This is a genomic window from Acidovorax sp. SUPP3334 (assembly GCF_030159055.1).
Taxonomy (GTDB): Bacteria; Pseudomonadota; Gammaproteobacteria; order Burkholderiales; family Burkholderiaceae_C; genus Paracidovorax.
On sequence record NZ_BQXQ01000006.1, the window covers coordinates 114,998 to 170,528 of the forward strand.

Here is a 55,531-nt window from a genome sequence, read left to right on the forward strand (position 1 = left end):
CATGACCTGGCCGTACTGGCCGATCAAGCTGCGCACCAGCTCCAGCCACGAAGAGGGCTGCGAGCGCGAGTTCGCCATCTCCACCAAGGAACTGCTCGGTGAGAAGGGCAAGGTCACCGGCCTCAAGACCGTCCGCGTGGAATGGAAGGAAGGCAAGATGGTCGAGGTGGCCGGCTCCGAGCAAATTCTGAAGGCCGACCTCGTGCTGCTGGCCATGGGCTTCGTGAGCCCCGTTGCCCAGGTGCTGGATGCCTTCGGCGTGGACAAGGACGCCCGCGGCAACGCGAAGGCCACCACCGACTTCGACGGCGGCTACGCCACCAACGTGCCCAAGGTGTTCGCCGCGGGCGACATGCGCCGGGGCCAGTCCCTGGTGGTGTGGGCCATTCGCGAAGGCCGCCAGGCCGCGCGCTCGGTGGACGAGTTCCTGATGGGGTACTCCGACCTGCCGCGCTGAGCTTCTCCAAAAGCGGCACGTCCGCAGAAAAAACAAACGGCGCTCTTCGGAGCGCCGTTTTTCGGGGTGCCGCTGGCCCGCGGGAGCCAAAAAAAAGCCCCCGCCGAATGGCAGGGGCTTTCGCGGGAAGGCCAGCGTTTGCGGCGCAGCGCCGTTCACCTTTTTCCTTCCTCTTTTTTCTCCTGCCTCCCTCTCCTACCGAAATCAGGGTGTGATTTCGATGATCTGGGCGATGTGGGGCTGGCCTTGGCCTGGCAGCGGTTGGTAGATGTGGAGCTTCACCACGCGCACAGTGTTGGGCACCACGTACTGGGCCTGGGACAGGAACGAGTAGTTGGTGCCGGCGACCACTTGGGTTGCGAAGGCGAACGGGGTGTACTTGGTCCCCGCCAGGGTCACGGCTTCCGCGAAGACCTTCTTGGCCTCTGCGGTAAGTTCGAAATTGAAGCCGGTCCAGCCGCCTGCAAGATTGTTCGACATGTCGCTCATCCTCTCTAGGTTTTGGTCGCTGCGTGAGTGAAGCCAAAAACGTGCGAGCCTCCGTTTTTGGCTGTCCATTCGTCATCGGAGAGCGATTTTTTTGAATGCTTGGTGATTCTTCGAATGCGTCGTTCCCAGCCTGCGGATTGTGGCGACGGGCCTTGCTTTTGCCCTTAACAGGGGCTGAGAAGTCCTGAAACGTTCTGAATTTTCCGGGGCCCCGCGATCGGTGCGCAGTGCGGCCTTCTGCCCTGAAAGCAAAACGACGCCTTGCGGCGCCGTTCCTGAATGCTATGAAAATGTGAGCTATATGCCGGCGCATTCATTGCACTGGAGGCTGTTTTGGCTCTGAATCTTCAGAACTTGTACTGCATCCCCACCGTCACCTGACGCGGGCTGCCCGGCATGACCCAGACGCGGTTGTAGGCGCTGTGGTAGTAGGTCTTGTCGAACAGGTTGTCCACGTCCAGCGACACGCGCAGGCGCTTGTCCAGGTTCCAGTAGGTGGTGAGCTTGGCGACCGTGTAGGCGGGCAGGCGCGGCTCGCCCGTGTCGCCGTGGCGTTCGCCCACATGGGTGAACCCGCCGCCCACGCCCAGCAGGCCGCCGCCGGCCAGCGCCATCTCGTGCGTGACGAAGGCGCTGGCGCTCTGGCGCGCGAACTGGGTGATGAGCGGGTCTGCGTCCAGATAGGTGTAGCTCAGCGCCACGCGCCAGCCGGGGGCGACCCAGCCGGCCAGTTCCGCCTCCAGCCCCCGGTTGCGCACCTTGCCCGGCCGTGGCACGAGGTACACCCCGTCGTCGTCCCACGTCGCCGTGTTGCGCTTGCTGATGTCGAACAGGGCCACGCTGCCGCCAAGACGCGCATCGGCGCTTTGCCACTTCATGCCCAGCTCGCGCGCGTTGCCGATCTCCGGCTTGATCTGCTCGCCCGCGGCCGTGGTCTGGGCCTGCGCGCGAAAGGACCGGCCGGCGCTGGCATACACCGACACTTCGGGCGTGGCCAGCCAGGTCAGCCCCAGGCGCGGCGAGGTGGCGCTCGGGTCTTGCGTGGTGACGCGGCCCGCGCTGCGCTCGTCGATCTCGCCGCGGTAGCGGTCGTGGCGCACGCCGGCCAGCAGCTTCCATTGGGGCGACAGGCTGATCTGGTCCTGCGCGTAGAACGCGGTGGTGCGGTCGTTGACCGTGCGGTCGATGGCCCGCGCGGTGAGCGCGGGGCGGGGCGCCGCGCCGTACACCGGGTTGGCCACGCTGATGCCATAGCCGAAGCGCCCGCCGCCCGCCTGCGTGAGCATGGTCTGGTCCATGTCGAAGCGCGAGACCTCGGCACCGATCAACAGGTCGTGCTGGAACGCGCCGGTCGCCATGCGGCCATTGAGGTCGATCTGCACCGTGGTGTCGTCGGACTGGAAGTCGCGGCGGATGAGCCGGCGGCACAGCCAGCCGCTGGCCTCGACCGAGGTCTGGCAGGGCGAGGGGCCGTACTGGTGCGATTCGCTGGCCAGGCCGTCGAGCGTGCCGCGCTTGTATTGCAGGCCGGCGCGCAGGCTCCAGTCGGCCGACAGGGCCTGCTCCAGGAAGAACTGGTGCGTCTGGTTGTCCACCGTGATGTCGCCGTCGCCGGGCTCGCCGTAAAAGCGCGAGGTGGGCACCGCACCCAGCTGGCCGCTCACCGAGACGACGCCCCGGTCCAGCGGCGCGCGCTGGCGCAGCCACTCGCCGTCGTAGCGCAGCACCGTGTCGGGGCCGAGCTTCCAGGTGATGGCCGGGGCGATGAGTTCGCGGCGGCTGTGCACGAAGTCGCGAAAGCTGTCCTTGTCCTCCACCGACACGTTGAGCCGGTAGGCCAGCGTGGCGGGCTCGGTGGCGCTGCCGTTCAGCGGGCCGGTGCTGTCCAGCGCCAGGCGCTTGGCGTCGTGCGTGCCGTAGTAGGCCTCGACCGAATGCGCCGCCTTGAACAGCGGCGGCTTGGTCACCACGTTGACGGTGCCCCCGGGTTCGCTGCTGCCGTAGAGCGCCCCCATGGTGCCTTTGAGGAACTCGAAGCGCTCCACATTGGCCGTGTCGCGCGGCGCGTTGAAACCGCGGTTGGCCGGCATGCCGTTGCGCAGCAGGCTCATGCCCATGTCCTCGTGGCCCACGAAGCCGCGCATGGCCACGTTGTCCCAGATGCCGCCGAAGTTGTTCTGCCGCGACACGCCGGCCACGTAGTCCAGCACATCGTCCAGCCGCTGGGCGCCCAGGTCATCGACCAACTGCCGCGTGACCACGCGCACGGCCTGGGGCACCTCGCGCAGCGGCGTGTCGGTCTTGGTGGCGCCCTCCGACTCCTGGGCGTGGTACTGGCCGGACTGCTGGCGGCCCACCACTTCGGTGGCGGGCAGTTGCGGTTCGGCGGCCGCTGGCGCCTGGGCGAAGGCGGGCAGGGCGGCGCCCTGCACCAGGGCCGCGAGGCTGGCGGCGGCCAGCAGCGACCGGCGCGGTGCAGGGGCGATGGTGGGCGGGAGGATCGGAAATCGCTGGTCAGGGGTCGGGTGGCGGTGCATCGGCGCTTTTCTCGTTGGTGGTATCGAGAAGAAGACACGCAGCACCCGGGAAAGGGGACAGCCTTTCGTGCGATTTTTCTTCTTCTTCAAACCATCAAAACGTGTGCTTCGCCGTGAACGTGACGTGGCGCGGCGCACCGGGCACCACCCATACGCTGTTGTAGGCGCTGGCGTCATAGCGCCGGTCGAAGGCGTTGTCCACCTGCAGCGACAGGCGCAGCGATGGCCCCGCCTGCCAGTGCGCGAGCAGCCGCACGGTGGTGTAGGCGGGCAGCCGGGGCGAGCCGGCATCCCCCGTGCGCTCCCCCACGTGCGTGAGCCCGCCCCCGAAGCCGACCGTGTGCCCGCCTGAGCCGGTGCCGCCCGCGCCTGCGTCCAGCGCCCACTCGCGCACCAGCAGCACGCTGCCGCTTGCGCGCGGAAACTGCGGCAAGGCCCGCTGCAGCCAGGCCGCGCCGGACACGACGTTCCAGCCCGGCACGGGCCGGCCCGTCAGTTCGAACTCCACGCCCCGGCTGCGCACGCGCCCCGCCGCCACGCTGTGGTCGGGGTTCTGCGGATCGGTGACGAGCACGTTGCGCTTGGCGATGTCATAGATCGCGAGCGAGGCCGACAGCCGGCCCTCGGGCGGCTGCCATTTCACGCCGAGTTCGCGCGCCAGGCCCTTCTCGGGCGCGAACGCGCTGCCTCGCACATCGACCCCCACGTTCGGGCGGAACGAAGCGCCGACGCTGCCGTACACCGCCCATCCCGGCACGGGCAGCCACGTGAGGCCGGCGCGCGGCGAGAACGCGCCCTGCGCCTGGCGCCGCGTGCCGCCGGCCAGCCGGTCGTCCACGGCCTGGCGGAAGCGGTCGTGGCGCAGGCCCAGCAGCGCCTGCCACTGCGGCGCGAGCTGGATCTGGTCCTGCACGTACAGGCCCACGCCGCGCTGGCGTTCGTCGGTGGACAGAAAATCCTGCGTGCTCGGCCGCGCGGCCCCGTACACCGGGTGGCGCACATCGATGCCGTCGCTCTCCCAGGCGCTGGCCGGTGCCTGCTGCATGACCTGCGACAGGCTGAAGCGAAACGCCTCGGCCCCCGCCAGCAGCGTGTGCTGCAGCCCACCGGCCACCCACTGGCCCTGCAGATCGATCTGGCCCGACCGGTCGGACGACGCGAAGTCGCGCCAGCGCCGCTGGCGCCACAGCCAGCCGCGCGCCTGCAGGTCGGCCAGGGCCTCGCCGTAGCCGTGGCCGTAGGTGGTGGTGCCCCGCATCGTGCCGCGCCGCGCCATCAGGCCCGCATGCAGGCGCCAGCCCGGCGACAGCGCATGCTCCAGCAGCCACTGGTGCGTCTGGTTGACCATGGTGAGGTCGCCGTCGCCGGGCTCCCCGTAGAACGCGCCGATCGGCACCGTGCCCAACTGCCCGCCGAGCGCGACCACGCCCCTGTCCAGCGGCGCGCGCTGGCGCAGCCATTCGCCGTCGTAGCGCAGCGTGGTGGCCTCGGCCAAGTGCCATGTGAGCGCAGGCGCCAGCATTTCGCGGCGCGTGCGAACGTGCTCGCGAAAGCTGTCCTTGTCCTCTGCCACGGCGGTCAGCCGGTAGGCGATGCGGGCGGGCGCGGGCGGGTCGTCGCCTGCTTTTCCGTCTCCGTTGACGCCAGCGTGGGCGTCAACGTCCAGCGGGCCGCCCAGGGTGAGCGCGGCACGCCGTGCGTTCCAGCGGCCCAGGCTCCATTCGATGGTGCGCAGCGGCTCCCACGGCGCCGGCTGCGTCACCACATTGATGGTGCCGCCGGGCTCGGACACGCCGTACAGCGCGGCCACCGGACCGCGCAGGAATTCAAAGCGCTCCACGTTGGCCGTGTCGCGCGGCGCGTTGTAGCCGCGGTTGCCGGCCATGCCGTTGCGAAGCAGGCTCATGCCCGTGTCTTCGTGCCCGGCGAAACCCCGCACGGCCACGTTGTCCCAGGTGCCGCCGAAGTCGTTCTGGCGCGATACGCCGGGCACGTAATCGAGCGCGTGGTCCAGCCGCGTGGCACCCAGCGCATCGAGCGACTGGCGCGACACGACCGACAGGGCCTGCGGCACGGCCAGGGACGGCGTGTCGGTGCGAATCGCGGCGCCAGCAGCGCTCCATTCGACGCCTTCGTCCGGCGCTGCGCCGCGCCGGGCCGTCACCCGCACCACGGGCAGCACCTCGGCCTCGGGAGCAGGGAGCGCAGGCCACGGGGCCGTCGCCTGGCGCCGCAGCACGAACACCCCTGGCGATTCTTCGGCCGCGGCGAGCCCGCTGCCCGCCAGCAGGCGTGAAAGCGCCTCGCCCGCCGTGAGCCGGCCCGCCACCCCCGGCGCCTGCACGCCACGCAACAAGGTCGCGTCGGCCTGCACCGAGGCGCCGGTCTGGGCCGCCAGCGCGGGCAATCGGTCGGCCAGCGGCCCTGCCGGCAGATCGATGGCGAGCGGCCCGGGGCCTGCTGCCTGTGCGTTGGCAGCGGCCAGCAGGCACAGCGCCAGGGAGCCGGCCAGTGCGCGCGTGCGGGCCACCATCAGCCTTGCGCGTCGGCCGGCAGCACCCGAGCCCAGTAGCGCGTGCGCCAGGCCACACGCACGGGCAGGGTGCGGGGCAGGGCGTCGAGCACGGCGTCGGTGCGGTCGATCTGGAACGCGCCGGCGATGCGCAGCCCGGCCACGGCCGGGTCGCACTGCACGATGCCCGCGCGGTAGCGCGCCAGTTCACCGAGGAATTCGCCCAGCGGCTGGTTGCGCGCCACCAGCAGCCCCTCGGTCCAGCGACCGGTGAACGGGTCGGCCGGCACGCTGGGCGACAGTTCGCCGGCCGTGAAGCGCATCGCCTGGCCCGCCGCCACCGTTCGCGCCAGCCCCTGCGCCGTGCGCACGGCCACGGCGCCCTCGTGTACCGTGAGGCCGCAGCCATCGGCCGAGTCGCGCACCACGAAGCGCGTGCCCAGCGGGCGCAGTTCGCCCTCGCGCGTGGCGAGCACGAAGGGCCGCGGCGCGGCGGCCTGCGCGTGCGCAGCGGTTTCGATCAGCACCTCCCCGCGCAGCAGCCGCACGCTGCGCTGCGCGGGCGAATAGGTCACGTCGATGGCGGTGTCGGTGTTGAGCCAGATGCGCGTGCCATCCGGCAGGGTGATGTCGCGGCGCTCACCCAGCGCGGTGCGGTGGTCGGCCGTCCATGCCGGGCCCCACTGGCGCCAGGCCAGGTGTGCGGCGGGCACCGCCACCACCAGACCGCCCAGGGCCCTCAGCGCGCTGCGGCGGCCCGTGTCGCGCGCGCGGCCCAGCACGGCATTCGCAAGCGGCGGTGTGATCAGCCCCAGTTGCGCCTGCATGCGCTGCGCGCGCTGCCAGGCCCGCTCGTGTTCGGGGTGCGCCGCGCGCCAGCGTTCGCAAGCCGCTTGGTCGTGCGCATCGGCGTGGCCGCTGTGCAGCCGCGCCAGCCATTGGGCGGCGGCGCGCACGGCGTGGCGCTCCAGGGGCAGGGCCACGCCAGTGCCGGCCGGTTCTGCGCTGCCGCTCACCTCACTCCACCGCCAGGATGTACGCCTCGAACGCCTGCGCCATGTAGCGCTTGACGCTGCGCTCGGTCACGCCCAGCGCCACGGCAACGCGGGCGTAGTCCTGGCCGTCGATCTGCGACAGCAAAAAGGCCCGCCGCGCGCGATCGGACAGGCCGGCCAGCGCGGCATCGAGCCGGTGCAGCGCCTGGCGGGCCATGGCGTGCTGCTCGGCCGATGGCAGCTGCGCCTCGGGCAGCGTGGCGAGCGCATCCAGCCAGGCGCGCTCCAGCGACAGGCGGCGAAAGTGGTTGGCGACGAGCCGGCCCGCCACCGTGACCAGATAGGCGCGGGGCTCGCGCGGGGCGGCGGCATCGCTGCCGTCACCGAAGCCGCTGCCCAGGCGGTGCACCAGCAGGCGCACGAAGATGTCCTGCGCCAGATCAGCCGCCTGGTGCGGGCAGCCCAGCTTTGCCCGCAGCCAGCCCAGCAGCCAGCGGTGGTGCTCTCCGTACAGGCGGCCGATCTCGTCGGCCGGCCGGAGGGCGGGCGCAGCGCAAGGGTGAGCGGCGGACACGGAGGCCAAGGGCGGAAGTCCTATGAATGAGAATGTGTCGCATTATCTCATCCGTTGGCGGCTGCAGGCCCGCAGCGTGTCGAGCAGTCCTCCGACGGAGCTAACTCTTGCTGATGTCGCGCGGCAACATGCAGATCAATGCGTACCGCTACGGCGCCCAGCCGGGCGAATGCAATTACTTGGCGCCGGGCGGAGCCCTGGCAGAGCACTGATCGCAGACGACCTGCTCGCCTTGCAGACCGCCATGGGCTACACGCAGCAGGAGGCGACGCAGCAGTTGGGCATCTCCTGGGCGACTTACAAGCGCCACTTGGTGGGGATCCCTGCCAATGGGTTTGGCCTTCGCCGCGCTGGCGACCGGGTTGTCGCCATGGTCCCACCAACCGCCCCAACGATGCAAGAGCGCCAAGGCAGCTACGGCTTGGCTTGAGGCGTTGACGCCTGCTCGTTCACCCAATCCAGGCTCTTGCCTTTGACACACCATGCTGGATCGCGTACCCAGTCGGTGAACCACATCGTGGGGTTGTCCTGCAAGTCCGCACAGATTGTGTAGCCCAAACTCGGCATGTAATACCTCACACTCACTGCAGTCACAGGCACCATCAACAAGGCTACGCCGCTGGCGATCACCGCAATATTGGCTGCACGCTCTGAACTCTTGATTACGCGGTCGCTGCAGGGAATTGCCCGCATGCAAGCCACCACCATGCCGATAAGGCAAGTAACGGCGATAAATGGCGCCAACTGTGCAGCAGGAGAAATCCTGACTGCGGGTGCTATTGACGCGATTGCCTTCAGTGTCGGAACGATCTCATGGGAAATCATCAGGATGCAGCCTGCAGCCACGCCCAAGCAAAGCGGAATACCCCATATCAAGCCCTGTCGGATTTGTTGAATGTTGTGCATTGAAGTCGATTCCAATGACTAATAACGTCTGCAGGAGATTCGGCAAAGCCAATCCTTGACGCCGGTGTCAATCGCACGCCCCATCTCCACTTTCTTTTGCTCAATGACATTGCGCAACTCGTCCTGCCAAGATTGCACCTTGGTGTCGATGTAGTAGAGACCTTGAGCGGTGTTTTCGGGAAGCGTCTTGAGGGCCGCAATCACGTTGCTCTTAATTTTGTAGTCACGGTCCAGCACATTCAGGCCGATGCCCGCGCCTACTGCTACGACAGCCATGAAGACCAGCGGAAGGACGGCAACGGTAGTAACCATTCCTCCAAAAAACGCACCAAGCCCGTAGGCGACCAACGCCCCCAGGCCGCCTTTGACGGCCTCCACGCCGATCCCGCCCACCAAGTCATACATGGTCTTCTCGTCATTGAACATGAAGTCCATCAACTCAATCCCCGTTGACACGACCACGCCCAGCATGAAGCCGCCCTTGGCGATGCCCTGCAGGCTTTTCATGCCCAGGCCCAGTTGCAGCATCTTCGGATGGGTCGCCAGATACCGAGTGCCTTGCAGCGCACTGCTGCGCCGTGCCGAGTAGCCCTTGATGATGATGTACGTGCCTGCTGCCGTGGTCTTGATGTAGCTGCCGATGCCGGCAATGCCGATGGCGTTCAGCGTCTTGGTGATGGCGAGAGCGTCGTTGGCGCCCTGGGCCACCGGCCCGACCCACGGCTCACCCGCATTCGGGCTGAACTCTTTCTGCCAGTACTGCCCGAAGGTGGATTGGGACAGCATCTTGCGCAGGCTGAATTCCAGCGCCGCGCTGTTCCTGGCCTTGTCCTGCAGGATGCTCATGTACTGGCCCTGCGTCAGCACCAGCACGTCCACCTGGTTCTTGTCCATGGACTGGGCCAGGGTCTGTCCGTAGCCGACGTTGAAGAACGTGGCCGCCAATTCAGCGCTCATTCAATCCCCCCTTGAGATTGCGTTTTCGTTGGGTGCGAATGCTAGCTGCAGGCGAAAACGGGAAAGACGTCAGGATGCAACAAGGTGTTTGAACAGCCTTTGGTCGGGCCGGCAGAGGGCCTCGCGGAAAATTTCCGTGAGCATGCTTTAGAAGACTCGGTTAAAGCACTTGGTGCCCAGGCCCAGGTGGCTTGCAGCCTGCCGCCCCTGGTCGTGAATTGCTATGCTTTTAGTAGCTGTATGCCGGCGTATTGATTGTGCTGGAGCCCTTTTTGACTCAAAGTGCCCGAGCACCCTGCACCGCCCTGCACCGCCCTGCACCGCCCTGTGCCGCTTTGGGGCGCTTTGGGGCGCTTTACGCGTCTCGGAGACAATATTGCCCTGGACCCACTCCCATCGCGCGTGGCCGCCTGCCCCTGCAGGCTGCCGCGCGCGTTTGCTTTTCGTCTCCCTGGAAAACTCACTCAAGCCATGAACAAGATTGCAGCCGTTTTATTGATGTCCCTGGGCGCCCTGCTGGCCGGTTGCGGCAAGAACGACAGCGCGCAGCAGGCTGCACCCGCCGCCGTCACCAGGATCGTGGTGGGGCTGGACGACAACTTCCCGCCCATGGGCTTTCGCGACGAGAAGAACACGCTGGTGGGTTTCGACATCGACATGGCGCGTGAAGCCGCCAAGCGCATGGGCGTCGAGGTCGAGTTCAAGCCGATCGACTGGAGCGCCAAGGAGGCCGAGCTGTCCGGCCAGCGCGTCGATGCGCTGTGGAACGGCCTGACCATCACGCCCGAGCGCAAGCAGAACATCGCCTTCACCGCGCCTTACATGGAGAACCACCAGATCGTCGTGGTGTCCGCCAAGTCCGCCATCAAGACCAAGGCCGATCTGGCCGGCAAGGTGGTGGGCGCGCAGGAGGGCAGCAGCGCGGTCGATGCGGTCAAGAAGGAAGATGCCGTGTTCAAGTCGTTCAAGGAATTCAAGACCTTCGGCGACAACGTGACCGCGCTCATGGACCTGTCCACCGGCCGCCTGGAAGCCGTCGTGGTCGATGAAGTCGTGGGCCGCTACTACGTGGCCAAGAAGCCCGCCGAATACGCCGTGCTGGACGAGAACTTCGGCACCGAAGACTACGGCGTGGGCGTGCGCAAGGACGACACCGCGCTGCAGGGCCGCCTGGACAAGGCCCTGGCCGACATGAAGCAAGACGGCACGGCCGGCAAGATCGCCACGCAGTGGTTCGGCAAGAACATCGTCAAATAAAGAACAACCCCCTGAGGCGCTGCGCGCCTTCCCCCTTCACCCTTCTCTCGCATCACTGCGTGATGCGGGAAGGGGGACCGCAGCCGGCGCGGCGGGGCGGCCCTTGCGCGGCTGCCGCTGGTATCTGGCCGCGCCAGTTGCCCAGGCTGCAGGCCTTTCCGGCCGCAGTCGTTTAGCCATGGACTCTCGTCGCTCATAGATGGATTACGTTCTTTCCCTGCTGGGGCCGATGGCGCAGGGCGCCGCGGTCACCCTGAAGCTCTTCGCCATCACGCTCGTGCTGGCCGTGCCGCTGGGCCTCGCGCTGGCGCTGGCCCGGGTGTCGCGCTTCGCGCCGCTGTCGGGGCTGGTCAACGGCTACATCTGGCTCATGCGCGGCACGCCGCTCATGCTGCAGATGCTGTTCATCTATTTCGCGCTGCCGTTCGTGCCGGTGATCGGTGTGCGGCTGCCCGACTTTCCCGCCGCCGTGGTGGCCTTCGCGCTCAACTACGCGGCGTATTTCGCCGAGATCTTCCGCGCCGGCATCCAGTCCATCGACCGGGGCCAGTACGAAGGCGCCAAGGTGCTGGGCATGACGTACGGGCAGACCATGCGCCGCATCGTGCTGCCGCAGATGGTGCGCCGCATCCTGCCGCCCATGAGCAACGAGACGATCACGCTGGTCAAGGACACGTCGCTGATCTACGTGCTCGCGCTCAACGACCTGCTGCGCGCCGCGCGCGGCATCGTGCAGCGCGATTTCACGACCACGCCGTTCATCGTGGCGGCGGCTTTCTATCTGACCATGACCCTGGTGCTCACCTGGGGCTTCCAGCGCCTGGAAAAACGCTATGCCAAACACGACGAATGACACCGCCGGCGCGCCGATGATCGAGGCGCGCGGCCTGCACAAGGCTTTCGGTGCCACGCAGGTGCTGCGCGACGTGTCGCTCACGCTGGGCCGTGGCGAGGTGGTGGCGGTGATCGGGCCTTCCGGCTCGGGCAAGAGCACCTTCCTGCGCTGCCTGAACCATCTGGAAACCATCGACGCCGGCGACATCGCCATCGAGGGCGAGCCGCTGGCCACCACCGACGCCTCGGGCCGCTGCACCTACGTGCCCGAGGCCCGTGTGCGGGGCATCTGCCGCAAGATGGGCATGGTGTTCCAGTCGTTCAATCTGTTCCCGCACCTGACCGTGCTGCAGAACCTCATCGAAGCGCCCATGGTGGTGAGCGGCGTGCCGCGCGAGGCCGCCGTGGCGCGCGCCGAAGCGTTGCTGGCCAAAGTGGGCCTGTCTGAGAAGCGCGACAACTTCCCCGGCCGGCTGTCGGGCGGGCAAAAGCAGCGCGTGGCCATCGCCCGCGCGCTGGCCATGGAGCCCGACATCCTGCTGTTCGACGAGCCCACGTCCGCCCTCGACCCGGAGCTGACGGGCGAAGTGCTGCGCACCATGCGCGAGCTGGCGCGCGAGCGCATGACCATGCTGGTCGTCACCCATGAAATGGGCTTTGCCCGCGAAGTGGCCCACCGCGTGGTGTTCATGGACCGGGGCGAACTGATCGAATCGGCCCCGGCGGCCGAGTTTTTCGCCAATCCGCAACATGCGCGCACCCAGGCATTTCTTCGCAGCATGCTTTGACCGACCGGGTGCCGTCCTGGAAAATCAAAGCCAAATCGGCCACCAGCGCAATCACTGCTAGGGCATGTTGCTATAAAAAACGGAGCAAACGGTTTTTGTATGGCTTTGCAAACATCCATGCATGTATGTTTGCGTTACCATCGCGTGCCCGGGGTTTGCCCTTACCCGCGACAATCGCCCGTCGGCCCTTTTCCCGAATCCCGTAAAACCCTGAATGCCTGAGCACCCACAACTGGTCGAACTGCGCAACGTGACGTTCTCGTACGGCGAGCGTGTCATCCTGCGCGATGTGTCGCTGTCCGTGCCGCGTGGCAAGGTGACGGCGCTCATGGGCGCCTCCGGAGGCGGCAAGACCACGGTGCTGCGCCTCATCGGCGGGCAGCAGCGGGCGCAGCAGGGCGAGGTGCTGGTCGCCGGCCAGGACGTCGGCCGCATGGATTCCAAAGCCCTTTATGCCGCGCGCCGGCGCATGGGCATGCTGTTCCAGTTCGGCGCGCTGTTCACCGACATGAGCGTGTTCGAGAACGTGGCCTTTCCGCTGCGCGAGCACACCGACCTTCCCGAAGAGCTGATCCGCGACATCGTCCTGATGAAGCTGCATGCCGTGGGCCTGCGCGGTGCGCGCGACCTCATGCCCAGCCAGATTTCTGGCGGCATGGCACGGCGCGTGGCACTGGCCCGGGCCATCGCGCTCGATCCCGAACTCATTCTTTATGACGAGCCCTTCGCCGGGCTCGATCCCATCTCGCTGGGCATCGCCGCCCAGCTCATTCGCCAGCTCAACGACGCCATGGGCCTCACCACCCTGATCGTCTCGCACGACGTGGAAGAGACCTTCCGCGTGGCCGACCACGTGATCGTGCTCGGCCCCGGCACCGTTGCCGCGCAGGGCACGCCCGCAGAAGTGCGCGCCAGCAAGGACCCGCTGGTGCACCAGTTCGTGCATGCGCTGCCGACCGGGCCCGTGCCTTTCCATTACCCCGGCCCGGACATCGATAACGATTTCGGCCCCACTCCCGGAGGTGCGCGATGAGCTGGTGGCGTCCTTCCGACGTGGGCTTTGCCGTGCGCAGCCAGCTGGCGGGCGTGGGCCGTGCGTCGCGCCTGTTCGTGCGCCTGATCGGCCTCTTCGGCGCCACGCTGCAGCGGCCCGGGCTGGTGCGCGACCAGATCCATTTCCTGGGCAACTATTCGCTGTCCATCATTGCCGTGTCGGGCCTGTTCGTGGGCTTCGTGCTCGGCCTGCAGGGCTACTACACGCTGCAGCGCTACGGCTCGGCCGAATCGCTGGGCCTTCTGGTGGCGCTGTCGCTGGTGCGCGAGCTGGGCCCGGTCGTCACCGCGCTGCTGTTCGCCGGCCGCGCGGGCACCTCGCTCACGGCCGAGATCGGCCTGATGCGCGCGGGCGAGCAGCTCTCGGCCATGGAAATGATGGCCGTCGATCCGGTGCGCCGCATTCTGGCTCCGCGCTTTTGGGCCGGCGTGTTCACCATGCCGCTGCTGGCCGCCGTGTTCAGCGCGGTGGGCGTGATCGGCGGCTGGATCGTGGGCGTGCTCATGATCGGCGTGGACGGCGGCGCCTTCTGGGGCCAGATGCAGGGCGGCGTGGACGTGTGGAAGGACGTGGGCAACGGGGTGCTCAAGAGCCTCGTGTTCGGCGTCACCGTCACCTTCATCGCGCTGCTGCAAGGGTATCTGGCCAAGCCCACGCCCGAAGGCGTGTCGCGGGCCACCACGCGCACGGTGGTGATGGCGTCGCTCGCCGTGCTGGGGCTGGACTTCGTCCTCACCGCCCTGATGTTCAGTATTTGATGGGGCCGCACGCCGGGCCCGCTAGGAAAACACACACCATGCAGCATTCCAAGAACGATATCTGGGTCGGCCTGTTCGTCCTGCTGGGCGGGGCGGCGCTGGTCTTTCTGGCCTTGCAGTCGGCCAACCTGCTCCGGCTGAACTTCCAGACCGGCTACCAGATCACGGCCCTGTTCGACAACATCGGCGGCTTGAAGCCCCAGGCGGCGGTGCGCAGCGCCGGCGTGGTGGTGGGCCGCGTGCAGTCCATCACTTTCGACGACAAGAGCTTTCAGGCCAAGGTGACGCTGGAGCTGCAAAAGCGCTATGCCTTCCCCAAGGACAGCTCGCTCAAGATTCTCACGAGCGGCCTGCTCGGCGACCAGTACATCGGCATCCAGGCCGGTGCCGACGAGGCCAATCTGGCCGAAGGCGACAAGATATCCTCCACCCAGTCGGCTGTGGTGCTGGAAAACCTCATCGGACAATTTCTATACGGCAAGGCAGAAGGCAGCGGTGGCAGCAGCAGCGCCGCGCCCTCCAGCACAGGTGGCAAAAAATGACGACAACGACCATGAAAAGGGCCCTGGCCCATGGCGGCGCACTCGCACTGGGCGCGCTCTTCCTGACGGGCTGCGCGAGCGGTCCGGGGGCCAACCCGCGTGACCCGCTGGAGCCCTACAACCGCAGCATGACGAATTTCAACGAGAACGTGGATTCGATCATCCTGAAGCCCGTCGCCACGGCCTACCGGGACGTCACGCCCGCGCCGGTACGCACCGGCGTCAGCAACTTCTTTGCCAACCTGAGCGATGCCTGGTCTTTCGTGAACAACCTGCTGCAATTGCGCGTCGAGGGTGCGCTCAACAGCCTGGTGCGCTTCAACGTGAACACCGTGTTCGGCCTGGGCGGCGTCTTCGACGTGGCCAGCGAAATGGGCGTGGACCGTGCCAAGCAGGACTTCGGTCTCACGCTCGGCCACTGGGGCATTCCCACCGGTCCTTACCTCGTGCTGCCGCTGCTCGGTCCTTCCACCGTGCGCGACACGCTCGCGCTGCCGGTCGATGCCAAGGGTGACCTCGTCTCGTACGTGGACCCGGTGTCGGCGCGCAATTCGCTGTATGCCCTGCGCGTGGTGAACATCCGCGCCAACCTGCTGCGCGCCAGCTCGGTGCTGGACACGGCGGCACTCGACAAATACAGCTTCACGCGGGACGTGTTCCTACAGGTACGCAGCCAGGAAGGCGGCGCGCCGGCCAGCAATGGCGACGAAGAATACGACGACGGTGGCGGCAAGCTGCCCGAAGAGCCGGCGCGCTGAGGCGCCCGGCCCTTGCGTGGCGCGGTTGCAGTTGCTTGCATCCGTGCACCGGACCGACGCATCTGTGCGCCGGCCCGACCCGAAAATGAATGAATCGAAGGGGCGCCGCCCTGGCGCACCCGATGAAGGAAACACACCATGATGAATCGACGCACCCTGAGCCAAGCCGCCCTTTGCACCGCCGCCGTGCTGTGGCTGGGCGCACCGCTCGCCGCCCTGGCCGCCGAAGAGGCGCCCGATGCGCTGGTCAAGCGCCTGTCGGCCGATGTGCTGGACACCGTGCGCAACGACAAGAGCATCAAGGCCGGCGACGTGAACAAGATCATGGCGCTGGTCGACAAGACCATCCTGCCGCACGTCAACTTCCGCCGCATGACCGCCGCTGCCGTGGGCCCGGGCTGGCGCCAGGCCACCCCCGACCAGCAAAAGCGCTTGCAGGAAGAATTCAAGACGCTGCTGGTGCGCACCTACTCCGGCGCACTGAGCCAGGTCAACGACCAGACCATCACCGTCAAGCCGCTGCGCATGGCGGCCGACGACAAGGACGTGCTGGTGCGCACCGAGATCCAGGGCCGTGGCGAGCCGGTCCAGCTCGACTACCGCCTGGAAAAGACGCCCGGCGATGGCGCCGGCTGGAAGATCTACAACCTGAACGTGCTGGGCGTGTGGCTGGTCGAAACCTACCGCGGCCAGTTCGCGCAGGAGATCAACGCCAAGGGCGTGGATGGACTGATCGAATCGCTGGTGGCCCGCAACAAGACCAACGCCGCCAACGCTGCCAAGGGCGGCTGACCGCCGGCTCTGACGGACAACCGCCATGCTGGTGCTTCCCTCGGAACTGACCCATGCCCAGGCCAATGCGAGCCTGCGCATGCTGCTGCAGGGCCTGAAGGCCAACCGCGACGAGCTGCTGGTGGTGGATGCCAGCGCGCTGGCCACGTTCGATTCGTCGGCGCTTTCCGTGCTGCTGGGCTGCCGCCGCGCGGCGCTGCTGGAAGGCAAGCGCTTCGAGGTCAAGTCGCTGCCAGAGGGCCTGCAAAAGCTCGCCGGCCTGTACGGCGTGGGCGAGCTGCTGCCGGCTGCCTGAGGCGCCGGACAGACGGCCCGTGCATGGAAGAACCGGCCTGCGCGGATAGGCGGGCCCGGGCCTTGTACGGGCCTGATCCGTTCACACCGTCCGCGTGGCCGCGTCCAATGCGGGCCTTTTGCGCTGAATTCTCATTCCCATCGCTTTCCCATCGCCTTGCGCGGGCACCGGTTGCCGGCACGCCGTAAAATCCCCGGCTCCCATGCCCGCAGTCTCCTTCCAGTCCGTCTCCAAGACCTATTCCACGCCCAAAGGCCCCTTCCAGGCGCTCGACCATGTCAGCCTGGACATCGAGGAGGGCGAGTTCTTCGGCCTTCTCGGCCCGAACGGCGCGGGAAAGACCACCCTCATCAGCATTCTTGCCGGCCTCGCCCGGGCCACCAGTGGCCATGTGCGCGTGCAGGGCAGCGATGTGCAAACCGATTTCGCCGCCGCACGCCGCAAGCTGGGCGTGGTGCCGCAGGAACTGGTGTTCGATCCCTTCTTCAATGTGCGCGAGGCCCTGCGCATCCAGTCCGGCTACTTCGGCGTGAAGAACAACGACGCCTGGATCGACGAGCTGCTGGAAAACCTGGGGCTGGCCGACAAGGCCACATCCAACATGCGACAGCTCTCGGGCGGCATGAAGCGCCGCGTGCTGGTCGCCCAGGCGCTGGTGCACAAACCCCCGATCATCGTGCTGGACGAGCCCACCGCGGGCGTGGACGTCGAGCTGCGCCAGACGCTGTGGCACTTCGTCGCCCGCCTGAACAAGGAAGGCCACACGGTGCTGCTCACCACCCATTACCTGGAAGAGGCCGAGGCGCTGTGCAACCGCATCGCCATGCTCAAGCGCGGTCGCATGGTGGCACTGTCCACCACCTCCGACCTGCTGCAGGGCGCCTCCACGAACGTGATGCGTTTCAAGACCGACGATGCGCTGCCGCCCGCCCTGGCGGCCGTTGCCCGGGTGACCGGCCGCGTGGTGCAGCTGCCCGCCCAGGACGCGCAGGACATCGAACGCCACCTGGCCGTGCTGCGCGCTGCGGGCGTCACCGTGCATGACGTGGAGATCCGCAAGGCCGACCTGGAGGACGTGTTCCTCAACGTGATGGCGCAGGGCAGCTACCCCGATCCGGCGCGCGAGCCCGCGCCACCCGAAGGGCCCGAGGCCACGGCCGAAGGCGGGGTGCGCCTGTGACCGGCTGGCAGACCCTCTTCTACAAAGAAGTGCTGCGCTTTTGGAAGGTGAGCTTCCAGACCGTGGCCGCACCGGTGCTCACGGCCGTGCTGTACCTGCTGATCTTCGGCCATGTGCTGGAAGACCACGTGAAGGTGTACGACCGCATCAGCTACACGGCTTTCCTGATTCCGGGCCTGGTGATGATGAGCATTCTGCAGAACGCCTTCGCCAACAGTTCGTCCAGCCTGGTGCAGAGCAAGATCATGGGCAGCCTGGTGTTCGTGCTGCTCACGCCGCTGTCGCACTGGGCCTGGTTCGTGGCCTACGTGGGCTCGTCCATCGTACGCGGGCTGGTCGTGGGGCTGGGTGTGTTCGTGGTGACGCTCGCGTTCGCGCGGCCGGAGTTCGCGGCGCCGCTGTGGATCCTGGCTTTCGCCCTGCTGGGTGCGGCGCTGTTGTCCACGCTGGGGCTGATCGCCGGGCTGTGGGCCGACAAATTCGACCAGATGGCGGCGTTCCAGAACTTCGTGATCGTGCCCATGACGTTCCTGTCGGGCGTGTTCTATTCCATCCAGTCGCTGCCGCCGGTCTGGCAGACGGTGAGCCATCTGAACCCGTTCTTCTACATGATCGATGGCTTTCGCTACGGCTTCTTCGGCCAGAGCGACACTTCGCCGTGGCTGAGCCTGGGGATCGTGGGCATCGCCTGGCTGCTGGTGAGCGCCCTGGCCATGCACCTGCTGCGCACCGGCTACAAGATCCGGTCATGAGCCCGGTCATGAGCCGCCCACCTCCCTTGAACCGCTTCGTGGCCCGCCGCCGTGGGCCCGCCGAGACGGCCGGGGCGGCACCGGCCGCCTTCGCTGCGGGGCCTGCACAACGCAATGGATCACTGACATGACTGCAGACCAACTCAAAAACCTCATCAGCGCTGGCCTGGCCTGCGACCACATCGACCTGGAAGGCGATGGCCGCCATTGGTACGCCACCATCGTCTCGGCCGAGTTCGAGGGCAAGCGCGCCATCCAGCGCCACCAGCGGGTGTACGCCACGCTGGGCACCCGCATGCAGACCGACGAGGTGCATGCGCTGTCGATGAAGACCTTCACGCCGGCCGAGTGGGCCGCGCAGGGCGCCTGACGCTCGCACGCATCATTGCTCACTTTTTAATAGCTATATGCCGGCGTATTCATTGCGCTGGTGGCACTTTTGACTGAAACATCGGGCTCAATGCCATGGACAAACTCCTGATTCGCGGCGGCCGCGCGCTGCATGGCGAGGTGCTGGTTTCCGGCGCCAAGAACGCCGCCCTGCCCGAACTGTGCGCGGCGCTGCTCACGGCCGATCCCGTCACGCTGCTGAACGTGCCCCAGCTGCAGGACGTGGCGACCATGCTCACGCTGATCCGCAACATGGGCGTGGCGGCCGAGCGGTCTGCCGACGGCACCGTGCGCATCGATGCCAGTGCGCTTTCCACGCCCGAGGCGCCGTACGAGCTGGTCAAGACCATGCGCGCCTCGGTGCTCGCACTCGGTCCGCTGCTGGCGCGCTTCGGCGAAGCGACCGTGTCGCTGCCGGGCGGCTGCGCCATCGGTTCGCGGCCGGTGGACCAGCACATCAAGGGGCTCACGGCCATGGGCGCCGAGATCCTCGTGGAGCATGGCTACATGATCGCCAGGCTGCCGGCGGGGCGCACCCGCCTCACGGGCGCGCGCATCACCACCGACATGGTCACGGTGACCGGCACCGAGAACTTCCTCATGGCCGCCACGCTGGCCGAGGGCGAGACGGTGCTGGAGAACGCCGCGCAGGAGCCCGAGATTTCCGACCTGGCCGAGATGCTGATCGCCATGGGCGCGAAGATCGAAGGCCACGGCACCAGCCGCATCCGAATCCAGGGCGTGGAGCGGCTGCACGGCGCCACGCACCGCGTGGTGGCCGACCGCATCGAGGCCGGCACGTTCCTGTGCGCCGTGGCGGCCACCGGCGGCGAGGCGTTGCTGCGCCACGGCCGGGCCGACCACCTGGACGCCGTGATCGAGAAGCTGCGCGAAGCCGGCGTGCAGGTGCAGGCCGAGGCCGACGGCATCCGCGTGAAGAGCGCCGGGGCCGCGCAGCTGCGGGCCCAGGGCTTTCGCACCACTGAATACCCGGGGTTTCCCACCGACATGCAGGCGCAGTTCATGGCGCTGAACGTGGTGGCGCAAGGCACGGCCACGGTCACCGAAACGATTTTCGAAAACCGCTTCATGCACGTTGACGAACTGGTGCGCCTGGGTGCGCGCATCCAGACCGATGGCAAGGTCGCGGTGATCGAGGGCCTGGGCAGTGCCTCGGCCCGCCTGTCGGGCGCCACGGTGATGGCCACCGACCTGCGCGCCTCCGCCAGCCTGGTCATCGCGGGCCTCGTGGCCGATGGCGAGACCGTGGTGGACCGCATCTACCATCTGGACCGCGGCTACGACTGCATGGAAGCCAAGCTGCGCGGCCTGGGCGCCGACATCGAAAGGGCGGCATGAGCCGCCTGCCGGCCTGCTGGCGCCTTGCGGCCGGGCTCATCTCTTCTTCACACGTATGACCATGATCACTCTCGCCTTGTCCAAGGGCCGCATCTTCGATGAGGCCCTGCCCATGCTGGCGGCCGCCGGCATCGAGGTGCTGGAAGACCCCGAGAAATCGCGCAAGCTGATCCTGCCCACCAACGACCCCGCCGTGCGCGTGGTGCTGGTGCGCGCCTCCGACGTGCCGACCTACGTGCAGTACGGCGGCGCCGACCTGGGCGTGACGGGCAAGGACACGCTCATCGAGCATGGCGCGCATGGGCTGTACCAGCCGCTGGACTTGCAGATCGCCAAGTGCCGCGTGAGCGTGGCCGTTCGCGCCGACTTCGACTATGCGCACGCGGTCAAGCAGGGCTCGCGCCTGAAGGTGGCGACCAAGTACACGTCGATCGCACGCGATTTCTTCGCCACCAAGGGCGTGCACGTGGACATGATCAAGCTCTACGGCAGCATGGAACTGGCGCCTTTGACCGGGCTGGCCGATGCCATCGTCGATCTGGTGTCCACCGGCAACACGCTCAAGGCCAATCACCTGGTGGAGGTGGAGCGGATCATGGACATCAGCTCGCACCTGGTGGTGAACCAGGCAGCGCTCAAACTCAAGCAGGTGCCGCTGCGCCGCATCATCGATGCGTTCGCGTCGGTCATTCCCTCGGGCCAGTGACGTTGTCCGCACCCCCCAGATCGGTCCCCCGACGTGTCCAAGAGACGTCAGAATCCGGGCTGCGTCGAGAAAAAATGGGGCAGCGACCGCCTGGGCCGCAACCCACGGGTGAACGGCGCATCGCGCAAGTTCAAGTTCGGCGACACCAAGCACTGCGTGCAGGACATCAAGGTCGTGTTCACCGACGATTCGTCGTAAGTCGAGCGGGAGGGTTTCAACCTCTGCGAACTCGACAAGATCACGCTCAAGTACAACCGCAAGACGGGCGACGTGTCGGCAGAGACCGAGTAAAGCCCGGCGGTTCTTCCTTCCTTTTCGCCATAGAGATCGAGACAGAAAAAACATGAAAGCCATGCCTGTTCGTTTGCGTACCGATAGCGCCGATTTCGAGACCGCTTTCCGGGACCGCCTGCATTGGTCCGCAGAGACCGATGCCGCCATCGAGCAGCGCGTGGCCGACATCCTGGCAGACGTGCAGGCCCGCGGCGACGACGCCGTGCTGGAATACACCCGGCGCTTCGACGGCCTGGCCGTCGATTCCATGGCCGCGCTGGAGTTGTCGCAGGACGAACTGAAAGCCGCCTTCGACGCCATTCCCGCAGCGCAGCGCGAGGCCCTGGAGGCCGCCGCCGCCCGGGTGCGCCGCTACCACGAAGCCCAGAAGCGGGCGAGCGGCGAAAGCTGGAGCTACCGCGACGAAGACGGCACCTTGCTGGGCCAGAAGGTCACGCCGCTCGACCGCGTGGGCATCTACGTGCCCGGCGGCAAGGCCGCATACCCGTCCAGCGTGCTGATGAACGCCATTCCCGCGCACGTGGCCGGCGTGGGCGAGATCATCATGGTGGTGCCCACGCCGCAAGGGGCGAGAAACCCGCTGGTGCTGGCCGCCGCCCACGTGGCCGGCGTGACCCGCGCCTTCACCCTGGGCGGCGCACAGGCCGTGGCCGCGCTGGCCTATGGCACGGCCACCGTGCCGAAGGTGGACAAGATCACCGGCCCCGGCAACGCCTATGTGGCGAGCGCCAAGAAGCGCGTTTTCGGCACCGTGGGCATCGACATGATCGCGGGCCCGAGCGAAATCCTGGTGCTGGCCGATGGCTCCACGCCGCCCGACTGGGTGGCCATGGACCTGTTCAGCCAGGCCGAACACGACGAACTGGCGCAGTCCATCTTGCTGAGCCCCGACGCCGCCTACATCGACGCGGTGCAAGCGGCCATCGACCAGTTGCTGCCCACCATGCCCCGCGCCGAGATCATCGCCAAGAGCCTCAGCGGCCGTGGCGCGCTGATCCTCACCCGCGACATGGAAGAGGCCTGCGCCATCAGCAACCGCATCGCGCCGGAGCATCTGGAAGTGTCGAGCCGTGACCCGCACCGCTGGGAGCCGCTGCTGCGCCACGCCGGAGCGATCTTTCTCGGGGCCTACACCAGCGAATCGCTGGGCGACTACTGCGCCGGCCCCAACCACGTGCTGCCCACCAGCGGCACGGCCCGCTTCTCATCGCCGCTGGGCGTGTACGACTTTCAAAAGCGCAGCAGCCTGATCGAAGTGAGCGAAGCCGGCGCCCAGACGCTGGGCAAGATCGCCGCCGAACTGGCCTATGGCGAGGGCCTGCAGGCCCACGCGCGGGCGGCGGAGATGCGGATCAAGTCCTGACCCGGGTCATCCTGCGTTCGCTCTTTGTGCGCCTGAGGTATTGCGTTGACTGCGGGGCCTGCGGAGTGACGCGCCCGGTGGTCGAGCCAGCCTGGTCGTTCACCCAATCCAGGCTTTTGCCCTTGACGCACCAAGCTGAGTCGCGGACCCAATCGGTGAACCACATGGTCGGGTTGCCCTGCAGTTCCGAGCAAACCGAGTAGCCTAGGCTTGGCATGTAGAAGCGCTGTACCACGGAGGTAACGGGGACCAGCAGCAAAGCAATCCCGCTCGCGACGACCGCGGCATTGGCTGCCAACTCAAACTTCTTGATGAGGCGGTCACTGCAGGGTATTGCTCGCATCACGCCCACCACGATGCCTAGCAGGCAAAAAAGTGCGATGAACGGGGCTAACTGTGCGCCAGGTGCAATCCGGACCGCTGGAGCCTGCACTGCAATGGCAGCGACCGTGGGAACGAGGATGTAGGCCACCATCAAAGCGGAGCCAATGATCAGCCCTATGTACAGCGGAATGCCCCACACGAGAAGCCTTCGGATTTGCTTGATATCGTTCATCGCAGTCGTGGTTTTTCAGTAGCGCACGCACGTGATGCGGCATAGCCAGTCTCTCACGCCTCGGTCGATGGCACGGCCAGCCTCTACTTTCTTCTGCTCGATGGCGTCACGCAGCTCGTCCTGCCAAGATTGCGCAGCAGTGTTGATGTAGTACATGCCCTGGGCCGTTTGATCAGGGATCATCTTGAGCGCGGCGATCACCTTGCTCTTGACTCCATAGAATTCTTGGGTAAGAGAATTTGATAAATCCTTCTGCGAAATGCTTGTAGCTGCTGTCGCAAACTGAGTTGAAATCGCCTCGGTAACTAAAACTGCGTATTAGTTCATTCCGCACGAGCTTCGTGCTCCACGAAGTTCGTGTAGCATTTCGCCCATGAAGAACGTGACCATCACCATGGACGACGCAGCCGCCGAATGGGTGCGTGTGGAAGCCGCCAAGCGGGGCAGCAGCGTGTCGCGACTGGTGGGTGAATGGCTGGCCGAAAAGATGCGCCAGGAAGATGCCTACGCCCAGGCCATGCGCGAGGCGCTGGGCTTCGAGAGCTGGGGCGCTTCCGATGGTCCTTACGTGCCTCGTGAGATTCTGTTCCGGCGATGAGCACCGTACCCATCTTTGTCGATACCGAAGTGCTGCTGTGCAGCGTGGACGACCGCGATCCGGCCCGGCAGGCGCGGGCCCGCGAGTGGCTTGCGTTTTGCTGGCAGACGCGCAGCGGGCGCGTGAGCTCGCAGGTGCTCAACGAGCTTTACAACCAGGCCATCCAGCGCTTTCGCGGGCCGCACGTGCTGCAGCAGGTGCGCGCGCAGGTGCGGCGCTTTCGCGTGTGGCAGCCGCCGCACCTGGATGCCTACACCGTCGATGGCGCGTGGGACCTGCAGGACCGCTACGGCCTGGGCTATTGGGATGCGCTCATCCTCTCTTCCGCGCACCAGCAAGGCTGCCGCTATCTGCTGACCGAAGCCCTGCCGCACGACCAGCCCATGGACGCCGTGCGCCCCATCAATCCCTTTCTCATCGCCCCGCACGAACTGGACACCGCCGAATGACGAGCACCGCCACGCCCACCGCCGCCGCCGTTGCCAGCGCCCCCTTGCCGGCTTGTGGCGCCCTTGACCGCATCCGCCCCGACGTGCGCGCCATGCATTCCTATGCCGTGCAGCCTTCGTCAGGCATGCTGAAGATGGACGCGATGGAAAACCCCTTTCGTCTGCCGGCGGCCTTGCAGTCGGCCCTGGGCGAGCGCCTGGGTGCGCTGGCGCTCAACCGCTATCCCGGCGACCGCATCGCCGATCTGAAGGCCGCGCTGGCGGCCTATGCCGGCATGCCGGCCGGACACGCGATGGTGCTTGGCAATGGTTCCGACGAGCTCATCACCTTGCTGGCGCTTGCCTGCGCCCAGCCCGGCGCGGGCCAGCGCGCCACCATGCTCGCGCCCATGCCCGGCTTCGTCATGTACCCCTTGAGCGCCCAGCTGCAGGGGCTTGATTTCGTCGGCGTGCCGTTGACGGCGGACTTCGAACTCGACGAGCCCGCGATGCTCGCCGCCATCGCCCGGCACCGCCCGGCCATCACCTACATCGCCTACCCCAACAACCCCACCGCCACGCTGTGGGACGAAGGCGCCGTGCAGCGCATCATCGACGCGGCAGGCGCCGTGGGCGGCCTCGTGGTGATGGACGAGGCCTATCAGCCCTTCGCCAGCCGCACCTGGATCGACCGCATGCGGGCCGAGCCCGCCCGCAACACGCACGTGCTGCTGATGCGCACGCTCAGCAAGTTCGGCCTGGCCGGCGTGCGGCTGGGCTATCTCATCGCCCCGGCTGCGCTGGCGGCCGAGATCGACAAGGTGCGTCCGCCCTACAACGTGAGCGTGCTCAACTGCGAGGCGGCGCTGTTCGCGCTCGAACATGCCGAGGTCTTCGCGGCCCAGGCCGCCGAACTGCGCCAGGAGCGCACCGCGCTGCTGGCCGCGTTGCGCGCCTTGCCCGGCGTGGAGAAAGCCTGGGACAGCGAGGCCAACATGGTGCTGCTGCGCGTGGCCGATGCCGCCCGCACCTTCGAGGGCATGAAAGCCCGCAAGGTGCTCGTCAAGAACGTTTCTACAATGCACCCATTGCTGGCCAACTGCCTGCGCCTGACGGTCGGCAACGCGGCCGACAACGCCCAGATGCTCGCCGCGCTCCAGGCCTCCCTATGACCTCTTCTGCACTCGTTCCTTCCGTCCCGTCCGACAACCCCGATGCCGACCGCATCGCGGAGGTGTCGCGCAACACGGCCGAAACCCGCATCCATGTGCGCGTGAACCTCGACGGCACGGGCGAAGCCCGCCTGTCCACGGGCATCGGCTTTTTCGACCACATGCTCGACCAGATCGCGCGCCACGGCCTGATCGACCTGCGCATCGAATGCGAGGGCGATCTGCACATCGACGGCCACCACACGGTGGAAGACGTGGGCATCACGCTCGGCCAGGCGTTCGCGCGGGCCGTGGGCGACAAGAAGGGCATTCGCCGCTACGGCCACGCCTATGTGCCGCTGGACGAAGCGCTGTCGCGGGTCGTGGTCGATTTCTCGGGCCGCCCGGGCCTGCATCTGCACATTCCTTTCACGGCCGGCAGCATCGGCGGGTTCGACACGCAGCTCACGTACGAATTTTTCCAGGGCTTCGTGAACCACGCGGGCGTTACGCTGCACATCGACAACATCAAGGGCATCAATGCCCACCACCAGTGCGAGACGGTGTTCAAGGCTTTCGCCCGCGCGCTGCGCGCCGCGCTGGAGCGCGACCCCCGCGCGGCCGGTGTCATCCCCTCCACCAAAGGGTCCCTTTAAGGTTTGAGCCAAATTGGCATCCAGCGCTTATCCAATATGCGCAAGCAGCTATGAAAAGTGAAGCAAAAACCGTGGCCGTCGTGGACTACGGCATGGGCAACCTGCGCTCCGTTTCGCAGGCCGTTCAGGCCGCGGCCGAAGGCACCGGGTGGACGGTGGTCGTCACCTCGCAGCCCGAGGAAGTGCGCGCTGCGCAGCGGGTGGTGCTGCCGGGGCAGGGCGCCATGCCCGACTGCATGCGCGAGCTGCGCGAGTCGGGCCTTCAAGCCTCGGTGATGGAGGCTGCCGCGGCCAAGCCGATGTTCGGCGTGTGCGTGGGCATGCAGATGCTGCTCGATCGCAGCGCCGAAGGCGACACGCCGGGCCTGTCGCTGATCCACGGCGACGTGCGCAAGTTCGACCTGGGCGGCCGCCTGCAGCCCGACGGCAGCCGCTACAAGGTGCCCCAGATGGGCTGGAACCGCGTGGCCCAGATGCGCCACGGCGCCGCCGTGCACCCGGTGTGGGCCGGCGTGCCGGACCAGAGCTACTTCTATTTCGTGCACAGCTTCTACGCGCGTCCGCTGGATGCCGCGCATTGCACGGGCGAGGCCGATTACGGCGGCCCCTTTGCAGCAGCCATTGCGCGCGATAATATTTTTGCCACGCAATTCCATCCGGAAAAGAGCGCGGAGCACGGCTTGGCGCTCTATCGCAATTTCCTTCACTGGAATCCCTGATCCATCAACCCCCCTGCCGGTCCTGTGGCCCGGCCTGGCAACTCCTAGCCTTTCCATCATGCTGCTCATCCCCGCCATCGACCTCAAGGACGGACACTGCGTGCGCCTCAAGCAAGGCGATATGGACCAGTCGACCACTTTCGGAGAAGACCCGGCCGCCATGGCGCGCAAATGGGTCGTCGCCGGGGCGCGCCGGCTGCACCTCGTGGACCTGAACGGCGCATTTGCCGGCACGCCCAAGAACTACACGGCCATCAAGTCCATCCTGAAGGAAGTCGGCGACGACATCCCGGTGCAGCTCGGCGGCGGCATCCGTGACCTGGACACGATCGAGAAATACATCGACGGCGGCCTGCGCTACGTGATCATCGGCACCGCCGCCGTGAAGAACCCCGGGTTCCTGAAAGACGCCTGCAGCGCTTTCGGCGGGCACATCATCGTCGGCCTGGATGCCAAGGACGGCAAGGTCGCCACCGACGGCTGGAGCAAGCTCACGGGCCATGAGGTCGTTGACCTGGCCAAGAAGTTCGAGGACTGGGGCGTCGAGTCCATCATCTACACCGACATCGGCCGCGACGGCATGCTCTCGGGTATCAACATCGAAGCCACCGTCAAGCTGGCGCAATCGCTCACCATTCCGGTCATCGCCTCGGGCGGCCTGGCCAACATGGCCGACATCGAGCAGCTGTGCGCGGTGGAGGACGAAGGCATCGAAGGCGTGATCTGCGGCCGCGCGATCTATTCCGGCGATCTGGATTTCACGGCGGCGCAAACGCGTGCCGACGAATTGAACGGCGTCGCGTGATGCGCGGCAAGGCCGCTGTAGGCTTGGCCGGCTGATTCGCCTTTTCAGCGCCAAGAGTTCGCAGCGCCAACGTTTTACGGCTCCCGGTAAAGGGAGCCGTTTTTCGTTCCAGGGCCTTGGCGTGGCGTGGCCGATGTCGATTCAGCAGCCTGGCAGAGCCCGCCCCTGGTTCACCGCCGTCACCGTCTGCAGCAGGCCCGTCCAGTACGACGGCAGGGCATCCCAGGGGTTGCCGACATCGGCCACGGGGTCGTACTCGAGGTTCGTCATGTAGATGGGGCCGGCGTTGTAGCGGTTCGATGCCGCCGACTGCACGGCCCGCTGCATGTCGGCGCAGGTCGCGGTGTTGTGCACCAGCGAGCTTTGGCGGCTGTTGGCCAGCGTGTACAGCCAGGGTGTGGTTCGTGGGTCGTAGCTGGCATAGGTGACGTTGCGGCCTTCGAAGGTGACCAGCACGTCGGCCACCGCGGCGTAGCCCGCGGCCGGCACCATGCCGGGATTGCCGATCACGCGCAGGCTTGCGTCCTTGGCCTTGATGTAGCTGTAGATCTCGCGGTAGAAGTCCAGCCGCGTGGTTTCGGAGGCCATCTCGTCCAGGAAGATGCCGCTGATCGCCCCGCGCCCGAAGAGCGCGATGTAGTTGTCGATGTTGGCCTTGATGCTGGCCAGCGAGCGTGAACCCGTGCCATAGCCGGTGTACACGTAGCCCACCACCTTGCCACCCGCCGAAACGAACGCGTTGACGGCGCTGACGTAGCTCGTCTCCGCGGTGGTGAACACGCCGTTGTCGGGGTTCAGGATGGCCGTCACCGAGACGGCCGGGTTGGCCGCCGCCCCGCTGGCCAGCAGGGCCCAACCCTGGCTGGAGGCCGGGTGGAAGTACGCCGGCACCAGCACCTCCAGCGCTGCCGGGGCGGGGCGCAGGTAGACCACGCGCGTGGCGGTGACCGACTGGCCGGACACGGAGGTGGTCGCGCTGATCTCCTGGCGGCCGGTCGCAGCGCCGGACAGGGTGGCGGTCGCCACGCCTGCGCGGGTGGTGCCCGTGGTCGCGAACGGGCCGGGCGAGGCGGAAAAATTCACCGCCGTGCCGTCGGCCGCGTCCACGCCGTTCACCGTGACGCGGGCCGTGACCGACAGCGCAGCCGTGGCTGTGAAGACGGCCTCGGCTTCGGGCGCGGTCAGGGTGATGGCGACGGTGGTCGGTGTCGTCGGCGCCGTCGGGTCGCTGGCGCCGCCTCCGCCACCGCCACCACAGGCGGCCAGCAGCGCGGCCAGGGACAAGCCGCACCAGCGGGAGATTCGGGCGATGCGGGAGGGGGTGTGAGCGGGAAGGCGTTGCATGGTGGTTTCCTTGGGCGGAGCAGTGCAGTGCGGGAGGGATGGTGGCAGCGCGTTTTGGCGATTGTCGGTTTGCAGGCGTGTCGGTGCCAGCGGCGGGTCAGCAAGTGGGCAGGGTGGCGCCCCGGTTCACGGCATCCACGGTGCCCAGCAACTGTGTCCAGTAGGCCGGCAGCGTGTCCCAGGGATTGTCCTCCTGGGTGTCGGGATCGAAGGTGTCGTCCGTCACATAGATCACGCCGCTGTTCATGCGCGCCGTGGCAGCGGCCCGCACCGATGCCTGCATGGCGGCGCAGTTGGCTGCGTCGTGCACCAGGGCGTTCTGGCGGCTGTTGGCCAGTTGATAGAGCCATCCGCCGGTGGCGCGGGGGTCGTAGTCGGCAAAGCTGGCCTGCCGGTTCTCGAAGGTCACGAGGGTATCGGCCACCGCGGCGTAGGCCGCGTCGGGCACCGTGCCCGGGTTGCCCACCACGCGCAGGGTGGCGCCCTTGCTTTTGATGTAGTCGAAGAGTTGCCGGTAGTAGGCCAGCCGGCCGGGTGCCGAAGACATCTCGTCGATGAAGAAGCCGCTCACGAGCCCCGTGCCGTAGAGGCTGAGGTACTTGTCGATGTTGCCCTTGACCTTGCTGATCGAGCGCGAGCCGTAGCCGGTATAGACATAGCCCAGCAGCTTGCCCCCCGAATGCACGAAGGATCTGGCGGCCGCCGTGAACTCTGGATTGGCGCGGGTGAAGACGCCGTTGTTCGGATTGAGAATGGCGGTGACGCTCACCGACGGATAGGCCTGCGTGCCGGCGGCCAGTGCATCCCAGGGCGAGCCTGCTGAGGGGTAGAAATAGGCGGGCACCAGGATTTCCATCGGCGCGGGCGCCGGCCGCACATACAGCGTTCGGCTGGCGGTGGCCGCGTTGCCGCCGCCCAATGTGCCTGAAGCGACCGACGCGGTCAGCGTCTGCCGGCCTGCCGCGGTGGGGGTGAATGCCGTCACCGCCTCGCCGCCCAGCAGCGAAGCCGCCAGTGGAATGAAACTGCCCGAGGCGGCGGAAAAATCGACGGCCAGGCCATCGGGCAGGGCGCCGGTGCCGGACTGCAGCGCCAGCGATACCGGCACGCTGGCCCCCAGATCGAACACGGCCTGGTCCAGCGGTACGGCAAAGGCGATCTGCAGGCCGGCTTGCGCGGCCTCGGCCTTCTGCCCCGCCACTTCGGCCGGCTCGCCGCTTCCTCCGCCGCCGCAGGCGGCGAGCAGCACCGCCGCCGCCGCCGCCAGTCCGGCGAATACCGGTGCCCCCCGGTGAAACACGGTCCGGTCCGGCAATGCACGATGGATCGTCTTCGGCATGACTCCCCCCTTGTGTAACGGCTTCGATGAACGCTGTTCGGCCCATTGTCCACCGAGAGCCCCGCAGGCTACTGCAGCATGAACGTTTCGTACTCCAGCCGGTTGAGCTGGCGCGACAGCAGGTACATGCCGGTGCACAGCGTGATCAAGGTGGACAGGGCAAACCCGTAGCCGTACAGGGCGGCGCCGGTGTACAGGGTGAAACCGGTGAGCGCGATGTTCAGCAGCACGAACTGCACGCACAGCAACAGCACGATGCGCCGCTGGTCCAAATAGAAGAACACGTTCAGGATGGCCATGAGCCCCACCTGCAGCCCCGCACCGATCACCTGCACGTGCAGCAGCGGCAGGTACAGCCGCGAGATGCCCAGCACGTCCAGCACCGCCGGGCCCGCCACGAACGTGACCAGGATGGCCAGCGTCTGGATCTTGCCGATCTCGCCCAGGCCCTGCTGGATCGAATAGACCATTTCGTCGCGCATGGCCTCGATGTATTCGAGCGAGCCGCCGCTGCGCACCGCGTCGTAGAACTTGTCGTAGTACTCGACGAAGTCGGTCTCGATGCGCACCAGGAAGACGGCCATGCCCGGAATGATGGACAGGTAGGCCAGGAACACCGGCAGGTCGTAGATGAGCGATGCGCGCAGCCCGCCGATGATGTTCTGGGACGTCGGCGGAAAGTACCAGAACATGAACTTGTCGATCCAGATGCCGAAGTTGTACAGGAACCCGATGGCCACCAGCGACGGGTACAGCAACTTGCGCTGCGCGAAATCGAACGCGATCAGCCGGCCCTTGGGGTTGAACTCCTGCACCACCAGAATCCACATGCCGGCCAGCAGCAGGTAGTTGCCCAGCACGAAGCCGGCCAGCAACCCCTCCAGCCCCCATGGGCGCATGAAAAGCGAGCCGATCACGATCACCGCGTAGGCGAGCCCGAACAGCACCACGATCTCCTTGTAGCGCTTCATGCCGGACAGCAGCACGGTCAGCACCCACACGTCGCACATCAGCGTGAAGCCTGCCAGCATGAGCATGCGGTACACGAGCCCCAGATCGGGCAGCAGCGTGAACAGCGCCAGCGTGCCCAGGGCCCCCGCCACCAGCGTGACCACCAGCAGCAGGCCGTGCAGGTTGGGCAGGATGAGGTCCTTGCGCTTTTCGAACAGCCGGTCGGACACGAAGCGCGTGAATGCCAACTGCACCAGCCCGGTGAGGATCAGGCTGCCCGCCACCATGTAGGTGACCGAGGTCTGGAACTGCGTGACCAGAAAACCGGGCACCACGACGCTGGCGCTGAAAATCCCGATGAGCAGAATGCCCACGATGGAGAACACCCACGGGCCCGAGCCGATCACGCCGGCATAGGCATAGGCCTGCACCAGGCTCACCAGGGTGTTCTTGCGCAGCATGCGCCGCAGTTCGAATCCGATGCCAGCCATCAGCGGGGGCCCTCCGTCTTCTGGAACGCGGTTTCGTACACGCGGCGGTAGCGGTCGAACATCATCGTGTCGGTGTAGTAGCGCTCCACCCGCGCAATGGCCGCGCGGCTGGCGCTCTCCCAGGCGGCCGGGTCGTTCAGCAGCGACAGCGATGCGTCGGCCAGGCGCTGCGGGTCGGCGATCGGCACCACCTTGCCCGATGCGCCGAGGGCCTTGTCCTCATCGTCCAGGCCCTCGATCAACTGCCGGCACGAGCCCACGTCGGTGGACACCGTGGGCACGCCCGCGGCGTATCCCTCCAGGATCACCAGCGGCAGCGCCTCGCTGATCGACGACAGGATCACCAGCCCGATGCGCGGCATGAGGTCTTCCACGCGCTGAAAGCCCAGGAAGCGGATGTTCTGCTCCAACCCCAGGCTGCGCACGAGGTTCGTGCATTCCTGGGCATAGGCCGGGTCTTCCTCGGTAGGCCCGGCGATCCAGCCTTCGGCCTGCGGCAACTGGTTGACGACCCGGCGCATCGCGCGGATGAACGTCTTGATGTCCTTGATGGGCACCACGCGGCCGATCAGGCAGAGCACCGGCGGCACCTCGGCCGGCCGCTTGTCGCGCAGCGGGGCGAAGCGCCCCAGGTTGATGCCGTTCGGAATGTTGAAGGTGCGCGACGCCTCGGCGCCGTCGGTCACCTGGCGCAGCCGGTTGGTCTCGTACAGCGCGATGATCGGGTCGGCTGCGGCATAGCAGTAGTAGCCCAGCCACTCGAAGAACTGGATCCACATCTGGCGAAAGTACGACAGCTCGGTCGGGTCGCGCTGGAAGATGTTGCGGTTGTCGCGGATCCACTCGCTCTTGAACAGGTCGATCTTGCGTTCCTTGGTGTAGATGCCGTGCTCCGACAGGATCAGCGGCACGCCGCGCGCCTGCTCGATCAGCCCGCCGAGAAAACCCGCATACCCCGTGGAGGCGCAGTGCACCACGCGCACCGGGATGAGCTGCTTGGCCACGCGCGCCAGCGTCCACAGCGGCTGGTACATGATGCGCACCGTCCAGAAATAGTCCACGAACGAGGGGTCGGTGCAATGGTCTCTGTAGCTCTTGCAGATGATCTCCCAGGCCCGTTCGCTGTAGAGAAAGTCTTCCAGCGGCAGGTGGCCGCCCGGCTGCATCTGCCGCGTGATCTCACGGAACGCGGCCATGGTCTGTGGTGTGCGGTCGCCCGTGCGGAACGATTCGACCAGCGTGTGCACCATGTCCAGCGCCTCGCGGCTGCCCTTGCGCCGGGCGGGCAGCGTGCGCACGCCCAGGTGGTCGTAGAGGTAGTGCTCCTCGAAGTGAACGACGTTCGGCGGCAATTCGTACTTGAACTTGGAATAGTCCTCGCGCCGGCTGCCCAGGAAGACGATGGCGAAGCGGTATTCCGGGTACGCACGGATGATCTGGTTGATCCAGCTCGACACGCCGCCGCTCACGTAAGGGAACGTGCCCTCCAGCAGCAGGGCGACATCGGCCTCGCTGGCTTTCGGCCCGGTCATGGCGCGCTCCAGTAATCCAGGATCGGGCGCAGCCGCGGCAGCGCCCTCCACTGGTTGAGCTGCTGCACGAGTTCGCGCGTCTGTGCGAAGTCTCGCCGCTCGAAGCACAGCTCGGCCTGATAGGGCAGCACGCGGGTGGCTGGCAGGCCCAGATCGCGGGCGAGGGCGTAGGCCGCTTCTGCCTCGTCCACCCGGCCGAGCAGGTGCAGCAGGCGGCCGCGCCGCAGGTTCAATTGCGGATGGTCTGGCTGCTGCGCCAGCACCTGGTCGCAGTATTGCAGAGACTCTTTCACCGCGTGGTCGCGCAGATCGCCCTGCACCAGTTCTTGATAGACCAGTTCCCAGTAAAGGTCGGACAGGCGGAAAGCCGACTCGACCGTGAGCGGGCCGGGCGTGTCGCCTTCTTCCAGCTTGGCCTGGCGCAGCGCATCCAGTTCGCTGTCGATGGTGCGGTTGATGCGCTTTTCCAGCGTGTCCAGCATGCCATAAGCCAGCAGGCGCAGGTCTTCGCTCGGGTCGCTCAGCACCGTGCGCAGCAGGGGCGAAGCGATGCGTCCGGACACGTGCTGCAGCGCCACCATGGCGCGCATGCGGGTCTGCATCGGGGCCTGGCTGTTGCCCAGGAAGGACCGCAGGCCCGCTTGGCGAAAGCTGCCCTGCATGCGCTGGTGGCGATCGAATTCGGGCAAGCGCAGCGATTCGAAGTCGCCCTGGGACGCCGGGCTGCGGTAGATGCGCAGCACCACCACGGCGGCGATCACGCCGATGAAGCCCACGATGGGCACGGCATAGCTGAACACCGCCATCAGGCCCAGAACCGGGGCGCGGGGCCTGGCCTGGTCGCCCGACAGGAAAGGCAGCAGAAACAGCGACAGCATCAGGCAGGCGCCGGCATGCACGAGCAGATAGCTCGACAGGGCCGCATCGGTGCGGCCTTCCAGCAGCGCGGGCCCGGTCCACGCGCCGATCTCCAGCAGCAGCGCGGAGATGCCGAACTTGAGGTTAAGCATGGGCCATCCCGTTCAAGCGCTTGAGCACGGTGAGGGTCTCGCCGTTCAGCGCGATGATGTGGGGGAACACGCCGGACTCGGCCAGCGGCTTGCCGGTCTTTTGGCCCGACCAGGTTTCCAGCCGGTTGATGTAGCCCTCGGCCGTGGCCGTGTCGCCCAGCGGCATCAGCATGGCCAGCACCTGGCGCTCGGCGCCTGTGATGAGCCAGCTTTCGTCCAGTTCGCGCTTCAGGCGCTCGATCTGTCCAGGCAAGCCGGCCTCCATGGCGCGGGGCAGGAATTCGAGCGCCACGATCACGCTCGGCACCTTGGCGCTGTCGCGGATGTGCGCCAGCCGCTGCGCCTCGAAGGCGAAGTTGGCCGGGCAGTCGGGCAACTCTTTCAGGATCGGCGCCGCCACCGTCTGCATGGCCAGGCCGTCGGTGTAGTAGCCCAGCAGCAGGTTGATCGTTTGCAGGTTTTCGGCTTGCAGCGAGAAGAACGGCATGTCCTCGATGACGAGCAGCCCGTAGATCTCGCCCCCGAGGTCGAGCAGGGGCGCCGCGGCCAGATAGCGCGTTTGCTGCTGGTCGGCCAGCATCTGGCTCACGTGGCAGAGCTTGCGCGTCTCCAGGGCCTGCTGCACCAGCGGATCGCGCGGATCGAGTTCCGTACCGCTGCCGATGCGCGCGATGGCCCGGGCCTCGATGCTGTCTTCGGTCGCGGCGTAGAGCGCCGCCGATTCCAGCTGGCAGTACTGGGCTAAGAGCCGCAGCAGGGTCTGCGCGCCCTGTGCCGCATCGTCCTGCGCCCCGCCCAGCGCCTGCAGCGTGGACAGTGCATCGCGCATCGACATGGGCCGGCCGATCAGTTCCTGCTCCAGGCGGTCGTGCGACAGGCGCAGCAGGTAGTACTGGCGCACGAGGTGTTCCAGGCGCTGGTCGAGGTACAGCTGCACGTTCTCGGCGCGGCGGGTGCGGGCCTGCCACAGGCTGGAGAACTCGCCCACCAGCATCACCAGAATGAGGCCGCCCAGGAAGTAGATCTGCGGGAAGGCATCGTAGTGGCCGAAGTTGATCGCCAACCAGCCTGCCAGCAGCACGCACGCGCCGCCCAGACCGGCCAGGGGACCGTAGCGCAGCGCGACGATCGTCGGTGCGAGCCATGCCCAGGGAAATTCCGCCTGGGTCCACAGCGGATCGTCGGGCTCCAGCGCCAGGCCGAGCGCCAGCGCGATGATCGGCAGCAGCAGCGTTTCGCCCAGCATGATCGCGGGGCGCGTGTCGGTGTCGGCCAGCTTGCCCAGCAGGTTGGCGGGAATGTGCCGAACGCTCGGCGTGGCAGCCGGCTCGGGCGCGGCCGCGCCGACGTTGCGCCGCCGTTCAGCCGACGAGGTCGTCTCTGACACCATGGCTTCAGCGGGCTCGGGCCAGGCCGGAATCCAGCAGATCGCGGATCAGCTTCTGCGCCACGCCGGAGAGCGCCTCGCGGCTCCAGCCGCTCTTGCCGCCCGTGCCGCTCCAGATGGTGTCGCCCGAGGCCACGTCGATGATCTGCAGCGTCACGCCCGCAGCCGGCTCGCCATCTACTCCGACCTTGTAGCGCCACTCGTCCACGGCGCCGGTCAGGGCGTACTTGGCCTGCTGCTCCCGTGCCCAGGCCAGTACCTCCTGCTGGCGCTTGGCATCGCCCGCATCGAACAGCGCTTCCTGCTGCGTGCTGGTGGGGTAGCGCTGGATGCGGCCCACGCCGCGTGCATGCAGCAGCGCCTGGGCGATGGCTTCGGCGCGGTTGCCGGCCAGCGGCGTCTCGGTGTGGTTGGCGAAGGGCAGCACCACCCAGGTGGCGTTGCGCTCCAGCGCCGGCGGCTCTCCGCGGTCGATGGTGGAACAGGCGGCCAGCAGCAGCAGGGCGCCGCCGGCGGCGAGGACTTGCAGGCGTTGCAGCAGGGTGCGGTGGTGTTGCATGGTGGATTCCTTTGGAGACGACATCAGAAATGGAGACGGTAGGTGAACAGCAGGCTGCGCGTGAGGCCCTGCAGTTGCAGGCCCGATTTGCCCACGCCCCAGCTCAGGCCCAGGTGGTCCGCGCCGAGCACGCTGCCGGCCATGCCCAGGCGCAGTTCGTAGCCCGGGCCGAGCACGCTGTGCCAGGTGCGGCTTGCCGTGGCGAAGGGCAGCAGGGCACGGGTGTACTCCTGCTCGTAGCGCATGTTGGTGGACACCTGCAGGCCATAGAAGCTGAAGCTCTCGGGCAGGAAGAAGTCCTGCCCCAGCGGGCCGGCGTTTGCGGGCACGTAGCGGCGCACTTCCAGGTCCCGGGGCGCGAGCGTATTGAGGTCGCGCCGCGTGAAGTCGTGGTGCGACCAGAAGGCGCCGAACTCCAGCAGCGGCGTTTCTTGCCGGTAGGTGTGCGTGTAGTTGATCGAGGTGTGCCGGCCGCTGCCCAGCGAGGCGCCGGTCTGCAACGTGTAGCGCTCGTCGGCATAGCCGATGGTGAACTGGTCCTGCCGCGTGGCCTGGTAGCGCAGGCTGGCGCCGGCGCGGTCCTTCATGCCGGCGATTCGCAGCGCTAGGCTTTCCTGGCTGGGCAATTGCATGCCCAGTTCCATGCGCAGGGTCAGCCGGTTGTCGATGCGCTGCTCGTGCTCCACCTGCAGCGGCGTGTAGGCCAGGAAGCTCTCGCGGCGGCCGGCGCGGAACATCGTCTCGCCGTCCGGATGCCGCCAGCGCACCTGCACGTCCAGCGCCCGTTCGTCGGGCGGGTTGCGTACCACCAGCGCGCTGGTGGCGTGGCGGCGGATGCTGATGAAGTTCACGTCCATCGCCAGCCGCGGGCTGATCGCGATGTGGAACACCGCGTCGGACTCGCTCTCGTCCATGCCACCCAGCTGCTGGTACTGCAGCTTGGTGCCCGCGTGGTCACTGAAGGCCAGCAGGCTTTCGGTGAGCTGCAGGTGCAGCGGCTGGTCGTCGTGCTGGTCCTGCTGTGCGTCGAACGCGGCGGTCTGCGCAAGGCGGATGTCATCCACGGCGCGCGCTGCGTTCACGCGGTCGTAGCGGGGCAGGCGTTCGTCGAACTCCTGCAGCAGTTGGCCAGTGGCCGACTTGTCGTCTTCGGCCAGCGCCACCGTGATCTCCGCCCACAGCGGGCGGTTGCTGCGCACGCCGCGGCTGCGTGCGTACTGGTGCCAGAGAAAGCCTCGCTCGGCCGTGTATTCGCCGGCATCCTGCAGCCAGCCGATGGCCGTTTCGGCCGCGGCGTTGGACATGTTGCCCTGGGCATCGCGGTCCAGGCGCAGCAGTTCGCGCAGCACGTCCACCGAGGGGTCGCCCGGCTTTTGCGTGAGGAACAGGCGGGTGCGGGCGATGCGCCGGGTCTGGTCGATGCCTTCTTCGGTCAGCCAGCGCTTGCGGGCCTGCGCAGGCGTGAGAAGCGCGCCGCCATCGCCCTTTCGCACCGACTTCCATTCGCGCGCCAGCAACTCGCGGCGCAGGCGCCATGAGCGGTCGGACTGCTGGTTCTGGTCCAGCGCGTCGGCATAGTTCATGAGCCACAGGAAATCGTCCTGGTGCTCCTTCAGGTGCGGGGTCAGGTAGCGGTCCAGCGCCACCTGCGGCAGCGACAGGGCCTGGTACGCCGCCGCCAGCGCGTCGTGCATATCGCTGTCGCGTGCCCAGCTGCGTTCCTGCGTGGCCAGCAGCGTGCGCAGCGAGACGGCGTCGTTGCTGTCGATGAACAGCCACATCAGCGCCTGGCGCATCTCCGATGAATCGGGGCTCAAGCGCAGGCCGGCTTCGAAGTGCCGGCGCGCCTCGGGCAGGTTGCCGGTGTTCTGGTAGTAGGTGCCGGCCAGCCGCAGGAATTCGGGCAATTGCCACAAGCGGGCGAGAGATCGCTTGGCGGCTTGCGGAGCGGGGTCCAGTTGGGCCAGCAGCGGCCCGAAAGCCTCCCACCGGCTGCGGGAAGAGTACAGCGACAAGGCTTCGACCAGATAGCGTGGCTCGTCAAACCGCTGCCACGCGAGCACCGACACGCGGGCGGCCTCCAGCGGCTGGTCGGTGATGAGCAGCCGCACCAGGGCATCGAAGTCCGACACATCGGTGCCCTTCGTTTCCACCAAGCGCCGGTAGGCCTGCACGGCCAGGTCGTTGCGTTCGCGGCTTTCGGCCAACTGGCCCGTGAGCCGCCAGAAGTCGGTCTCCATGTCCTGCGGTGGCAATTGCTGCTGCTGCGCCGTCTCCAGCCATTTCAGGCCTTCGTCGGGCCGGCCGTGGGTGAGTGCGAGCACTGCCGCGCGCATCGCCCGGGTGGGGGTGACCTGCGCCTTGTCGCTCAGCAGCCTGCGCCAGTTATCGAGCGCGAGGGTGGGCTGCCCGGCGCGCTCGGCCAGATTGGCCAGCAGTTCCACCGCCTGCGGGCTCTTGGCATGGTCTTTCAGATAGTCGATGGCCGGCTGGGGCTCGCCGATGCGCTCATAGGCGTCCACCAACGCGCGGACCAGCGCGAAGTCATCGGGGCGGCTGCGCAACTGGTGGCTCAGCGCCTGCACCAGAGCGCCGTCGTCGAACTGCCCGGGTGCCAGGCGCAGCACGGCCTGCCAGGCGGTTTCTTTTTGGGTCTGCCGCGCGATGAACAGCCAGTTTTCCAGGGCGGGCGTGGGGCGCTGCGTCCATTCGGACACCTGGGCCAGCCGTTCGCGCCAGGCCAGGTCCTGCGGCTGCTGCTGCACGGCGGCATTGGCCAGGGCCCAGGCGTCGTCCAGCTTGCGGTTTTCCAGAAAGACTTCGTAGCCCAGCGTGTAGATCTTGTCGTCGAAAGGCAGGCCGGGGGCGGGCACGTTGCGCGGCGCGGGCCGCGCTGCAGGGGGGCTGTCCGCTGCCAGTGCTGCGGACTGCCCCGCCATGCGCTGCACGCGCCACGGGCCGGCCAGCGCCGGGTGCGGCGCCTGCATCCGCAGCCACGGGGGCACCAGCCAATGGGCACCATCGTCGTAGCTGCGTTGGGGGACGGCGGGATGCGAGGCGCGGCCCAATGGACGCAGCAGGGCGCCCACGGGCAGCATGGCGGCCGTCTCGGCGTCGGCCTGCGCAAGGGCGCTGGCCGGGCCGCTCATCTGGTTGCCGAGCGAAATGCGCAGCAGGCGCCGCACATAGCGGTCGGCCACGGCCGGCTTGCCGGCGGCGCGGGCCAGGTTGGTGATCATCAGCAGCGTTTGCGGATCGTCGGCCAAGGGGCCGATCTCGCGCTCGGCCAGCGCCAGCGCGGCCACCGCCTGGTTGCCCGATTGCAGTGTGCGCACCGCCGCCAGGTAGAAGGCCTTGGCCTGCTGCGGGTCGGGCGTGACCTGGCGCGCCAGCAGGTACAGCTCGGCGCTGCCGAAGTAGTCGCCCGTGCCCAGCGCTTCCTTGGCCGCGCGTTCGTAGAGCCTTGCCGCTTCGCGCGGGTCGCTGGCCTCCTGGGCCAACTGGCGGCTCATGGCGACGCCGGTGGCCCGGTCTTCCATTTCGGCGGCGCGGCGTGCCAGCATCAGTTGCCGGTCGGCGGGCCACGTCTCCTGTGCCAGAACCTTCAACTGGCGCTGGAGCCCTTCGCGCAGCGATTTGCGGCGCTCGGTTTCCTTCTCGGGCGTGCGCTGGTACTCGGCATACGACAGGTCCCACAGGCTCCACAGCGCGTCGCGGTGCAGTTGCGGATCGGCGGAGTCCAGCGCAGGCTGCAGCGTGGCCCGTGCGTCCGCCATCTCGCCCACGGCGATCTGGCGCTGCGCCAGCAGCAGGCGAAGGCGCGGATTGTCGGGATCGCTGCGCAGCAGATTGGTGAGGTAGGCCACCGACAAAGCGGTGTCGGTGGTCTCTGACAGCCGCCGTTCCAGATCCTGCCGGGGATACAGCAGCCACAGCCCCCCGCCGACCATGCTCGCCAGCAGGGCGATCAGCCAGGAAGGCGCCAGAACGGGGCGCTCAGCGGGCTGGGCACTGGAGCTGGATTTGCGCAGCAGCATCGGCGATCCGGAATTGTTGGACGTCCGGGCCGGCTGGAGCGGCCGCCCGCGTGGGAGTGAGCAGTTTCTGGTTGGCGCGCACCTGGCAATTGCCCGCCGCAGCCACGCTGAATGCCAGCGGGGCGTGGGCTTTCAAGGTGAACTCGGTGCGCGCGCCCTGGTCGCCCACCTTCCAGTCGCCGATGCGGCCATTGGCATCGAACAGGTACGGGCCATTGGGGGCCGCGGCGGCAGGTGCCGCCGCGCTGGCGTTGCTTGCGGTGCCGGTGTCTCCGCGCGTCTGCACCCATGCCGTGCCACCCGTCAGATGCACATAGGTGCCTTCCGCGCCGCCCCGGTAGCCAGCAACGCCCTGGCTGGCCTGCACCAGCGGCGTGCCCAGAGCGGGCGGCAGGCGCAGGGTGCGCAGGTCGCCGTCGCCACGCACGCGCCAGCCCGCACCGTCGCGCGCCAGCGCGTAGGTATGGAAGTCGCGCACCTTGAGGATGAATTCCGAGGCGAACACCGGGTGCAGCGGCTGGGCCACCGCCCAGTCATACACCTTGCGCAGCACGTTGAGCCCGGCGCGCTTGGTGGTGGAGTACACGTGGTAGTAGATGTCCACGGGCTTGATGCGGCGCGGCGTTTCCGTCATCTCGAAGCTCTGCAGCACCTGCTCGTAGCCGTAATAGGGGCCTCGCCACAGGTTGGTGTAGATGTTCTCGTTGGTGATGGGGGCGTACACCTGCAGGTAGCCGTTCTTCTGGATGCCATGCGCCCCCACCGCCGTGAGCGAGGGGTTGGTGCGCGTGATGGAGGTGTCGCCCCCGTTCATGTTGAGCAGGCCCGCGCGCTCGGTGATCTCCAGCGCGTCGGCGCCGGGCGCGGTGTCGCCCGACCACAGCAGGATCTTGACCTTCTTGTCCGGCGGCGCCAGCCGGGAGTTGATGTACTCGGTCGATCCCACGATCTCGCGCTTCAGGTCCATGGTGTAGCCGGGTACGTCCAGGCTCATGGCGGCTTCGGAGTTGTCGCCGAACACGCCGTGGCGCACGCTGCGGTCCCACAGGAAGGGGTGCGAGTAGGTGTGGCTGGCGAGCTCGACATGGGGCAGGCGGAACATGCGCCGCGCGATGTCCTCCAGCTCCTTGCTCATCTCGGGGTGCAGGCCGTGCGGCGCGATCTCGGCCTCGATCACGGACATGGTCTGCGGCACGGTGCGGTATTTTTCGAAAATTTCCTTGAGCAGCACCAGGCCTGCATTGGGGCTGCCCGGCAGTTCTGCCAGGGACGGAAAGCCATCGCCGTCCACATGCGAGAACATCAGCCGTCGGCCGTTCTCGGTGGTCACGTCCGGCACGGGAATGGGGGGCAGGCGCAGGGCCTGCGTGAGAAAGGCGAAGGGGTCGACCACCCACCGCGCGTAGTCGGTGCCCGGCACCTCCACCACCACGAAGGGGTCCATCACGAAGCCGCCCCAGGGCATGATCGAGCCGCCGATGAAGGACTGCCCGCGCTGGTCCTTGTACTCGACCAGGGAACGCCCCGCCTGCACCGGCACGCCGTTGCGCATCACACGCTCGAACTGGGCGCGGGCGGCGGGTTCCACCGCCATTTCAAAGCCCATCATCGGGTCCTGGACCACGGATTTCTGCGTGCCGCGGGGAGGGGCCGCATTGCCCTGGATGCCGAGCTTTTCATTGAGCTGGCGGTCCAGTGCGAAGCCGAAATTGCCGAACACGGCCAAGGGCGTGTTCTCCGCCAGCCGGGCCTGAAGCCACTGGTTCATGGCTTTGGTGCGGGTTTCGGGCAGGAAGCCGGAAAACCACGTCACGATGCCCGCATAGCGGTCCTGGTACACGCCGGCGGGCAGTTCGTTGCGCACGTCGGCATAGTCCACCACGTAGCCCATATGGTTGAGCGGCATCTGCAGGAAGCGGTGGGCCGCAGCGTAGTTCAGCGCCGGGCTCTCGCCGCCGTAATACACCACCAGCACCCGCCGAGGCACGACCTCGATGCTGCCGATGCCGACGGTATGCACCTGGCTGTCCGTCACCCAAGGGATGAAGCCCAGGTCCTTGATCTTCTGCGCCGTGGCGCGGGTGAGTTCACGGTCGGCCGGTGGCACGTAGTCGATGGCCAGCACCGGCAGGCCATCGCGCTCGCGGATCGTGCGCAACTGGCCCAGCAGCCATTCGCGGTCTTCCGCCTTGACGGGCTCATAGCGCTGGGCGCCGGCGTTCCAGCCCTGGTAGAGCGACTCGGCCGCGACCATCTGGATCTTGTCCTTGACCCGGGGCACGATCTCGAAACCCCGGTTCAGGATGAGCTTGATGCCAGGAAAACGCTGGTGCAGCAGTTCGATCACGCGGACGATGCCCGCCTGCTGCGCCGCCTCGTCGAACTGATTGGCGAGGCGGTAGGAATCGAGCGTGTCCAGGAAGAATCCGCGGTAGCCGCTTTCCCACAGCGGCCCGACCACCCGTGTCGCGAAGAACTCGGGCCAGTCCGCCGGCGTCTGGTCGATCACCTCTGAATTCCAGGCGCCGTTGCGTGCCAGCTTCCACGCGGCGGGAATGTCCTGGTAGTACGGCCGCGAGGCCTGCACCTCAGCCACCGACACGTACCCATACAGCTCGCTGCCGCTTTTGCGGTAGGCGACCGGGTCCTGCCCATGGCCGGGTTCGACCACCACCATGTCGAACACCTTCAATTCCGAAAGCGGTGCCGACAGGCCGTAATGCAACGCCACGGCGGGCGCCGGCGCCCCCCAGGCAGGCAATGCCAGAAATAGGCTCAAAAACAACAGGCGTAACTTGGATTGCACGGCGTCGAGTGTTGGAAATCGGTCGATGAAAACGGTTCGTTCGCAGGTGATCTCATTCGGATCACTCGGGTCTGCGTTCGCGGAAGCAATGGCTCTTCCTTGAAGACTTCGCTACTTATAGACACATTGGCATGGAAAGGGGAGATGGCTGCACCCTCTTATTAATAAAAACAATCGACACAATAGTTTCATATTCCCACGTTTCACCTTCCAGACCGCCAAAGGTTTAAATTTGATGGCTCTCAGCTTGGTGACGGGTTTCGTAACTCCCTGTTCGGAGCAGGGCCTATCCCGCGCTGCGCACGGGAGGGGTACGCAGCGGCAGGCCATTCGGTTTCAAAAAGGAGAAATTTCGTGATCCTTGTCACAGGCGGCGCCGGATTCATCGGCTCCCACACATGCGTGGCGCTGGCAGCAGCCGGCATTCCCTATCTCATCCTCGATAACTTCTGCAACAGCCGGCGCTCGGTTCTGGAACGCATGGCCCGCATCACGGGTGCGGCTCCCCGCTGCGTGGAAGGCGACATCCGCGACGAAGCGCTGCTGGCCCGGGTGTTCGCGGAGCACCCCATCGAAGCGGTGGTGCATTTCGCGGCACTCAAGGCGGTGGGCGAGTCGGTGCGCAAGCCGCTCGACTACTACGACAACAACGTCTCCGGCACGGTCGTGCTGCTGCGGGCGATGCAGGCGGCGGGTGTCCGGTCGCTGGTGTTTTCGTCCTCGGCCACGGTGTATGGCGAGCCCGCCTCGGTGCCGATCCGCGAGGACTTTCCGCTGTCGGCGACCAATCCCTACGGCTGGACCAAGCTCATGATGGAGCAGGTGCTGGCCGACGTGGACACGGCCGAGCCCGGCCAGTGGCGCATTGCCCGGCTGCGCTATTTCAACCCCGTGGGGGCCCATGAAAGCGGGCTGATCGGCGAGGACCCGCAAGACGTGCCCAACAACTTGTTGCCCTACGTGGCACAGGTCGCTGTCGGCCTGCGCGAGAGCCTGAGCGTGTACGGCGACGACTACCCCACGCCCGATGGCACCGGCGTGCGCGACTACATCCACGTGTGCGACCTGGCCGACGGCCACGTGGCCGCGCTGCGCTACCTGCGCGAGCACCCCGGCCTGCTCACCGTGAACCTGGGCACGGGCCGGCCCGTGTCGGTGCTGGAAATGGTGCGCGGCTTCGAGACGGCGAGCGGACGGCCGGTGCCCTACCGCGTGGTGGCGCGCCGCCCTGGCGACGTCGCCCAGTGCTGGGCCGACCCGGCGCTGGCCGAGCGCCTTCTGGGCTGGAAAGCCCGCCACGGGCTGGACCGCATGTGCGCCGACGCCTGGCGGTGGCAGGACGGCGCGGCGCGCTCGCTCTGATCCCAGGCGGCGGCTGGGTGGCCGCCGAAGTGCTGCCGGGGTACCGAGCGCGGGCTGGCCTGAATCAGGCGGGATTCTGCGCACCGGCCGCGCCGCTGTGCGGAGTTGCGTCGGGCTCGGTATCCAGCGTGGCGGCATGCACGGCGGCTTCTTCCTCGGACAGCAGCGCGCCTTCCCACTTGGCCACCACGGCGGCGGCGATCGAGTTGCCCACGGCATTGGTCGCCGAGCGGCCCATGTCGAGGAACGTGTCCACGCCCAGGATCAGCAGCAGTCCCGCTTCGGGAATGTCGAAGTGGTTGAGGGTGGCGGCGATCACCACCAGCGAGGCGCGCGGCACGCCCGCCATGCCCTTGGAGGTCAGCATCAGGATGAGCAGCATGGTGACCTGCGTCTCCAGCGGCAGGTGAATGCCGTAGGCCTGCGCGATGAACAGCGTGGCGAAGGTGCAGTAAATCATCGAGCCGTCGAGGTTGAACGAATAGCCCATCGGCATCACGAAGCTGGAAATGCGGCGCTTCACGCCGAACCGGTCGAGCGCGTCCAGCAGCTTGGGGTAGGCGGCCTCGGAACTGGCCGTGGCGAACGACAGCAGGAACGCCTCGCGGATGTTGCGCAGCAGCACCACGATGCGCCTGCCCAGGGCCAGGTAGCCGGCCAGGACCAGCACGCTCCACAGAATGATCAGCGCCAGGTAGAAGTCGCCCATGAACACCGCGAACTTGAGCAAGATGCCCAGCCCGTTCACCGCCACCGTGGCCGCCATGGCGGCCAGCACGGCCACCGGGGCGAACTTCATCACGTAGCCGGTGATCTTCAGCATCACGTGCGACAGCTCCTCGATGCCGCGCACCAGGGTGCGGGCCTTCTCGCCCAGCGCGGCCAGGGCCACGCCGAAGAACATCGAGAACACCACGATCTGCAGGATCTCGTTGTTGGCCATGGCCTCCACGAACGAGCGCGGCACCAGGTGATTCACGAAATCCTTGAGGGTGAATTTGGAGGTCGCCAGCTGCGCGGACTGCGAAGCGTCCGGCAGCGCCAGCCCCATGTTGGCGCCTGGCTGCAGCACGTTCGCCAGCACCAGGCCCAGCAGCAGCGACACGAGCGACGCCGTCAGGAACCAGCCCATGGCCTTGGCGAAGACCCGGCCCACCGACGCGGCATCGCCCATGTGGGCGATGCCCACCACCAGCGTTGAGAAGACCAGCGGCGCGATCAGCATCTTGATGAGGCGCAGGAACACGTCCGACCCGATGGAGATGTAGCCCGCGATGCGCGCCGCCTCTTGCGGCTCCAGCACGTTGGCGTGAATCAAATGGCCGATCACGATGCCCAGCACCATGGCGATGATGATGCCGACCGCGGGCGGGAGCTTTCTCTTTTGGGATTGCATGGGTGAATGGGCGCTGCCGGGGCGTCCTCGAAAGGCGGACGGGGCTGCACCAATTTGGGGAAAACCCGCGATTGTGCTGCATCCGGCGCCGGGGTCCGCCGCCGCTTGCCAGGGGCGCCCGCGCCATGCGCTTCTACAATCGCCGCATGCCTGCCAACCTGCCTGCGCCGCCGTCCGTGCGCCCTCTGTCGTTTCACGGCCAGCCTGCCATGCAGCTGGCCTTGCCCACCGGCGAAACCGCCACCGTGGCGCTGCAGGGGGCCCAGGTGCTCTCCTGGACCGGCCGAGGCGGCGCCGAGCGCATGTACTTCAGCCCGCGCGCCCGCCTGGACGGCCACTCGCCGATCCGCGGGGGCATTCCGGTGTGCTTTCCCCAGTTCAACCAGCGCGGCCCGTTGGCCAAGCACGGCTTCGTGCGCAATCTGCCCTGGCGCCTGGAGAGCCGCAGCGAGGGCGAGGGCCAGGGCGACGGCGAGAGCGGCGTGGATGCCGGTGTTGATGCCGGCGTGGCCCGCGCGGTGTTCGCGCTGGACGACACGGCAGAAACCCGGGCCTGGTGGCCACACGGCTTTGCCGCGCGCCTGACGGTGGAGCTGTCTGCCGAACACCTTCTGCTGGACCTGGCAGTGCGCAATACCGGCACCACGGCCTGGGATTTCACCGCCGCGCTGCACGGCTACTACCGCGTGAGCGACATCGCCGCCACCCGGGTGGAAGGGCTCGACGGCCGCCCGCGCTGGGACTCGGTGGCCGATGTGCATTCGGTGCAGCAAGGCCCCGTGGCGTTCGACGGCGAATACGACGCCATCTTCTCGGCCGCAGCCACGCCGCTGCGGCTGCACGCGGGCGACCACACCCTGTCGCTGGCGCAAAGCCCGTCGTGGATCAACACGGTCGTCTGGAATCCCGGCGCCGCGCTCTGCGCCACGCTGCCCGACATGCCGGCCGACGGTTACCGGCACATGGTCTGCGTGGAAGCGGCCTGCATCGACCAGCCCGTGCATCTGGAGCCGGGCGCTGGCTGGTCGGGCTGGCAGCGCCTGCGTGCCGACTGAGCCGCACCTTCAATCGTTTCTTTCTTCGGACTCCCCATGCTTGCCAAACGCATCATTCCCTGCCTGGACGTGACCGGCGGTCGCGTCGTCAAGGGCGTCAACTTCCTCGAACTGCGCGACGCGGGCGACCCCGTCGAGATCGCCGCGCGCTACAACGGCCAGGGCGCCGACGAGCTGACGTTTCTCGACATCACGGCCACCAGCGACGGGCGCGACCTGATCCTGCCCATCATCGAAGCGGTGGCCAGCCAGGTCTTCATTCCGCTGACGGTGGGCGGCGGCGTGCGCACGGTCGAAGACGTGCGCCGCCTGCTCAACGCGGGCGCCGACAAGACGAGCTTCAACTCCGCCGCCATCGCCAACCCGGACGTCATCAGCGCTGCATCGGCCAAATACGGCGCGCAGTGCATCGTCGTCGCCATCGACGCCAAGCGGCGCCAGGGCGAAGACGTGCAGGCGCGCGGCGAAGGCTGGGACGTGTACAGCCACGGCGGGCGCAAGAACACCGGCCTCGATGCCGTCGAATGGGCCACCGAGATGGCGCGGCGCGGCGCGGGCGAAATTTTGCTCACCAGCATGGACCGCGACGGCACCAAATCCGGCTTCGATCTGCCACTGACCCGCGCCGTGAGCGACGCGGTGAGCGTGCCGGTGATCGCCTCGGGCGGCGTCGGCAACCTCGACCACCTGGCCGACGGCGTGCAGCAGGGCGGGGCGGATGCCGTGCTGGCGGCCAGCATCTTCCACTACGGCGAATACACCGTCGGCCAGGCGAAAGCGCGGATGGCCGAGCGCGGTATTCCGGTGCGGCTGTGATGGCCCGCATCAAAGCCAGCGCCCGGGTCCGCACGGGAGTCGCGGCGGTCTGCACCCTTCTTTTCGCCGCCGCCCTGACCGGCTGCGCGCAAGGCCCGCGCGCTGCGGCCAGCACGCCCGCCCCGTCGTATGCCTCGGGCTATTTCGACCGCGCGCCGTGCGTGGACCGCATCGGCCGCTGCTTCGACGCCACCATCGGCGGCCAGCCGGTGGAGGTGATCGCCACGCGGGAAGAGTTCGAACGCCTGCGCACGCAGCTGCGCGCGCTCAATGGCGGCGTGCGCGACGTGTACTGGATCGTGCGCCGTCCGCTGGGCCGCGCCGCGGCGCTCGATGTGAAGACCTTTGCCAACGATTTCGGGCGTGCCTCTGTCGGCGATCCGCGCGAGGAAGCCGACGTGGCGGTGTACGCCCTCGACGGCCAGGACCTGGAAAGCGAAACCGAGCATGTCGCCAGCCCGGACGTGCGCATCGGCGGCCGCCCGGCCGTGGTGCAGCAGGAGACGCTCACGCAGGACACGCTGCCGCCCGGCCGCTACGCCTTCGCCATCAAATACCTGGGCCGCGCCAACTGGGACCGCAAGTGGGTCTTCCTGACGGTGCAGTGACGACCTCCCTGAGGCTTAATGTGAAAATGGCCTCCAGCGCAATAAGCACTAGGGGATATTGCTATAAAAATAATAGCAATATGATGCCATGCTGCAGTGCGGCAAATGACCGAGAATGACTCCATGAACTGGCTCAACGAAGTGAAATGGGATGCGCAGGGCCTCGTGCCCGCCATCGCGCAGGAAGCGGCCACGGGCGACGTGCTCATGTTCGCGTGGATGGACCGAGAGGCCCTGGCGAAGACGGCCGAACTGGGCCGCGCCGTGTATTTCAGCCGGTCGCGCGGCAGGCTCTGGTTCAAGGGCGAAGAATCCGGCCATGTGCAGACCGTGCACGAAATCCGCCTCGATTGCGACAACGATGTCGTGCTGCTCAAGGTGACGCAGCTCGGCCACGAGCCCGGCATCGCCTGCCATACCGGCCGGCACAGCTGCTTTTTCAGCGTGCTCAAGGACGGCGCCTGGCAGGCGGTCGATCCGGTCTTGAAAGACCCCGAGTCCATCTACAAATAACGGTAATGCGCATGACCATTCCTCTTGCCGATCTGCAAGCCCCTGCGGCCCGCCCCTCCGAAGACGCGCTCGCGCGCCTCGCCGCCGTCATCGAAAGCCGCAAGCCCGCCCATGGCGGCGATGCCGACAAGAGCTATGTGGCGCGGCTGCTGCACAAGGGCCCCGACGCCTTCCTGAAGAAGATCGGCGAAGAGGCCACCGAGGTGGTCATGGCCGCCAAGGACGTGGACCACGGGGCCGACCCGTCCAAGCTCGTGTACGAAGTGGCCGATCTGTGGTTCCATTCCATGATCGCCCTGGCGCACTACGGCCTCACCCCGGCCGACGTGGTGGCCGAGCTGGAGCGCCGCGAAGGCACCAGCGGCATCGAGGAAAAATCCCTGCGCAAGGCCCTGGCCCGCGCCAACGACGAAGGAGCGACCCCGTGAGCGACATCATCGACGTGGAACCGAACGAGCGGGCCGAATCGCTCAAGACCGTGGGGTGGATCAGCTACATCCTGCACCTCATCGTCGCCGTGGGCGCGGTCATTCCCGGCGCCCAGCCGGGGGCGGTGCTGCTGCTCATCGCGCTGGTCATCGACCTGGTCAAGAAGAGTGACGCCGACGGCACCTGGCAGGCCAGCCATTTCTCCTACCGCATCCGCACCGTGCTCTGGGCCGGCGTGCTGTACGTGCTGACCGCGCCGCTGTGGCTGCTGTTCATCGCGCCGGGCTGGATCGCCTGGGGGCTGATCTCCATCTGGTTCCTGTACCGCATCGTGCGGGGCATGGTGGCGATGAACAAGGGCCAGGCGCTCGATGTCTGACGGCCCCACCGTCGCGGCGCCGCTGCGGCTGAACCTCGCCCTGCAAGGCGGCGGCTCCCATGGGGCGCTGACCTGGGGCGTGCTCGATGCGCTGCTGGAAGACGGCCGCTTCGTGTTCGATGGCATCAGCGGCACCAGCGCAGGGGCCATGAATGCCGTGGCGCTCGCCCACGGCTTCGCCCAGGCCGCCAAGGCCGATCGGCACGGAAGCGCCGAAGCGGTGCGGCGGGCCGGCTGCGAACTGGCGCGCGACACGCTCAGGCGGCTGTGGGAAGGTGTCGGCACCATGGGCAGCCTGCTGTGGGGCGTGCCGCTGGCCTCCAGCCCCTTCCTCGGGATGATGTCGCAGTGGCTGTCGCCCTACCAGACGAACCCGCTGGACATCAACCCGCTGCGCCGGCTGCTGGAGCGCGAGGTGGATTTCGACGTGCTCAGCGCATCGCGGCACCCTCGCGTTTTCGTGTGCGCCACCAACGTGCGCACCGGGCGTGGCGAAATCTTCTCGGGCAAGGCCCTGAGCGCTGACGCCGTCATGGCCTCCGCCTGCCTGCCCCTCATGTTCAAGGCGGTGCAGATCGGCAGCGAGCACTACTGGGACGGCGGCTACTCCGGCAACCCCGCGCTGCACCCGCTGATCTACAGCACCGAGTGCAGCGACATCCTCCTGGTGCAGATCAACCCCATCGAGCATGCCGAAGTGCCCGACACGGCCTCCGAAATCATGGAGCGCATGAACGAGGTCACCTTCAATGCCAGCCTGCTGGCCGAGATGCGCGCCATCGAGTTCGTGCGCCGCCTGCTGGCCGAGGGCAAGCTGGATGCGCAGCGCTATAAAAGCGTGCGCATGCACCGCATCGATGGCGGCGCCGTGCTGGCGCCGTTCGGCGCGGCCAGCAAGACCCGCGCCGACCTGTCGTTCATCCGCCAGCTCTTCGAGCTGGGCCGCATCGCCGGCCAAGGATGGATCAAGGCGCACCACGCCGACGTGGGCGTGCGTCCCACGGTGAACATCGCCGACAATGCCTGACCCGGCAGCGCCATGGCGGCGCGCCTTTTCTTCCGACCCCACCATGCAGCACGATCCGAACTGTCTTTTCTGCAAGATCATCGCGGGCCAGATACCTTCGAAGAAGGTGTACGAGGACGAAGAGATCTTCGCCTTCCACGACATCCACCCCCATGCGCCCGTGCACTTCCTGATGGTGCCCAAGCTCCATGTGCATTCCATGGCCGGCGTGAGCGACGCCCATGCGGGCGTGCTGGGCCGCATGATGGTGCTGGCACCCCGGCTGGCCATGGAGCAGGGCTGCAATCCGTATCCGGACGGCGGCTTTCGCATCGTGGTGAACACGGGCACCGAGGGCGGGCAGGAAGTGCATCACCTGCACATCCACGTCCTGGGCGGGCCGCGCCCCTGGCTCAAGGGCTGAAGGTGCTGGCGGGCCCGCCGGCCGGGCCGGATGCGCCACACCCTCCGCGCGCCGCAGGGGTATGAACTTCCCCGTCATGCCGCGGGTCTAGAATGGTCTGTATTCGTTAGGAGATATGTCATGGGTTCGTTTTCCATCTGGCACTGGCTGATCGTGCTGCTCATCGTGGTGATGGTGTTCGGCACGAAGAAGCTCAAGAACATGGGCTCCGATCTGGGCGGCGCCGTCAAGGGCTTCAAGGACGGCATGAAGGACGGTTCCGCCACCGACGCGCCACCGGGCACGCCGCCTACGGGGCAGGTCATCAACAACACCGCCGCGGACCCCAAGGGCACCACGATCGACGTCGAAGCCAAGCACAAGGGCTGAGACGGCGGCATGAAAAAGCCCACGGGCCGGTACTGCTTCCATGATTGATATTGGTCTGTCCAAAATGGCGCTCATCGGCGCCGTTGCGCTCATCGTCATCGGCCCCGAAAAGCTGCCGCGCGTGGCGCGCACCGTCGGGACGCTGCTGGGCAAGGCGCAGCGCTATGTCGCCGACGTCAAATCCGAGGTCAACCGTTCCATGGAACTGGATGAGCTGCGCAAGATGAAGGAAACGATGGAAGGCGCCGCCCGCGACGTGCATCAGACCATCCACACCAGCGCCAGCGACTTCGAAAAAGACTGGAACAACGACCTCGCCGGCACCTCCGGCAGCACCGATGCCGGCCTGCCGTACGACGCAGCGGGCGAGTCCACCGTGGTGCCCGCGTACAAGCACCCTGGCAAGAACTGGCGCCTCAAGCGCGGCGCGACCCCGCAGTGGTACAAAGCCCGCAGCGGCGTGCGCACCAAGGCGCTGTCGGGCGCGGCCCGCGTGGCCCGGTTCCGGCCCCAGAAATTCCATTGATGGCTGCGCACCCCGCGCAGCCACCCGCGCGGGTGCAATGCCCGCCCCACCTGCACCATGTCCGAAATCCCCACTAAAGAAGACGAGCTGGCCGGCACCGAGCAGCCTTTCGTGCAGCACCTCATGGAGCTGCGCGACCGTCTGGTCAAGGCGCTGATCGCCATCGGCATCGCCGCGGGCATCCTGTTCCTGTACCCCGGCCCGGGCGCGCTGTACGACCTGCTGGCCGCGCCGCTGGTGGCCCATCTGCCCAAGGGCGCCACGCTGATCGCCACTTCGGTGATCTCCCCGTTCATGGTGCCGCTCAAGATTTTGCTGATGTCGGCCTTCCTGGTCGCGCTGCCGGTGGTGCTGTGGCAGGTTTGGGCCTTCGTGGCCCCGGGCCTTTATTCGCACGAAAAGAAACTGGTGCTGCCGCTGGTGGTGTCCAGCACGCTGCTCTTTCTGGTGGGCGTGGCGTTCTGCTACTTCTTCGTGTTCGGCCAGGTGTTCGCCTTCATCCAGAGCTTTGCGCCCAAGAGCATCACGGCCGCGCCTGACATCGAGGCCTACCTGAGCTTCGTGCTCACCATGTTCCTCGCATTCGGCCTGTCGTTCGAGGTGCCGATCGTGGTGATCGTGCTGGCGCGCATGGGCATCGTGAGCGTTGAAAAGCTCAAGGGCTTTCGCGGCTATTTCATCGTGCTGGCCTTCATCATCGCCGCCGTGGTCACGCCCCCCGACGTGGTGTCCCAGCTGGCCCTGGCCGTGCCGATGTGCCTGCTGTACGAGCTGGGCATCTGGGCTGCGCAACTCTTCATCCGGCACACCAAGGCGCCCGAAGACGAGCAGGCGCAAGAGCCCACCTGATCCGACCGGATCGGACCGAATTCCATTGAATTGAATTGAATCGGGGGCCCGGTACACCGGTGCGGTGTGCCTGGCTCCATGCCCCGCGAGGCCGGCTCTGTCGTCGGGATTTGCGGTGGTGATCGACTCTTCATTGCGGCGCCGATGCCTGCGGTGCGCCCCATGGCCCGTTCTCTGGCCTGATGCACCACACCGGGCGCTCACCTTGCCGGCCAAGCCCTCAAACACGGCGCCTATGCGGCGGGCCCTCTGCGAGCCCTTTGCGGGCCACCCCGCACGGCCCCGTGCATCGCCTGCCCGTTTCAACCGACCGAAACCGTGTCCCGCGGCGGCAAAACACCCCGGACAGAGCGCCTCTCAGCGCTGCTGCTGCTGCTGGGGCGCTTGCTGCGTGCGCTGCGGGCGGGGACGCGTTCCGGGCACCACCTCCAGCTCCACCCGCGAATCGCCGCGCTGCAGCTGGAATGTGGCTGGCGTGCCGGGCTTGAGCGAGGCCACGGCGGTCAGCAGGGCGGAGACGCTGGCGGTCGGCTTGTCCTCGACCTGCACGATCACGTCGCCCGGGCGCATGCCGGCACGGGCGGCGGGGCCGTCCTGCAGCACGCCGGTGATGATCACGCCTTCCGATGCCTTCACGCCGAAGGTCTGGGCCAGTTCGGGCGACAGCTCGTTCGGCTCCACGCCGATCCAGCCGCGCGTGACCTGGCCGTCCTTCACGATGCCGTCCAGCACCAGCTTGGCGGTGGACACGGGAATGGCGAAGCCGATGCCCATGCTGCCGCCCGAGCGCGAGTAGATCGCGGTGTTGATGCCCATCAGGTTGCCGTTCACGTCCACCAGCGCGCCGCCCGAATTGCCCGGGTTGATGGCCGCATCGGTCTGGATGAAGTTCTCGAACGTGTTGATGCCCAGCTGGCTGCGGCCCAGTGCGCTCACGATGCCGCTGGTGACCGTCTGTCCCACGCCGAAGGGGTTGCCGATGGCCAGCACATGGTCGCCCACGGCGAGCTGGTCGGAATTGCCCAGCACGATCACGGGCAGCTTGTCGAGCTGCACTTTCAGGATGGCCAGGTCGGTGTCCGGATCGGTGCCGATGACGGTGGCGCGCGTGCGGCGGCTGTCGGTCAGGGTGACCTCGATCTCGTCCGCGCCTTCCACCACGTGGTTGTTGGTGAGGATGTAGCCGTCCGGGCTGATGATCACGCCGCTGCCCAGGCCGGTCTGCGCCTGCGTGCCCTGGTCGCCGAAGAAGAACTGGAACCACGGGTCGTTGCTGCGCGGGTGGCGCACGGCCTTGCTGGTGTTGATGCTGACCACCGCCGGCGCGGCCTTGCGCGCCGCTGCGGCGAAGCTGCCAGGGGCGGGCGGCGCGGCAGGCGTGGTGGGCGCCTCGATCAGAGCCACGCCTGCGCTGCTGCGCGTCGCACCGCGCCGCAGCCAGTCCGGCTGGAGGGTGGCGACGACGAAGTAGGCGGCGACGAGCACCGTCACGGTCTGGGAAAACAGCAGCCAAAAGCGCTTCATGGTGGGCAGGGAAGAAAACCGGGGAAGGGGGATTGTCGCCAGTTTGGGCCGGACGCTGGGCGAACAAGCCCTTGTGGGCGTCAGCCCGGGGTCAGCCCCCGCATCTGCCGCTCAGGGCAAACCCCTAAAATCGCCCCGTCTGCCACCGCGCCCCCTTGCCCGTTCTCTTTCGCGGCCTGGCCCACCGGCCATGCCGCCCGGCGACATGTCCCATCCGGAAACGCCTGTTGAACGTCGGCCGCGAACCGCCACCGCGGTGCCGCGCAGTCCTGCCATCGATTTCCCCGGAACCTGCCCATGACCTCCTCTCCATCCGCCGCCGGCCCCACGGGCGCCGCGCCCCGCCGCCCGCTCACCCGCCACGATTACCAGACCCTGGGCCTGTCCGCCCTCGGCGGCACGCTCGAGTTCTACGACTTCGTCATCTACGTCTTCTTCGCCGCCGTGCTGGGCGGGCTGTTCTTCCCGGCCGACATGCCCGACTGGCTGCGCCAGCTGCAGACCTTCGGCATCTTCGCCGCCGGCTACCTGGCACGTCCGGTGGGCGGCATCATCATTGCCCACTTCGGCGACAAGCTGGGCCGCAAGCGCATGTTCACGCTGTCCATCTTCCTGATGGCCGTGCCCACGCTGGTCATCGGCCTGCTGCCCACCTACGCCACCATCGGCGTGGCGGCGCCGCTGCTGCTGCTGGCCATGCGCGTGCTGCAGGGCGCTGCCATCGGCGGCGAGATGCCCGGCGCCTGGGTGTTCGTGGCCGAGCACGTGCCCGCCAACCGCTATGGCCTGGGCGTGGGCACGCTCACCGCCGGCATCACGGGCGGCATCCTGCTCGGCTCGCTGGTGGCGATCGGCATCAACCGCAGCTACGCACCCGCCGAGGTGCAGGAATTCGCCTGGCGCATTCCGTTCATCCTGGGCGGCGTGTTCGGCCTGGTGTCGGTGTACCTGCGGCGCTTTCTGCACGAAACGCCCGTTTTCCAGGAACTGGCGGCCCGCCGCGCCGTGGCGCGCGAGCTGCCCGTGAAGACCGTGCTGCGCGACCACCGCGGCGCCATGCTGCTCGTGGCCCTGATGACCTGGGTGCTGTCCACCGCCATCGTGGTCGTGGTGCTCATCACGCCCACCTACCTGCAAAAGGCGTTCCACATTCCCGCCACGCTGGCACTGGAGGCCAACGCGGTGGCCACGCTCACGCTCACCATCGGCTGCGTGCTCGTCGGCTGGGCCACGGACCGCTTCGGCACCCGCCCGGTCATGCTGGTGGGCTGGGGCGGGCTGGTGGCCACCACCTACCTCTTCTATACCAACCTGCCGGGCACGCCTGCATCGCTGGTCTTCAACTACGGCGTGATCG

The 55,531-nt window shown here is 67.2% G+C and carries 56 protein-coding genes (2 of these 56 cut by a window edge); 36 read left to right on the top strand and 20 right to left on the bottom strand.

What is annotated here, in order from left to right; genetic code table 11:
* Positions 1–457: the final stretch of a glutamate synthase subunit beta gene (locus AVHM3334_RS04815; RefSeq protein WP_284410116.1), read on the top strand. Its footprint begins 1,022 nt before the window's first position; only the last 457 of its 1,479 coding nucleotides appear in the window; the start codon falls outside the window, past its left edge; it ends in the stop codon at positions 455–457.
* Positions 458–661: 204 nt separating this feature from the next.
* On the opposite strand, the gene AVHM3334_RS04820 is transcribed toward AVHM3334_RS04815, so the two are convergent.
* The 7 genes from AVHM3334_RS04820 to AVHM3334_RS04850 form a co-directional block, all read right to left on the bottom strand.
* The gene (locus AVHM3334_RS04820) at positions 662–937 is read right to left on the bottom strand and encodes a hypothetical protein (protein ID WP_284410118.1); all 276 of its coding nucleotides are present in this window, start codon (positions 935–937) and stop codon (positions 662–664) included.
* 356 nt (positions 938–1,293) lie between these two features.
* Positions 1,294–3,483, bottom strand: coding sequence for a TonB-dependent siderophore receptor (locus AVHM3334_RS04825; RefSeq protein WP_284410120.1), 2,190 nt, complete (start codon positions 3,481–3,483; stop codon positions 1,294–1,296).
* A 94-nt stretch (positions 3,484–3,577) separates the two neighbouring features.
* Positions 3,578–6,016: a TonB-dependent siderophore receptor gene (locus tag AVHM3334_RS04830; protein WP_284410122.1), complete on the bottom strand. Its 2,439-nt coding sequence runs from the start codon at positions 6,014–6,016 to the stop codon at positions 3,578–3,580.
* Complete coding sequence (locus tag AVHM3334_RS04835; protein WP_284410123.1) at positions 6,016–7,011, bottom strand: FecR domain-containing protein; 996 nt, start codon at positions 7,009–7,011, stop codon at positions 6,016–6,018. Before AVHM3334_RS04835 ends, AVHM3334_RS04830 begins: the two co-directional genes overlap by 1 nt.
* 1 nt (position 7,012) lies before the next feature.
* Entirely contained in the window at positions 7,013–7,573 is a 561-nt protein-coding gene (locus AVHM3334_RS04840; protein ID WP_502869855.1) for a sigma-70 family RNA polymerase sigma factor, read from the bottom strand.
* A gap of 405 nt (positions 7,574–7,978) precedes the next feature.
* Positions 7,979–8,470, bottom strand: a complete 492-nt coding sequence (locus AVHM3334_RS04845; protein WP_284410127.1) for a DUF1240 domain-containing protein — start codon at positions 8,468–8,470, stop codon at positions 7,979–7,981.
* Between the two features lie 18 nt (positions 8,471–8,488).
* Positions 8,489–9,427 (bottom strand): hypothetical protein, encoded by a 939-nt coding sequence (locus AVHM3334_RS04850; protein ID WP_284410130.1) that lies wholly within the window; start codon positions 9,425–9,427, stop codon positions 8,489–8,491.
* A gap of 471 nt (positions 9,428–9,898) precedes the next feature.
* Here AVHM3334_RS04850 and AVHM3334_RS04855 point away from each other — a divergent pair, with 471 nt between their 5' ends.
* From AVHM3334_RS04855 to hisD, 16 genes are all read left to right on the top strand, one after another.
* The gene (locus AVHM3334_RS04855) at positions 9,899–10,684 is read left to right on the top strand and encodes an amino acid ABC transporter substrate-binding protein (RefSeq protein ID WP_284410132.1); all 786 of its coding nucleotides are present in this window, start codon (positions 9,899–9,901) and stop codon (positions 10,682–10,684) included.
* A gap of 199 nt (positions 10,685–10,883) precedes the next feature.
* Positions 10,884–11,537, top strand: coding sequence for an amino acid ABC transporter permease (locus AVHM3334_RS04860; protein WP_092743259.1), 654 nt, complete (start codon positions 10,884–10,886; stop codon positions 11,535–11,537).
* Positions 11,518–12,306, top strand: coding sequence for an amino acid ABC transporter ATP-binding protein (locus AVHM3334_RS04865; RefSeq protein ID WP_284410134.1), 789 nt, complete (start codon positions 11,518–11,520; stop codon positions 12,304–12,306). Before AVHM3334_RS04860 ends, AVHM3334_RS04865 begins: the two co-directional genes overlap by 20 nt.
* Before the next feature lie 214 nt (positions 12,307–12,520).
* Positions 12,521–13,339 carry an ABC transporter ATP-binding protein gene (locus tag AVHM3334_RS04870; RefSeq protein WP_284410137.1) on the top strand — a complete coding sequence of 273 codons (819 nt, stop codon included), beginning with the start codon at positions 12,521–12,523 and terminating at the stop codon, positions 13,337–13,339.
* Positions 13,336–14,118 (top strand): lipid asymmetry maintenance ABC transporter permease subunit MlaE, encoded by a 783-nt coding sequence (mlaE, locus tag AVHM3334_RS04875; RefSeq protein WP_284410140.1) that lies wholly within the window; start codon positions 13,336–13,338, stop codon positions 14,116–14,118. The genes AVHM3334_RS04870 and mlaE overlap by 4 nt, the downstream gene beginning before the upstream one ends.
* Before the next feature lie 38 nt (positions 14,119–14,156).
* Positions 14,157–14,660, top strand: a complete 504-nt coding sequence (mlaD, locus tag AVHM3334_RS04880; RefSeq protein ID WP_284410142.1) for an outer membrane lipid asymmetry maintenance protein MlaD — start codon at positions 14,157–14,159, stop codon at positions 14,658–14,660.
* Positions 14,657–15,418 carry an MlaA family lipoprotein gene (locus AVHM3334_RS04885; RefSeq protein WP_284410144.1) on the top strand — a complete coding sequence of 254 codons (762 nt, stop codon included), beginning with the start codon at positions 14,657–14,659 and terminating at the stop codon, positions 15,416–15,418. The genes mlaD and AVHM3334_RS04885 overlap by 4 nt, the downstream gene beginning before the upstream one ends.
* 138 nt (positions 15,419–15,556) lie before the next feature.
* Positions 15,557–16,210 (top strand): MlaC/ttg2D family ABC transporter substrate-binding protein, encoded by a 654-nt coding sequence (locus AVHM3334_RS04890; protein WP_284410146.1) that lies wholly within the window; start codon positions 15,557–15,559, stop codon positions 16,208–16,210.
* Positions 16,211–16,235: 25 nt separating this feature from the next.
* The gene (locus tag AVHM3334_RS04895; RefSeq protein WP_284410147.1) at positions 16,236–16,505 is read left to right on the top strand and encodes an STAS domain-containing protein; all 270 of its coding nucleotides are present in this window, start codon (positions 16,236–16,238) and stop codon (positions 16,503–16,505) included.
* Between the two features lie 202 nt (positions 16,506–16,707).
* Positions 16,708–17,685 (top strand): ABC transporter ATP-binding protein, encoded by a 978-nt coding sequence (locus AVHM3334_RS04900; RefSeq protein ID WP_284410149.1) that lies wholly within the window; start codon positions 16,708–16,710, stop codon positions 17,683–17,685.
* On the top strand, positions 17,682–18,437 hold the full coding sequence (locus tag AVHM3334_RS04905) for an ABC transporter permease (protein WP_284410151.1): 756 nt from the start codon (positions 17,682–17,684) through the stop codon (positions 18,435–18,437). The genes AVHM3334_RS04900 and AVHM3334_RS04905 overlap by 4 nt, the downstream gene beginning before the upstream one ends.
* A 127-nt stretch (positions 18,438–18,564) precedes the next feature.
* Positions 18,565–18,807 carry a BolA family protein gene (locus tag AVHM3334_RS04910; protein WP_284410153.1) on the top strand — a complete coding sequence of 81 codons (243 nt, stop codon included), beginning with the start codon at positions 18,565–18,567 and terminating at the stop codon, positions 18,805–18,807.
* 95 nt (positions 18,808–18,902) lie between these two features.
* Positions 18,903–20,186: a UDP-N-acetylglucosamine 1-carboxyvinyltransferase gene (gene murA / locus AVHM3334_RS04915; RefSeq protein ID WP_284410155.1), complete on the top strand. Its 1,284-nt coding sequence runs from the start codon at positions 18,903–18,905 to the stop codon at positions 20,184–20,186.
* Between the two features lie 61 nt (positions 20,187–20,247).
* On the top strand, positions 20,248–20,892 hold the full coding sequence (hisG, locus tag AVHM3334_RS04920; protein ID WP_502869856.1) for an ATP phosphoribosyltransferase: 645 nt from the start codon (positions 20,248–20,250) through the stop codon (positions 20,890–20,892).
* A 33-nt stretch (positions 20,893–20,925) separates the two neighbouring features.
* Positions 20,926–21,090, top strand: coding sequence for a hypothetical protein (locus tag AVHM3334_RS04925; RefSeq protein WP_284410159.1), 165 nt, complete (start codon positions 20,926–20,928; stop codon positions 21,088–21,090).
* Positions 21,091–21,235: 145 nt separating this feature from the next.
* On the top strand, positions 21,236–22,549 hold the full coding sequence (hisD, locus tag AVHM3334_RS04930) for a histidinol dehydrogenase (RefSeq protein ID WP_284410161.1): 1,314 nt from the start codon (positions 21,236–21,238) through the stop codon (positions 22,547–22,549).
* Here hisD and AVHM3334_RS04935 read toward each other — a convergent pair.
* Together AVHM3334_RS04935 and AVHM3334_RS04940 are read right to left on the bottom strand one after the other, a co-directional pair.
* Positions 22,539–23,105, bottom strand: a complete 567-nt coding sequence (locus AVHM3334_RS04935) for a hypothetical protein (protein WP_284410163.1) — start codon at positions 23,103–23,105, stop codon at positions 22,539–22,541. The two genes, hisD and AVHM3334_RS04935, sit on opposite strands and share 11 nt — an antisense overlap.
* A gap of 15 nt (positions 23,106–23,120) precedes the next feature.
* On the bottom strand, positions 23,121–23,288 hold the full coding sequence (locus tag AVHM3334_RS04940) for a hypothetical protein (protein ID WP_284410165.1): 168 nt from the start codon (positions 23,286–23,288) through the stop codon (positions 23,121–23,123).
* Positions 23,289–23,478: 190 nt separating this feature from the next.
* Here AVHM3334_RS04940 and AVHM3334_RS04945 point away from each other — a divergent pair, with 190 nt between their 5' ends.
* From AVHM3334_RS04945 to hisA, 6 genes are read left to right on the top strand one after another with little or no spacing between them, the layout of a single operon-like run.
* A complete protein-coding gene (locus AVHM3334_RS04945; RefSeq protein WP_284410167.1) occupies positions 23,479–23,703 on the top strand; it encodes a CopG family transcriptional regulator in 225 nt (74 codons plus the stop codon).
* Entirely contained in the window at positions 23,700–24,152 is a 453-nt protein-coding gene (locus AVHM3334_RS04950) for a PIN domain-containing protein (RefSeq protein ID WP_284410169.1), read from the top strand. Before AVHM3334_RS04945 ends, AVHM3334_RS04950 begins: the two co-directional genes overlap by 4 nt.
* On the top strand, positions 24,149–25,303 hold the full coding sequence (locus AVHM3334_RS04955) for a pyridoxal phosphate-dependent aminotransferase (RefSeq protein ID WP_284410170.1): 1,155 nt from the start codon (positions 24,149–24,151) through the stop codon (positions 25,301–25,303). Before AVHM3334_RS04950 ends, AVHM3334_RS04955 begins: the two co-directional genes overlap by 4 nt.
* On the top strand, positions 25,300–25,938 hold the full coding sequence (gene hisB / locus AVHM3334_RS04960) for an imidazoleglycerol-phosphate dehydratase HisB (protein ID WP_284410172.1): 639 nt from the start codon (positions 25,300–25,302) through the stop codon (positions 25,936–25,938). The genes AVHM3334_RS04955 and hisB overlap by 4 nt, the downstream gene beginning before the upstream one ends.
* A gap of 50 nt (positions 25,939–25,988) precedes the next feature.
* Complete coding sequence (hisH, locus tag AVHM3334_RS04965) at positions 25,989–26,657, top strand: imidazole glycerol phosphate synthase subunit HisH (RefSeq protein ID WP_284410174.1); 669 nt, start codon at positions 25,989–25,991, stop codon at positions 26,655–26,657.
* 58 nt (positions 26,658–26,715) lie between these two features.
* Positions 26,716–27,462 carry a 1-(5-phosphoribosyl)-5-[(5-phosphoribosylamino)methylideneamino]imidazole-4-carboxamide isomerase gene (gene hisA, locus AVHM3334_RS04970; RefSeq protein WP_284410176.1) on the top strand — a complete coding sequence of 249 codons (747 nt, stop codon included), beginning with the start codon at positions 26,716–26,718 and terminating at the stop codon, positions 27,460–27,462.
* 141 nt (positions 27,463–27,603) lie between these two features.
* Here the strand turns inward: hisA and AVHM3334_RS04975 are convergent, their stop codons facing one another.
* The 9 genes from AVHM3334_RS04975 to AVHM3334_RS05015 form a co-directional block, all read right to left on the bottom strand.
* Entirely contained in the window at positions 27,604–28,806 is a 1,203-nt protein-coding gene (locus AVHM3334_RS04975) for a spherulation-specific family 4 protein (protein WP_284410178.1), read from the bottom strand.
* Positions 28,807–28,903: 97 nt separating this feature from the next.
* On the bottom strand, positions 28,904–30,145 hold the full coding sequence (locus AVHM3334_RS04980; RefSeq protein WP_284410179.1) for a spherulation-specific family 4 protein: 1,242 nt from the start codon (positions 30,143–30,145) through the stop codon (positions 28,904–28,906).
* 68 nt (positions 30,146–30,213) lie between these two features.
* Positions 30,214–31,587 carry an exopolysaccharide Pel transporter PelG gene (gene pelG, locus AVHM3334_RS04985; protein ID WP_284410181.1) on the bottom strand — a complete coding sequence of 458 codons (1,374 nt, stop codon included), beginning with the start codon at positions 31,585–31,587 and terminating at the stop codon, positions 30,214–30,216.
* Positions 31,587–33,119: a GT4 family glycosyltransferase PelF gene (gene pelF / locus AVHM3334_RS04990; RefSeq protein WP_284410182.1), complete on the bottom strand. Its 1,533-nt coding sequence runs from the start codon at positions 33,117–33,119 to the stop codon at positions 31,587–31,589. Before pelF ends, pelG begins: the two co-directional genes overlap by 1 nt.
* On the bottom strand, positions 33,116–34,129 hold the full coding sequence (locus AVHM3334_RS04995; RefSeq protein WP_284410183.1) for a tetratricopeptide repeat protein: 1,014 nt from the start codon (positions 34,127–34,129) through the stop codon (positions 33,116–33,118). The genes pelF and AVHM3334_RS04995 overlap by 4 nt, the downstream gene beginning before the upstream one ends.
* Positions 34,122–35,519, bottom strand: a complete 1,398-nt coding sequence (locus AVHM3334_RS05000; RefSeq protein ID WP_284410184.1) for a PelD GGDEF domain-containing protein — start codon at positions 35,517–35,519, stop codon at positions 34,122–34,124. The genes AVHM3334_RS04995 and AVHM3334_RS05000 overlap by 8 nt, the downstream gene beginning before the upstream one ends.
* Positions 35,520–35,523: 4 nt before the next feature.
* Positions 35,524–36,075, bottom strand: coding sequence for a penicillin-binding protein activator LpoB (locus AVHM3334_RS05005; protein ID WP_284410185.1), 552 nt, complete (start codon positions 36,073–36,075; stop codon positions 35,524–35,526).
* 23 nt (positions 36,076–36,098) lie between these two features.
* On the bottom strand, positions 36,099–40,112 hold the full coding sequence (locus AVHM3334_RS05010; protein ID WP_284410187.1) for a tetratricopeptide repeat protein: 4,014 nt from the start codon (positions 40,110–40,112) through the stop codon (positions 36,099–36,101).
* Positions 40,072–42,918: a bifunctional glycoside hydrolase/polysaccharide deacetylase family protein gene (locus AVHM3334_RS05015; RefSeq protein ID WP_284410188.1), complete on the bottom strand. Its 2,847-nt coding sequence runs from the start codon at positions 42,916–42,918 to the stop codon at positions 40,072–40,074. The genes AVHM3334_RS05010 and AVHM3334_RS05015 overlap by 41 nt, the downstream gene beginning before the upstream one ends.
* Before the next feature lie 354 nt (positions 42,919–43,272).
* On the opposite strand from AVHM3334_RS05015, the gene galE reads away from it, so the two are divergent.
* The gene (gene galE, locus AVHM3334_RS05020) at positions 43,273–44,280 is read left to right on the top strand and encodes a UDP-glucose 4-epimerase GalE (protein WP_284410189.1); all 1,008 of its coding nucleotides are present in this window, start codon (positions 43,273–43,275) and stop codon (positions 44,278–44,280) included.
* Positions 44,281–44,344: 64 nt separating this feature from the next.
* Here the strand turns inward: galE and AVHM3334_RS05025 are convergent, their stop codons facing one another.
* Positions 44,345–45,676, bottom strand: coding sequence for a dicarboxylate/amino acid:cation symporter (locus AVHM3334_RS05025; RefSeq protein WP_284410190.1), 1,332 nt, complete (start codon positions 45,674–45,676; stop codon positions 44,345–44,347).
* A gap of 146 nt (positions 45,677–45,822) precedes the next feature.
* On the opposite strand from AVHM3334_RS05025, the gene AVHM3334_RS05030 reads away from it, so the two are divergent.
* From AVHM3334_RS05030 to tatC, 11 genes are all read left to right on the top strand, one after another.
* Positions 45,823–46,731 (top strand): D-hexose-6-phosphate mutarotase, encoded by a 909-nt coding sequence (locus AVHM3334_RS05030; protein ID WP_284410191.1) that lies wholly within the window; start codon positions 45,823–45,825, stop codon positions 46,729–46,731.
* A 36-nt stretch (positions 46,732–46,767) separates the two neighbouring features.
* Positions 46,768–47,547, top strand: a complete 780-nt coding sequence (gene hisF, locus AVHM3334_RS05035) for an imidazole glycerol phosphate synthase subunit HisF (RefSeq protein ID WP_284410192.1) — start codon at positions 46,768–46,770, stop codon at positions 47,545–47,547.
* A complete protein-coding gene (locus AVHM3334_RS05040) occupies positions 47,547–48,155 on the top strand; it encodes a hypothetical protein (RefSeq protein ID WP_284410193.1) in 609 nt (202 codons plus the stop codon). The genes hisF and AVHM3334_RS05040 overlap by 1 nt, the downstream gene beginning before the upstream one ends.
* A gap of 123 nt (positions 48,156–48,278) precedes the next feature.
* Positions 48,279–48,668, top strand: a complete 390-nt coding sequence (gene hisI, locus AVHM3334_RS05045; protein WP_284410221.1) for a phosphoribosyl-AMP cyclohydrolase — start codon at positions 48,279–48,281, stop codon at positions 48,666–48,668.
* 11 nt (positions 48,669–48,679) lie between these two features.
* A complete protein-coding gene (locus tag AVHM3334_RS05050; protein ID WP_284410194.1) occupies positions 48,680–49,096 on the top strand; it encodes a phosphoribosyl-ATP diphosphatase in 417 nt (138 codons plus the stop codon).
* Complete coding sequence (locus AVHM3334_RS05055; RefSeq protein ID WP_092743191.1) at positions 49,093–49,476, top strand: DUF4870 family protein; 384 nt, start codon at positions 49,093–49,095, stop codon at positions 49,474–49,476. The genes AVHM3334_RS05050 and AVHM3334_RS05055 overlap by 4 nt, the downstream gene beginning before the upstream one ends.
* Positions 49,469–50,503 carry a patatin-like phospholipase family protein gene (locus tag AVHM3334_RS05060; RefSeq protein WP_284410196.1) on the top strand — a complete coding sequence of 345 codons (1,035 nt, stop codon included), beginning with the start codon at positions 49,469–49,471 and terminating at the stop codon, positions 50,501–50,503. Before AVHM3334_RS05055 ends, AVHM3334_RS05060 begins: the two co-directional genes overlap by 8 nt.
* Positions 50,504–50,546: 43 nt before the next feature.
* A complete protein-coding gene (locus tag AVHM3334_RS05065) occupies positions 50,547–50,906 on the top strand; it encodes a histidine triad nucleotide-binding protein (protein WP_284410197.1) in 360 nt (119 codons plus the stop codon).
* Positions 50,907–51,026: 120 nt separating this feature from the next.
* Positions 51,027–51,275, top strand: a complete 249-nt coding sequence (tatA, locus tag AVHM3334_RS05070) for a Sec-independent protein translocase subunit TatA (protein WP_284410198.1) — start codon at positions 51,027–51,029, stop codon at positions 51,273–51,275.
* 40 nt (positions 51,276–51,315) lie between these two features.
* Positions 51,316–51,801, top strand: a complete 486-nt coding sequence (tatB, locus tag AVHM3334_RS05075) for a Sec-independent protein translocase protein TatB (RefSeq protein WP_284410199.1) — start codon at positions 51,316–51,318, stop codon at positions 51,799–51,801.
* A 57-nt stretch (positions 51,802–51,858) separates the two neighbouring features.
* Entirely contained in the window at positions 51,859–52,650 is a 792-nt protein-coding gene (gene tatC, locus AVHM3334_RS05080; protein WP_284410200.1) for a twin-arginine translocase subunit TatC, read from the top strand.
* 357 nt (positions 52,651–53,007) lie between these two features.
* Here tatC and AVHM3334_RS05085 read toward each other — a convergent pair whose 3' ends face one another.
* Positions 53,008–54,174 carry a S1C family serine protease gene (locus AVHM3334_RS05085; RefSeq protein WP_284410201.1) on the bottom strand — a complete coding sequence of 389 codons (1,167 nt, stop codon included), beginning with the start codon at positions 54,172–54,174 and terminating at the stop codon, positions 53,008–53,010.
* Between the two features lie 297 nt (positions 54,175–54,471).
* On the opposite strand from AVHM3334_RS05085, the gene AVHM3334_RS05090 reads away from it, so the two are divergent.
* Positions 54,472–55,531: the 5' portion of an MFS transporter gene (locus AVHM3334_RS05090; RefSeq protein WP_284410202.1), read on the top strand. The gene runs 263 nt beyond the window's last position; 1,060 of the gene's 1,323 nt are visible here — the first part of the coding sequence; the start codon lies at positions 54,472–54,474; its stop codon lies beyond the right edge, outside the window.

Bases quoted from the DNA above. Each gene is read 5' to 3' on its own strand.
- AVHM3334_RS04820 (WP_284410118.1), bottom strand. From the start codon at position 937: ATGTCGAACAATCTTGCAGGCGGCTGGACCGGCTTCAATTTCGAACTT.
- AVHM3334_RS04825 (WP_284410120.1), bottom strand. From the start codon at position 3,483: ATGCACCGCCACCCGACCCCTGACCAGCGATTTCCGATCCTCCCGCCC.
- AVHM3334_RS04830 (WP_284410122.1), bottom strand. From the start codon at position 6,016: ATGGTGGCCCGCACGCGCGCACTGGCCGGCTCCCTGGCGCTGTGCCTG.
- AVHM3334_RS04845 (WP_284410127.1), bottom strand. From the start codon at position 8,470: ATGCACAACATTCAACAAATCCGACAGGGCTTGATATGGGGTATTCCG.
- AVHM3334_RS04850 (WP_284410130.1), bottom strand. From the start codon at position 9,427: ATGAGCGCTGAATTGGCGGCCACGTTCTTCAACGTCGGCTACGGACAG.
- AVHM3334_RS04855 (WP_284410132.1), top strand. From the start codon at position 9,899: ATGAACAAGATTGCAGCCGTTTTATTGATGTCCCTGGGCGCCCTGCTG.
- AVHM3334_RS04860 (WP_092743259.1), top strand. From the start codon at position 10,884: ATGGATTACGTTCTTTCCCTGCTGGGGCCGATGGCGCAGGGCGCCGCG.
- AVHM3334_RS04865 (WP_284410134.1), top strand. From the start codon at position 11,518: ATGCCAAACACGACGAATGACACCGCCGGCGCGCCGATGATCGAGGCG.
- AVHM3334_RS04870 (WP_284410137.1), top strand. From the start codon at position 12,521: ATGCCTGAGCACCCACAACTGGTCGAACTGCGCAACGTGACGTTCTCG.
- mlaE (WP_284410140.1), top strand. From the start codon at position 13,336: ATGAGCTGGTGGCGTCCTTCCGACGTGGGCTTTGCCGTGCGCAGCCAG.
- mlaD (WP_284410142.1), top strand. From the start codon at position 14,157: ATGCAGCATTCCAAGAACGATATCTGGGTCGGCCTGTTCGTCCTGCTG.
- AVHM3334_RS04885 (WP_284410144.1), top strand. From the start codon at position 14,657: ATGACGACAACGACCATGAAAAGGGCCCTGGCCCATGGCGGCGCACTC.
- AVHM3334_RS04890 (WP_284410146.1), top strand. From the start codon at position 15,557: ATGATGAATCGACGCACCCTGAGCCAAGCCGCCCTTTGCACCGCCGCC.
- AVHM3334_RS04895 (WP_284410147.1), top strand. From the start codon at position 16,236: ATGCTGGTGCTTCCCTCGGAACTGACCCATGCCCAGGCCAATGCGAGC.
- AVHM3334_RS04900 (WP_284410149.1), top strand. From the start codon at position 16,708: ATGCCCGCAGTCTCCTTCCAGTCCGTCTCCAAGACCTATTCCACGCCC.
- AVHM3334_RS04910 (WP_284410153.1), top strand. From the start codon at position 18,565: ATGACTGCAGACCAACTCAAAAACCTCATCAGCGCTGGCCTGGCCTGC.
- murA (WP_284410155.1), top strand. From the start codon at position 18,903: ATGGACAAACTCCTGATTCGCGGCGGCCGCGCGCTGCATGGCGAGGTG.
- hisG (WP_502869856.1), top strand. From the start codon at position 20,248: ATGATCACTCTCGCCTTGTCCAAGGGCCGCATCTTCGATGAGGCCCTG.
- hisD (WP_284410161.1), top strand. From the start codon at position 21,236: ATGAAAGCCATGCCTGTTCGTTTGCGTACCGATAGCGCCGATTTCGAG.
- AVHM3334_RS04935 (WP_284410163.1), bottom strand. From the start codon at position 23,105: ATGAACGATATCAAGCAAATCCGAAGGCTTCTCGTGTGGGGCATTCCG.
- AVHM3334_RS04940 (WP_284410165.1), bottom strand. From the start codon at position 23,288: ATGATCCCTGATCAAACGGCCCAGGGCATGTACTACATCAACACTGCT.
- AVHM3334_RS04945 (WP_284410167.1), top strand. From the start codon at position 23,479: ATGAAGAACGTGACCATCACCATGGACGACGCAGCCGCCGAATGGGTG.
- AVHM3334_RS04950 (WP_284410169.1), top strand. From the start codon at position 23,700: ATGAGCACCGTACCCATCTTTGTCGATACCGAAGTGCTGCTGTGCAGC.
- AVHM3334_RS04955 (WP_284410170.1), top strand. From the start codon at position 24,149: ATGACGAGCACCGCCACGCCCACCGCCGCCGCCGTTGCCAGCGCCCCC.
- hisB (WP_284410172.1), top strand. From the start codon at position 25,300: ATGACCTCTTCTGCACTCGTTCCTTCCGTCCCGTCCGACAACCCCGAT.
- hisH (WP_284410174.1), top strand. From the start codon at position 25,989: ATGAAAAGTGAAGCAAAAACCGTGGCCGTCGTGGACTACGGCATGGGC.
- hisA (WP_284410176.1), top strand. From the start codon at position 26,716: ATGCTGCTCATCCCCGCCATCGACCTCAAGGACGGACACTGCGTGCGC.
- AVHM3334_RS04975 (WP_284410178.1), bottom strand. From the start codon at position 28,806: ATGCAACGCCTTCCCGCTCACACCCCCTCCCGCATCGCCCGAATCTCC.
- AVHM3334_RS04980 (WP_284410179.1), bottom strand. From the start codon at position 30,145: ATGCCGAAGACGATCCATCGTGCATTGCCGGACCGGACCGTGTTTCAC.
- pelG (WP_284410181.1), bottom strand. From the start codon at position 31,587: ATGGCTGGCATCGGATTCGAACTGCGGCGCATGCTGCGCAAGAACACC.
- pelF (WP_284410182.1), bottom strand. From the start codon at position 33,119: ATGACCGGGCCGAAAGCCAGCGAGGCCGATGTCGCCCTGCTGCTGGAG.
- AVHM3334_RS04995 (WP_284410183.1), bottom strand. From the start codon at position 34,129: ATGCTTAACCTCAAGTTCGGCATCTCCGCGCTGCTGCTGGAGATCGGC.
- AVHM3334_RS05000 (WP_284410184.1), bottom strand. From the start codon at position 35,519: ATGGTGTCAGAGACGACCTCGTCGGCTGAACGGCGGCGCAACGTCGGC.
- AVHM3334_RS05005 (WP_284410185.1), bottom strand. From the start codon at position 36,075: ATGCAACACCACCGCACCCTGCTGCAACGCCTGCAAGTCCTCGCCGCC.
- AVHM3334_RS05010 (WP_284410187.1), bottom strand. From the start codon at position 40,112: ATGCTGCTGCGCAAATCCAGCTCCAGTGCCCAGCCCGCTGAGCGCCCC.
- AVHM3334_RS05025 (WP_284410190.1), bottom strand. From the start codon at position 45,676: ATGCAATCCCAAAAGAGAAAGCTCCCGCCCGCGGTCGGCATCATCATC.
- AVHM3334_RS05030 (WP_284410191.1), top strand. From the start codon at position 45,823: ATGCCTGCCAACCTGCCTGCGCCGCCGTCCGTGCGCCCTCTGTCGTTT.
- hisF (WP_284410192.1), top strand. From the start codon at position 46,768: ATGCTTGCCAAACGCATCATTCCCTGCCTGGACGTGACCGGCGGTCGC.
- AVHM3334_RS05040 (WP_284410193.1), top strand. From the start codon at position 47,547: ATGGCCCGCATCAAAGCCAGCGCCCGGGTCCGCACGGGAGTCGCGGCG.
- hisI (WP_284410221.1), top strand. From the start codon at position 48,279: ATGAACTGGCTCAACGAAGTGAAATGGGATGCGCAGGGCCTCGTGCCC.
- AVHM3334_RS05050 (WP_284410194.1), top strand. From the start codon at position 48,680: ATGACCATTCCTCTTGCCGATCTGCAAGCCCCTGCGGCCCGCCCCTCC.
- AVHM3334_RS05060 (WP_284410196.1), top strand. From the start codon at position 49,469: ATGTCTGACGGCCCCACCGTCGCGGCGCCGCTGCGGCTGAACCTCGCC.
- AVHM3334_RS05065 (WP_284410197.1), top strand. From the start codon at position 50,547: ATGCAGCACGATCCGAACTGTCTTTTCTGCAAGATCATCGCGGGCCAG.
- tatA (WP_284410198.1), top strand. From the start codon at position 51,027: ATGGGTTCGTTTTCCATCTGGCACTGGCTGATCGTGCTGCTCATCGTG.
- tatB (WP_284410199.1), top strand. From the start codon at position 51,316: ATGATTGATATTGGTCTGTCCAAAATGGCGCTCATCGGCGCCGTTGCG.
- tatC (WP_284410200.1), top strand. From the start codon at position 51,859: ATGTCCGAAATCCCCACTAAAGAAGACGAGCTGGCCGGCACCGAGCAG.
- AVHM3334_RS05085 (WP_284410201.1), bottom strand. From the start codon at position 54,174: ATGAAGCGCTTTTGGCTGCTGTTTTCCCAGACCGTGACGGTGCTCGTC.